58 protein-coding genes, 2 tRNA genes and 2 pseudogenes (2 of these 62 cut by a window edge) are annotated in these 54582 nt (G+C 56.5%); 18 read left to right on the top strand and 44 right to left on the bottom strand.

Annotation, left to right across the window (positions count from 1 at the left end; genetic code table 11):
* The 7 genes from rffA to V6P94_RS02020 all read right to left on the bottom strand — a co-directional run.
* Nucleotides 1–377 carry the start of a dTDP-4-amino-4,6-dideoxygalactose transaminase gene (gene rffA / locus V6P94_RS02050; protein ID WP_338648975.1) on the bottom strand. It extends 775 nt beyond the left edge of the window, so only the first 377 of its 1152 coding nucleotides appear in the window; it begins with the start codon at nucleotides 375–377; the stop codon falls past the left edge of the window.
* 21 nt (nucleotides 378–398) lie between these two features.
* Nucleotides 399–1151 carry a trans-aconitate 2-methyltransferase gene (locus V6P94_RS02045; RefSeq protein ID WP_133079034.1) on the bottom strand — a complete coding sequence of 251 codons (753 nt, stop codon included), beginning with the start codon at nucleotides 1149–1151 and terminating at the stop codon, nucleotides 399–401.
* Nucleotides 1148–1558 carry a GtrA family protein gene (locus V6P94_RS02040; protein WP_326427582.1) on the bottom strand — a complete coding sequence of 137 codons (411 nt, stop codon included), beginning with the start codon at nucleotides 1556–1558 and terminating at the stop codon, nucleotides 1148–1150. Before V6P94_RS02040 ends, V6P94_RS02045 begins: the two co-directional genes overlap by 4 nt.
* Nucleotides 1559–1609: 51 nt before the next feature.
* Entirely contained in the window at nucleotides 1610–2533 is a 924-nt protein-coding gene (locus tag V6P94_RS02035; protein WP_338648973.1) for a glycosyltransferase family 2 protein, read from the bottom strand.
* Nucleotides 2530–3216 (bottom strand): WbqC family protein, encoded by a 687-nt coding sequence (locus V6P94_RS02030; RefSeq protein ID WP_133079031.1) that lies wholly within the window; start codon nucleotides 3214–3216, stop codon nucleotides 2530–2532. Before V6P94_RS02030 ends, V6P94_RS02035 begins: the two co-directional genes overlap by 4 nt.
* Nucleotides 3217–4019: 803 nt before the next feature.
* A tRNA-Thr gene (locus V6P94_RS02025) sits at nucleotides 4020–4095 on the bottom strand.
* Nucleotides 4096–4156: 61 nt separating this feature from the next.
* A complete protein-coding gene (locus tag V6P94_RS02020; protein WP_326427581.1) occupies nucleotides 4157–5083 on the bottom strand; it encodes a LysR substrate-binding domain-containing protein in 927 nt (308 codons plus the stop codon).
* Nucleotides 5084–5158: 75 nt separating this feature from the next.
* On the opposite strand from V6P94_RS02020, the gene V6P94_RS02015 reads away from it, so the two are divergent.
* Nucleotides 5159–6244 (top strand): tartrate dehydrogenase, encoded by a 1086-nt coding sequence (locus V6P94_RS02015; protein ID WP_219262561.1) that lies wholly within the window; start codon nucleotides 5159–5161, stop codon nucleotides 6242–6244.
* A gap of 57 nt (nucleotides 6245–6301) precedes the next feature.
* On the opposite strand, the gene V6P94_RS02010 is transcribed toward V6P94_RS02015, so the two are convergent.
* Together V6P94_RS02010 and V6P94_RS02005 are read right to left on the bottom strand one after the other, a co-directional pair.
* A complete protein-coding gene (locus V6P94_RS02010; RefSeq protein WP_338648971.1) occupies nucleotides 6302–7666 on the bottom strand; it encodes a heavy metal sensor histidine kinase in 1365 nt (454 codons plus the stop codon).
* Complete coding sequence (locus tag V6P94_RS02005; RefSeq protein WP_133079103.1) at nucleotides 7659–8333, bottom strand: heavy metal response regulator transcription factor; 675 nt, start codon at nucleotides 8331–8333, stop codon at nucleotides 7659–7661. Before V6P94_RS02005 ends, V6P94_RS02010 begins: the two co-directional genes overlap by 8 nt.
* 138 nt (nucleotides 8334–8471) lie before the next feature.
* On the opposite strand from V6P94_RS02005, the gene V6P94_RS02000 reads away from it, so the two are divergent.
* Both V6P94_RS02000 and uraH read left to right on the top strand, forming a co-directional pair.
* Complete coding sequence (locus V6P94_RS02000; RefSeq protein ID WP_133079104.1) at nucleotides 8472–8948, top strand: heme-binding protein; 477 nt, start codon at nucleotides 8472–8474, stop codon at nucleotides 8946–8948.
* A gap of 36 nt (nucleotides 8949–8984) precedes the next feature.
* Nucleotides 8985–9395: a hydroxyisourate hydrolase gene (gene uraH / locus V6P94_RS01995; protein WP_326427579.1), complete on the top strand. Its 411-nt coding sequence runs from the start codon at nucleotides 8985–8987 to the stop codon at nucleotides 9393–9395.
* A gap of 105 nt (nucleotides 9396–9500) precedes the next feature.
* Here uraH and V6P94_RS01990 read toward each other — a convergent pair whose 3' ends face one another.
* Genes V6P94_RS01990 through V6P94_RS01970 form a run of 5 tightly spaced genes read right to left on the bottom strand, consistent with a single transcriptional unit; the run spans nucleotide 9501 to nucleotide 13686 of the window.
* Nucleotides 9501–10724: a methyltransferase gene (locus V6P94_RS01990; protein ID WP_338648970.1), complete on the bottom strand. Its 1224-nt coding sequence runs from the start codon at nucleotides 10722–10724 to the stop codon at nucleotides 9501–9503.
* A complete protein-coding gene (locus tag V6P94_RS01985; protein WP_046810328.1) occupies nucleotides 10705–11394 on the bottom strand; it encodes an ABC transporter permease in 690 nt (229 codons plus the stop codon). Before V6P94_RS01985 ends, V6P94_RS01990 begins: the two co-directional genes overlap by 20 nt.
* Nucleotides 11394–12086 (bottom strand): ABC transporter permease, encoded by a 693-nt coding sequence (locus V6P94_RS01980; protein WP_133079107.1) that lies wholly within the window; start codon nucleotides 12084–12086, stop codon nucleotides 11394–11396. The genes V6P94_RS01985 and V6P94_RS01980 overlap by 1 nt, the downstream gene beginning before the upstream one ends.
* Before the next feature lie 57 nt (nucleotides 12087–12143).
* A complete protein-coding gene (locus tag V6P94_RS01975) occupies nucleotides 12144–12899 on the bottom strand; it encodes an ABC transporter substrate-binding protein (RefSeq protein ID WP_019824783.1) in 756 nt (251 codons plus the stop codon).
* Nucleotides 12900–12912: 13 nt separating this feature from the next.
* Nucleotides 12913–13686 (bottom strand): ABC transporter ATP-binding protein, encoded by a 774-nt coding sequence (locus V6P94_RS01970; RefSeq protein WP_133079108.1) that lies wholly within the window; start codon nucleotides 13684–13686, stop codon nucleotides 12913–12915.
* A gap of 543 nt (nucleotides 13687–14229) precedes the next feature.
* On the opposite strand from V6P94_RS01970, the gene gabP reads away from it, so the two are divergent.
* Nucleotides 14230–15621 (top strand): GABA permease, encoded by a 1392-nt coding sequence (gabP, locus tag V6P94_RS01965; protein ID WP_133079109.1) that lies wholly within the window; start codon nucleotides 14230–14232, stop codon nucleotides 15619–15621.
* Between the two features lie 92 nt (nucleotides 15622–15713).
* On the opposite strand, the gene V6P94_RS01960 is transcribed toward gabP, so the two are convergent.
* The 3 genes and pseudogenes from V6P94_RS01960 to V6P94_RS01950 form a co-directional block, all read right to left on the bottom strand.
* Nucleotides 15714–17951, bottom strand: coding sequence for an ATP-binding protein (locus V6P94_RS01960; protein ID WP_133079110.1), 2238 nt, complete (start codon nucleotides 17949–17951; stop codon nucleotides 15714–15716).
* The gene (locus V6P94_RS01955; RefSeq protein WP_338649424.1) at nucleotides 17948–18553 is read right to left on the bottom strand and encodes a biliverdin-producing heme oxygenase; all 606 of its coding nucleotides are present in this window, start codon (nucleotides 18551–18553) and stop codon (nucleotides 17948–17950) included. Before V6P94_RS01955 ends, V6P94_RS01960 begins: the two co-directional genes overlap by 4 nt.
* Before the next feature lie 93 nt (nucleotides 18554–18646).
* Nucleotides 18647–18901 (bottom strand): annotated as a pseudogene (locus V6P94_RS01950) (DUF1016 N-terminal domain-containing protein); the annotation flags it as partial.
* A gap of 116 nt (nucleotides 18902–19017) precedes the next feature.
* On the opposite strand from V6P94_RS01950, the gene V6P94_RS01945 reads away from it, so the two are divergent.
* A complete protein-coding gene (locus V6P94_RS01945; RefSeq protein WP_338648969.1) occupies nucleotides 19018–19263 on the top strand; it encodes a DUF1272 domain-containing protein in 246 nt (81 codons plus the stop codon).
* 71 nt (nucleotides 19264–19334) lie between these two features.
* On the opposite strand, the gene V6P94_RS01940 is transcribed toward V6P94_RS01945, so the two are convergent.
* Nucleotides 19335–20195 carry an alpha/beta fold hydrolase gene (locus tag V6P94_RS01940; RefSeq protein WP_326427744.1) on the bottom strand — a complete coding sequence of 287 codons (861 nt, stop codon included), beginning with the start codon at nucleotides 20193–20195 and terminating at the stop codon, nucleotides 19335–19337.
* 59 nt (nucleotides 20196–20254) lie between these two features.
* Nucleotides 20255–20725, bottom strand: coding sequence for a hypothetical protein (locus V6P94_RS01935; protein ID WP_133079113.1), 471 nt, complete (start codon nucleotides 20723–20725; stop codon nucleotides 20255–20257).
* A gap of 176 nt (nucleotides 20726–20901) precedes the next feature.
* Here V6P94_RS01935 and V6P94_RS01930 point away from each other — a divergent pair, with 176 nt between their 5' ends.
* A complete protein-coding gene (locus V6P94_RS01930; protein WP_133079114.1) occupies nucleotides 20902–21228 on the top strand; it encodes a hypothetical protein in 327 nt (108 codons plus the stop codon).
* A gap of 482 nt (nucleotides 21229–21710) precedes the next feature.
* Here V6P94_RS01930 and V6P94_RS01925 read toward each other — a convergent pair whose 3' ends face one another.
* From V6P94_RS01925 to V6P94_RS01870, 12 genes are all read right to left on the bottom strand, one after another.
* Entirely contained in the window at nucleotides 21711–22502 is a 792-nt protein-coding gene (locus tag V6P94_RS01925; protein ID WP_338648968.1) for a hypothetical protein, read from the bottom strand.
* Nucleotides 22503–22814: 312 nt separating this feature from the next.
* Nucleotides 22815–23183 carry a hypothetical protein gene (locus tag V6P94_RS01920; protein ID WP_338648967.1) on the bottom strand — a complete coding sequence of 123 codons (369 nt, stop codon included), beginning with the start codon at nucleotides 23181–23183 and terminating at the stop codon, nucleotides 22815–22817.
* Nucleotides 23184–23190: 7 nt separating this feature from the next.
* Nucleotides 23191–24582: a hypothetical protein gene (locus tag V6P94_RS01915; protein WP_338648966.1), complete on the bottom strand. Its 1392-nt coding sequence runs from the start codon at nucleotides 24580–24582 to the stop codon at nucleotides 23191–23193.
* A gap of 417 nt (nucleotides 24583–24999) precedes the next feature.
* Nucleotides 25000–26127, bottom strand: a complete 1128-nt coding sequence (locus V6P94_RS01910; protein ID WP_338648965.1) for a DUF6575 domain-containing protein — start codon at nucleotides 26125–26127, stop codon at nucleotides 25000–25002.
* Entirely contained in the window at nucleotides 26124–26504 is a 381-nt protein-coding gene (locus V6P94_RS01905) for a hypothetical protein (protein WP_338648964.1), read from the bottom strand. Before V6P94_RS01905 ends, V6P94_RS01910 begins: the two co-directional genes overlap by 4 nt.
* A gap of 651 nt (nucleotides 26505–27155) precedes the next feature.
* The gene (locus tag V6P94_RS01900) at nucleotides 27156–29168 is read right to left on the bottom strand and encodes a phage/plasmid primase, P4 family (RefSeq protein WP_338648963.1); all 2013 of its coding nucleotides are present in this window, start codon (nucleotides 29166–29168) and stop codon (nucleotides 27156–27158) included.
* 62 nt (nucleotides 29169–29230) lie between these two features.
* Nucleotides 29231–30397, bottom strand: a complete 1167-nt coding sequence (locus V6P94_RS01895; RefSeq protein ID WP_338648962.1) for a tyrosine-type recombinase/integrase — start codon at nucleotides 30395–30397, stop codon at nucleotides 29231–29233.
* An 808-nt stretch (nucleotides 30398–31205) separates the two neighbouring features.
* Nucleotides 31206–31511 carry a hypothetical protein gene (locus tag V6P94_RS01890; RefSeq protein ID WP_338648961.1) on the bottom strand — a complete coding sequence of 102 codons (306 nt, stop codon included), beginning with the start codon at nucleotides 31509–31511 and terminating at the stop codon, nucleotides 31206–31208.
* A gap of 78 nt (nucleotides 31512–31589) precedes the next feature.
* Nucleotides 31590–31982, bottom strand: a complete 393-nt coding sequence (locus V6P94_RS01885) for a hypothetical protein (protein ID WP_338648960.1) — start codon at nucleotides 31980–31982, stop codon at nucleotides 31590–31592.
* 15 nt (nucleotides 31983–31997) lie between these two features.
* Nucleotides 31998–32576 carry a hypothetical protein gene (locus tag V6P94_RS01880; protein ID WP_338648958.1) on the bottom strand — a complete coding sequence of 193 codons (579 nt, stop codon included), beginning with the start codon at nucleotides 32574–32576 and terminating at the stop codon, nucleotides 31998–32000.
* Nucleotides 32577–32664: 88 nt separating this feature from the next.
* On the bottom strand, nucleotides 32665–32823 hold the full coding sequence (locus V6P94_RS01875; RefSeq protein WP_338648957.1) for a hypothetical protein: 159 nt from the start codon (nucleotides 32821–32823) through the stop codon (nucleotides 32665–32667).
* Nucleotides 32824–33070: 247 nt separating this feature from the next.
* Nucleotides 33071–33733, bottom strand: coding sequence for a hypothetical protein (locus V6P94_RS01870; RefSeq protein WP_338648956.1), 663 nt, complete (start codon nucleotides 33731–33733; stop codon nucleotides 33071–33073).
* A 112-nt stretch (nucleotides 33734–33845) separates the two neighbouring features.
* On the opposite strand from V6P94_RS01870, the pseudogene V6P94_RS01865 reads away from it, so the two are divergent.
* Nucleotides 33846–34000: pseudogene (locus V6P94_RS01865) on the top strand (IS630 family transposase); the annotation flags it as partial.
* A gap of 30 nt (nucleotides 34001–34030) precedes the next feature.
* Here the strand turns inward: V6P94_RS01865 and V6P94_RS01860 are convergent.
* The 6 genes from V6P94_RS01860 to V6P94_RS01835 all read right to left on the bottom strand — a co-directional run bounded on the left by V6P94_RS01860 (nucleotide 34031) and on the right by V6P94_RS01835 (nucleotide 39167).
* Nucleotides 34031–34351, bottom strand: coding sequence for a hypothetical protein (locus V6P94_RS01860; protein ID WP_338648955.1), 321 nt, complete (start codon nucleotides 34349–34351; stop codon nucleotides 34031–34033).
* A gap of 127 nt (nucleotides 34352–34478) precedes the next feature.
* Nucleotides 34479–34778 carry a hypothetical protein gene (locus V6P94_RS01855; RefSeq protein WP_338648953.1) on the bottom strand — a complete coding sequence of 100 codons (300 nt, stop codon included), beginning with the start codon at nucleotides 34776–34778 and terminating at the stop codon, nucleotides 34479–34481.
* A 663-nt stretch (nucleotides 34779–35441) separates the two neighbouring features.
* Nucleotides 35442–35517, bottom strand: a tRNA-Phe gene (locus tag V6P94_RS01850).
* Nucleotides 35518–35620: 103 nt separating this feature from the next.
* On the bottom strand, nucleotides 35621–35893 hold the full coding sequence (locus tag V6P94_RS01845) for an oxidative damage protection protein (RefSeq protein ID WP_003438557.1): 273 nt from the start codon (nucleotides 35891–35893) through the stop codon (nucleotides 35621–35623).
* The gene (gene mutY / locus V6P94_RS01840) at nucleotides 35890–36957 is read right to left on the bottom strand and encodes an A/G-specific adenine glycosylase (RefSeq protein WP_133079115.1); all 1068 of its coding nucleotides are present in this window, start codon (nucleotides 36955–36957) and stop codon (nucleotides 35890–35892) included. The genes V6P94_RS01845 and mutY overlap by 4 nt, the downstream gene beginning before the upstream one ends.
* On the bottom strand, nucleotides 36954–39167 hold the full coding sequence (locus tag V6P94_RS01835; protein ID WP_219262555.1) for an AsmA family protein: 2214 nt from the start codon (nucleotides 39165–39167) through the stop codon (nucleotides 36954–36956). The genes mutY and V6P94_RS01835 overlap by 4 nt, the downstream gene beginning before the upstream one ends.
* A gap of 296 nt (nucleotides 39168–39463) precedes the next feature.
* Between V6P94_RS01835 and V6P94_RS01830 the strand changes: the two genes are divergently transcribed.
* The 7 genes from V6P94_RS01830 to V6P94_RS01800 all read left to right on the top strand — a co-directional run bounded on the left by V6P94_RS01830 (nucleotide 39464) and on the right by V6P94_RS01800 (nucleotide 45229).
* On the top strand, nucleotides 39464–41125 hold the full coding sequence (locus tag V6P94_RS01830) for an OFA family MFS transporter (protein ID WP_338648951.1): 1662 nt from the start codon (nucleotides 39464–39466) through the stop codon (nucleotides 41123–41125).
* A 229-nt stretch (nucleotides 41126–41354) separates the two neighbouring features.
* Nucleotides 41355–41948, top strand: coding sequence for an imidazoleglycerol-phosphate dehydratase HisB (gene hisB, locus V6P94_RS01825; protein WP_016783108.1), 594 nt, complete (start codon nucleotides 41355–41357; stop codon nucleotides 41946–41948).
* The gene (hisH, locus tag V6P94_RS01820; RefSeq protein ID WP_338648950.1) at nucleotides 41948–42586 is read left to right on the top strand and encodes an imidazole glycerol phosphate synthase subunit HisH; all 639 of its coding nucleotides are present in this window, start codon (nucleotides 41948–41950) and stop codon (nucleotides 42584–42586) included. Before hisB ends, hisH begins: the two co-directional genes overlap by 1 nt.
* Nucleotides 42586–42843, top strand: a complete 258-nt coding sequence (locus tag V6P94_RS01815) for a DUF2164 domain-containing protein (RefSeq protein ID WP_219262553.1) — start codon at nucleotides 42586–42588, stop codon at nucleotides 42841–42843. The genes hisH and V6P94_RS01815 overlap by 1 nt, the downstream gene beginning before the upstream one ends.
* Before the next feature lie 39 nt (nucleotides 42844–42882).
* Nucleotides 42883–43620 carry a 1-(5-phosphoribosyl)-5-[(5-phosphoribosylamino)methylideneamino]imidazole-4-carboxamide isomerase gene (gene hisA, locus V6P94_RS01810; protein WP_133079119.1) on the top strand — a complete coding sequence of 246 codons (738 nt, stop codon included), beginning with the start codon at nucleotides 42883–42885 and terminating at the stop codon, nucleotides 43618–43620.
* Between the two features lie 10 nt (nucleotides 43621–43630).
* On the top strand, nucleotides 43631–44401 hold the full coding sequence (hisF, locus tag V6P94_RS01805; RefSeq protein ID WP_048400703.1) for an imidazole glycerol phosphate synthase subunit HisF: 771 nt from the start codon (nucleotides 43631–43633) through the stop codon (nucleotides 44399–44401).
* 72 nt (nucleotides 44402–44473) lie between these two features.
* Nucleotides 44474–45229: an ABC transporter substrate-binding protein gene (locus V6P94_RS01800; protein WP_219262551.1), complete on the top strand. Its 756-nt coding sequence runs from the start codon at nucleotides 44474–44476 to the stop codon at nucleotides 45227–45229.
* 30 nt (nucleotides 45230–45259) lie between these two features.
* Here V6P94_RS01800 and V6P94_RS01795 read toward each other — a convergent pair whose 3' ends face one another.
* The 4 genes from V6P94_RS01795 to gpmI form a co-directional block, all read right to left on the bottom strand.
* Nucleotides 45260–46042, bottom strand: coding sequence for a divergent polysaccharide deacetylase family protein (locus V6P94_RS01795; protein ID WP_133079122.1), 783 nt, complete (start codon nucleotides 46040–46042; stop codon nucleotides 45260–45262).
* A 1-nt stretch (nucleotide 46043) separates the two neighbouring features.
* Nucleotides 46044–47360: a S41 family peptidase gene (locus V6P94_RS01790; RefSeq protein WP_133079123.1), complete on the bottom strand. Its 1317-nt coding sequence runs from the start codon at nucleotides 47358–47360 to the stop codon at nucleotides 46044–46046.
* Nucleotides 47361–47395: 35 nt separating this feature from the next.
* Nucleotides 47396–48682 (bottom strand): murein hydrolase activator EnvC, encoded by a 1287-nt coding sequence (locus V6P94_RS01785; RefSeq protein ID WP_133079124.1) that lies wholly within the window; start codon nucleotides 48680–48682, stop codon nucleotides 47396–47398.
* Between the two features lie 203 nt (nucleotides 48683–48885).
* A complete protein-coding gene (gene gpmI, locus V6P94_RS01780) occupies nucleotides 48886–50418 on the bottom strand; it encodes a 2,3-bisphosphoglycerate-independent phosphoglycerate mutase (protein WP_338648946.1) in 1533 nt (510 codons plus the stop codon).
* 148 nt (nucleotides 50419–50566) lie between these two features.
* Between gpmI and V6P94_RS01775 the strand changes: the two genes are divergently transcribed.
* Genes V6P94_RS01775 through secB form a run of 3 tightly spaced genes read left to right on the top strand, consistent with a single transcriptional unit; the run spans nucleotide 50567 to nucleotide 51764 of the window.
* Nucleotides 50567–50980: a rhodanese-like domain-containing protein gene (locus tag V6P94_RS01775; protein WP_133079126.1), complete on the top strand. Its 414-nt coding sequence runs from the start codon at nucleotides 50567–50569 to the stop codon at nucleotides 50978–50980.
* 2 nt (nucleotides 50981–50982) lie between these two features.
* Nucleotides 50983–51237 carry a glutaredoxin 3 gene (gene grxC, locus V6P94_RS01770; RefSeq protein WP_133079127.1) on the top strand — a complete coding sequence of 85 codons (255 nt, stop codon included), beginning with the start codon at nucleotides 50983–50985 and terminating at the stop codon, nucleotides 51235–51237.
* Nucleotides 51238–51278: 41 nt separating this feature from the next.
* Nucleotides 51279–51764, top strand: a complete 486-nt coding sequence (gene secB / locus V6P94_RS01765) for a protein-export chaperone SecB (RefSeq protein WP_003438592.1) — start codon at nucleotides 51279–51281, stop codon at nucleotides 51762–51764.
* A 59-nt stretch (nucleotides 51765–51823) separates the two neighbouring features.
* Here secB and trmL read toward each other — a convergent pair whose 3' ends face one another.
* Nucleotides 51824–52279 carry a tRNA (uridine(34)/cytosine(34)/5-carboxymethylaminomethyluridine(34)-2'-O)-methyltransferase TrmL gene (gene trmL / locus V6P94_RS01760; protein ID WP_338648945.1) on the bottom strand — a complete coding sequence of 152 codons (456 nt, stop codon included), beginning with the start codon at nucleotides 52277–52279 and terminating at the stop codon, nucleotides 51824–51826.
* Here trmL and V6P94_RS01755 point away from each other — a divergent pair.
* Entirely contained in the window at nucleotides 52278–52715 is a 438-nt protein-coding gene (locus V6P94_RS01755; RefSeq protein WP_133079129.1) for a hypothetical protein, read from the top strand. The two genes, trmL and V6P94_RS01755, sit on opposite strands and share 2 nt — an antisense overlap.
* A 329-nt stretch (nucleotides 52716–53044) precedes the next feature.
* On the opposite strand, the gene ntrC is transcribed toward V6P94_RS01755, so the two are convergent.
* Both ntrC and glnL read right to left on the bottom strand, forming a co-directional pair.
* Nucleotides 53045–54478 (bottom strand): nitrogen regulation protein NR(I), encoded by a 1434-nt coding sequence (ntrC, locus tag V6P94_RS01750; protein WP_133079130.1) that lies wholly within the window; start codon nucleotides 54476–54478, stop codon nucleotides 53045–53047.
* Nucleotides 54475–54582, bottom strand: partial view of a nitrogen regulation protein NR(II) gene (glnL, locus tag V6P94_RS01745; protein WP_133079131.1) — the final stretch only. The gene runs 978 nt beyond the window's last position; the window shows 108 of its 1086 coding nt (coding positions 979–1086); its start codon lies off the right edge, out of view — the gene reads right to left on this strand; its stop codon occupies nucleotides 54475–54477. The genes ntrC and glnL overlap by 4 nt, the downstream gene beginning before the upstream one ends.

Genomic DNA, 54582 nt, shown 5'->3' with positions numbered 1-54582 from the left:
ACTCGGGTGCGCGGGGTGATTGCTGCCTCGATCAACCGCTCGTCGAGATTCAGCGTGTCTTCACGAATATCAACAAACACCGGTACGCCGCCACGCAGCACAAACGCGTTGGCAGTGGATACGAAGGTATAGGACGGCATGATGATCTCATCGCCGGGTTGAATATCCAGGAGAAGGGCAGCCATTTCCAGTGCCGCAGTGCAAGAGTGAGTCAGCAGTGCCTTGTTGCAACTGGTGGTGTTTTCCAGCCACTGGTGACAGCGTTTGGTGAACGGGCCATCTCCTGCCAGCATATTCCCAAACTTGGCTTCGGCGATGTAATACAGCTCCTTGCCGGTCATGTGAGGTCGATTAAATTGGATTTTTCCGCTATCCATCGCAGTGTTCCAAGAAGACGATCAGGGTTTGGTGGCGATAAGCAACAGCGAGCCACCGACGGGAAAGCGCACACCTGCCTTGAGCAACAGGAGTTCGGTTTTCATGAATATTTCTAGGGACTTATTGAGCCAGCGAGGAATGTTGAATTCGCTCATGGGGTCATGCTGACTGCTCGCACGCTTACGGGAAAGCCACATCAAGGGCACCAGAAGGCTTACGAATGAACTGACATAGCTGACTTGCAGGCCGGATTGCTGAACCTTGTTCACCAGTTCTTCTCGGCTATAGCGGCGCACATGGCACGCATACTCGTCCACTTGCGACCAAAGCCAACGGTGTTGCGGCACGGTCAGGACGAGCGATCCCCCAGGGCGAATTGCTCGGGCAAGATTGCGCAATACTGTTTCGTCCTGTTCTATATGCTCTATGACGTCGAATGCAGCAACTACATCATATCTATCGATTTCATCCATCGTGGTCGCGTCGAGCTGCCTAAGCTGTGCAGTAGGGACTCGCTTGCGGGCGTACTCCAGACCTTCTTCAAAGTATTCCGAACCGTGCAGTTCGATTTGCGGCCAGGTACGGCGGATACCTTCGAGCACATATCCAGTGCCGCAACCGACCTCTAACAAGTTGTTGAAGGGTTTTACCTTCTTGGCCAAAGCCCATAGGACTACCATGTTGCGCACTCTGAACCACCAATGGCCAGATTCCGCCTGCGCAAGTTGCCCATAGGATGATGACGGGAATGGCGAGCGGTTGGGTGATGTCATGGCGTTGCCTTGAATACGAAGAATTTTAGGGCCAGGAAAAGATAGCCAGCAACTACAAAGATTGCTAGGGCCTGAACCCACTGGTGAGCATAACCAAAGTGATCCACTAACACGGCGAGCAGACAGAAGTTGATGGCATATCCGACCGCATGAGCCAGGACGAATCGTATACCTGACCCCAAGGTCCCTCCCTGGTATGAAAAAGTCAAACGTTGGTTGCCAACGAAACTAATGAGCGCGCCAGTTATATAGAGCGCGGTCATGGTCAGCTTCGGCGTGCTCCCCAGTGCTATCAAAAACAGATAAAGAACATAGCCCAAGCCATTGCTGAGCAAGCCAACCAAGGCATATTTGAGTAGTTGTGCTGCAGGAATCCGTTTTTTCAGTCGAGCTGTCAGGCCGATCATTCTGTTGCTCGATCCAGTACCTGGCGTACCTTTTGCCAGAAGTGCATGCCTTTATGAGCGGCCATAGATGTTCCTGATGATGGTATAGGGGCGACGTTTGCTTTCAGAGAATACCTTGGAAAGGTAAATTCCAATGATTCCCATGCAGGAAAGTATCAGGCCGCCAAGCAACCAGATCGAGACCATTACCGAAGTCCAGCCCGGCATGGTGTATGAGAAAAATAGCCAAATGATCAGTAGATATGCGGAATAGCAGCAGGCAAACGAGAAAATGATCAGACCGATATAAAAAATGGCGACCAGCGGCAGGACGCTGAAAGAGGTAACGGAGTTCACCACCAGCGACAACTTGCGCCTGAAGGTGTAGGTCGATTTGCTTGTGCTGAGCTTTTGGATTGGGACGGCCTTTTGTGTAAAGCCGGTAATATGAAATAACCCGGCCATGAAAACCTCTCGCTCTTCATGGCCCAGCAGTGCATCGATGTAACGTCGACTCATCAAGCGTGCGGTGACCACATTGGCGGGGAGTGACAAGCCAGAGAGTTGGTTGATCAACGTCCAAAAGAGGTTGCCGCTCAAGCGCTCGAACACACTTCCTTTGCGTTGCTCTTGAACACCATAGACTACGTCACAGCCCTCGCCGCGCATGTGCTCTGAAAAAGTCAGCAGGCATTCTGGTGGCTCCTCCAGATCGCTGTCGATCAAGAACACCTCGTCGCCCCTGGCGTGCGCAAGACCAGTCATCATGGCTTTGTGATGGCCGAAGTTTCTTGACAGGTCTACCAGCACCACATGTGGGTCAGTTTCCGTCAGGCGAATGGCACGCCCCAGGCTGTCATCAGGTGAGCCGTCATTGACCAGGACGATTTCATAGTCATCGCCTACAAGTGCTTCTGCGGCGCGACAGCAGCGTGCGTGGAACTCCAGGAGGTGTTCAGCAGATTGATACAGGGTGGCAACAATGGACAGTCTCATAAATTGGCAAACTTCATATAAATTTGAGATTTCGGGCCGCAATTGAAGAGCAGATCAAGAATGCTGACGCCATGGACGAACGAGCCCCACAGTTGTGGATATTCACGATAGTCACTGTAGTCGAACCAGTGCAGGTCAATGCCTTGCGCTTGCAGCAATTCGGGCTGCAAATAATCTTTGGCCGATGGCCCGGAGATATATGCGTTGGCGCCCGCCTGTAGACACAAGTCCACAAGACGCTCGGTTTTACCCTCTCCAAGTTCGTAATCCCAGGAGCAGGATATTCGCGTATGAATCCCCAGATAGTCGCAGATAGCTTTGATAAGATTTTTGTTCAGCTGGGTCAGATGACTGTATGACGCATCTAAGTACAGAGGGCGCAGCCAGCTAGCGATAGCATCAAAATGAGCTGCCCGCCTGTAGTTGCTTTCCAGCGTTTTCCAGTGCTTGATTTGCCAGCCATCGACAAGTTGCACATCGCGGATACGGCGATGAATGTCCTTGCCTACTGGCACGGTTAGCCACTGTACACCCTGTGGCGTCTTGATTTGGTTACGGTTGCGCCAGTCATTTTTAGTGAACTGCATATCATCGTAAAGTATGAATTCATCCACTGCCGCGATGAGGTCGAAATAGCCCTTCCAAGGGACATAATTGGACTGCAGAATGGCAATTTTCTTCACGTCGTAATCCATATGTGAGTAAGCCGGTTTTTTGGAAACAGTTCCGTTGACTGTCTATTTTTAGGCTTTCCACATGTTAACAGCAGTAAGTAAAACGGTTCATTATTGATGACCGGAAACGGCTATTTAGGTTGAGTATGAAGAACACTCGATGGAATGCTTCCGACACCATAGGCATCTCCAGCCTATGCTTACTTGCGGTACTTTAATACCAAAAACAGTGTGAGTGCAGTCAGCCAAAACAAGGTGTTGAATCTTGAGCGCTTGCTTGCCAGCGCCAGTAACCGAGACTTTCAAGATCGTCCCACCGGTCCACCCACTCGCCAGCACAAGCAATGATGAAAGCACCCAAGCAGCCAATATAGGGCTTAAATCCTCGGGTGATGGTGATCAGCGTCACTTGATAGCACGGTTGTGGAAAAGATAGCGAGCTTGATGCTTTGTGCTGTTGAGGCGTCCACATCAGTTCTTTCTCATTGCTCCAGTGTCAAACGCCCGTGTCATCCGAGTAACGTTCTCCCAAATCTGGTTGGTGAACTCATGCGCGATTTTGGTCAGTAGAGACCGTCGCCGTCGGAAAGCTTGTAGGCGTGGTCGGTGGGCTTGGCTGAATGGCAAGCCGAATCGGAGAGAGGGGCGGTGGTGCGCGCCATATATGGGTATCGAATGATCTTTAGCCTTAAACGGCTGGTACCCATAAAATTCTGGCGGAGCTCGGTGGAGCGCCAAAACGAAAAAACCCGCCTTAAGGCGGGTTTTTCGGGAGCTTCAAAGACTGTAGAAGCTGTCTCTGAAGCTTTGTATGGTGCCGGCACCAAGAGTCGAACTCGGGACCTACTGATTACAAGTCAGTTGCTCTACCAACTGAGCTATACCGGCGTTATGGGCGACGAGTATACCCGGATGTTTGAGCTTGTAAACCCCTGATAACAGACTATTTTCACGATTCGCGCCGAGGCTCGCTGAAGTACTGGCGCAAGTGCTCGACCGTGACCCGAACTTTCGCTGAATTGGCCAGCGGTGCAGCGTAAACGGCCCAGATATTTGCCTGTTGGCTGTAGTCCTGAAGAATGTGCACCAATTTGCCGTTTTCGAGGCTTTTGCGCACGTCCCACTGCGAGCGCAGCAAGATCCCACGGCCGTCTATCCCCCATTGATGCACCACTTCGCCGTGGTTGGCCGATAGGGCGCCGGTCACTTTCACGCTTTCTTCGCCCTCCGGTCCCTGCAAGCGCCAGAGCCCGAACGGATGGTCGCGCTCTTTGATGACCAGGCATTCATGGCCTGACAGTTCTGCCAACGTGCGGGGTTCGCCGTGGCGTTGCAGGTATTCAGGGCTGGCGCAGAGCACGCGGGCGTTGTTGGCCAGCAGTTTGGCAATCAGGTTGGGCGCAATGTGGTCGCCGATTCGGATGTCCAGGTCGTAGCCTTCTTCAATCAAATCCACCAGACGGTCAAACATATCGAAGCGGATATCCAGCGCCGGGTAGCGTTGCGACAGTGCTGAAAGCGCGGGACCAACATGGCGTCGACCCAGCCCGAAACTGCTGACGATATGTAACTGTCCCCGAGGTTCCTGATGCAGTGCCGAGACTTCGTCGCTCATTTGCTCAACGGCATCAAAAATATGCAAAGCCCAGTGATAGACACGTTCCCCATCATCGGTGACGGCCACGCGACGGGTGGTGCGATGCAACAGGCGCACGCCAATACTGTGCTCCAGCAGTTGTATGCGTTTGCTCACATAGGCCGGTGAAACCCCTAACTCGCTGGCGGCGGCGGCAAAGCTGGAGCGCCGCGCCACGACCACGAATACCCGCAGGTCGTCGAGATTCGGCAGATTGTTCACGAATCGTGTCTTATCCATCAACGTTTCACCTGATTATCTTTGCAGGCTCGCTTTATATCATGGGCCCACTTCTCCTCATCAAGAGTCAGCCCCATGAGCAAGACATTCAGAATTGCGGCCATCGCCGGTGACGGCATTGGTAACGAAGTACTGCCCGAAGGCCTGCGCGTTGTGGAGGCCGCCGCCAAAAAGTGGGACCTGAACCTGTCGATTGAAACCTTTGAGTGGGCCAGTTGCGATTATTACGAGCGTCATGGACAGATGATGCCGGACAACTGGTTCGAGCAGCTCAAGGGCTTCGACGCCATCTTCTTTGGCGCCGTGGGCTGGCCGGACAAAGTGCCTGATCACATCTCGCTGTGGGGCTCGCTGCTCAAATTTCGCCGTGAGTTTGATCAATACGTGAACATTCGCCCGGTGCGGTTGTTCCCCGGCGTGGCATGCCCGCTGGCAGGGCGTGAGCCGGGTGATATCGATTTTGTAGTGATTCGCGAAAACACCGAAGGCGAATACTCCTCGGTGGGCGGGCGGATGTTTGAAGGCACTGAAAACGAATTGGTCCTGCAAGAATCCGTGTTTACCCGACGCGGCGTAGACCGGATTCTTAAATACGCCTTCGAAGTGGCCAAGGAGCGTCCACGCAAGCACGTGACCTCGGCCACCAAATCCAACGGTATTTCCATCAGCATGCCGTACTGGGACGAGCGCACTGAAGCGATGGCTGCACACTATCCACAAGTCAGCTGGGACAAGCAGCACATCGACATTCTGTGCGCCCGTTTCGTACTGCAACCCGACCGGTTTGATGTGGTGGTGGCGTCTAACCTGTTCGGCGACATCCTGTCGGACCTGGGGCCGGCCTGCGCGGGCACTATCGGTATTGCGCCTTCGGCCAACCTCAACCCGGAGCGTAACTTTCCTTCACTGTTCGAGCCGGTTCACGGTTCTGCGCCGGATATTTCCGGTCAAAACATCGCGAACCCGATCGCCATGGTCTGGTCGGGCGCACTGATGCTGGAGTTTTTGGGGAAGGGTGATGACCGTTATCAGGCTGCCCATGACGCTATTTTGCGCGCCATTGAGGATGTGATTGCCAGTGGTCCGAAGACGCCGGATCTGGGCGGCACGGCCTCGACTCAGGACGTCGGAAAAGCCATTGCCGCAGCCCTGGGCAACTGATCAGCCTGATTGCATGGCTCAAGACTTGTGGGGCCGTGATATGCCCCAAAAAATCGGTTACAGGCTGAATCCCAGCTCAAACAACGTGCCGCTGGCATCGCTCACCACCCGCACCTGGCCGCCATGCAACTGCATGATCGAATGCACTATCGCCAGGCCCAGGCCGCCAGAGTCACCCGGTTGTGCCCGTGACGGGTCTGCCCGGTAAAAGCGGTCGAACAGTTTGTCGATATGTTGCGGATCGATCGCCGGGCCAAGGTTATGCACGCCAATCCAGCAAACCCCGGTCTCGTCGCGCCGCAGCAAGCGTACCGTCGAACCGGGCTGGGCATGGCGCACGGCATTGGCCAGCAGGTTGCCCAATGCCCGTTGCAGCAGTTGCTGATCGGCCATCAGCGACCCGCCGAGCTGATTGTCCAGGTGCAATTGACGATCCTCGGCCAGCGCCTCGAAGTAATCACACAGCCCGTCACCCACCTCAGCAAGGTCCAGCACTTGCAACTGCAACGGGCGCTGGCCGTGTTCGGCGCGGGCGAGAAACATCAGGTTTTCTGCCATGCGATTGAGCCGTTCATATTCTTCGATATTCGACGCCAGCACCTCCTGGTACTCGGCCGGGCTGCGTGACTGGTTCAGTGCCAGGCTGTTGCTACCCAGCAAGTTGTGCAAAGGCGTACGAATTTCATGGGCCAGGTCGGCGGAGAACTGCGACAACCGTGCAAAGCTGTCTTCCAGGCGCGCGAGCATGGCGTTGAGTGCCTGTACGGGCTCTTTGAGTTCGGCAGGTACGTTGTCAGCGGTCATGCGTTGATCAAGGCTGCGTGGGTCGATGCCAGCCATGGCGTGGGTCAGTTCGCGTAAAGGTGTGAGGCCGCGACGCAGCAGGAGCAGGCCAAGACCGAAAGCCAGCAAGGCACCCAATCCCACCGCGCCGTATAAACGCATGCGATAGCTGGCGAGCATTTGCTCACGCTCATCAAGACGCTTGCCTACGGTTACTCTCAAGGTTTCCCCTGCGGGACCTTGCGCCATCCCGGCCAGCAACACGGTCGTGCCTGCGATTTTGATATCCGAGCGCCGGGGAGCTTGTGCTTGAGCAATCGGCTGCACAGGGGGCAAGGCTTGTTGATGGGGGTTGATGGCAATGAGCGGGGTGCCGTCCTCGCGGTTGACCAGCAACACGCTGTCCAGGTTGCCCAGCATGTTTTGATACAGGCGCGGGCGTTCCTGCAGGGCTTCCAGGCTGTCGCTGTCATGCAACAGGGCACGGACCTGTTCAAGGCGCCCCAGCAACGCCTGATCGTCACGAAACGCCAGTTCCGAGGCCAGTGAGCGATACAGAAACACTCCGATCACACTCAGCACCAGTGCGCAGGTCAGGGCAATCGCCAGCGCCAGACGCCAGGCGATGGATTTACTCATCGGGCGCTTCCAGCTGATACCCGACCCCGCGCACGGTGTGGATAAGTTTGGGCATATAGGGGTCGTCGACCTTGGCGCGCAACCGGCGCACGGCGACTTCGACCATATTGGTGTCGCTGTCGAAGTTGAGGTTCCAGACCTGGGAAGCGATCAAGGTGCGTGACAAGACTTCGCCCTGGCGGCTGGCCAGCAGTTGCAGAAGCGAGAACTCCTTGTTGGTCAGGCTGATGCGCTGGCCGCCCCGGCTGACGCGGCGGCGCAGCACGTCGATTTCAAGATCGGCGATGGCATACGACTCGGCTTCGCGCATGGGACCACGGCGCAGCAAGGTACGAACCCGGGCGAGCAGCTCGGCAAAGGCAAATGGCTTGAGCAGATAATCGTCTGCGCCCAGTTCGAGGCCGCGCACGCGGTCTTCGATGGCATCCCGGGCAGTTAAAAACAGCACCGGCGTGGCGCCGCGCTGGCGAATCAGTTGCAGCAATTGCCAGCCATTGAGTCCCGGCAGCATCACGTCGAGGATGATCAGGTCGTATTCCTGCTGTTCGACAAAGTAACGGCCGTCCAGCCCGTTCAGTGCCACATCCACCGCAAAGCCTGACTCCTTGAGGCCCTTGGCCAGGAAATCTGCCGTCTTGGCTTCGTCTTCAACCACTAACAAACGCATCGCACACCTCGATCAATCGTCTGCACAGGCTAGGCGCCTTCGGGTGTGTTGCCTATTACAAACTTGTAATGCAACTGACGGAGTTCTGACGAGGATCGCTGGTTAAGGTGGGCGCATTCGTACAGGAGCTAGCCAAAGATGCTGAAAACCTTGTTGTTGTGGACTGCCGTTGGCGTTGCCGGCGTGGCCCAGGCAGCCCCGAATCTGGTGCGCCATGCCGATCTGGATCTGGTCACCGCCCGCCAGTTGGCGGATGCGGCCCTCAAGCACTGCACCGGTGCGCTGAGCGTGCTGGACCGTGGTGGCAACGTGTTGATGTCGATGCGTCCAGAGAGTGTTGGCCCGCACAACCTGCTGGCCAGCCAGCGCAAAGCCTACACGGCACTGTCGACCAAAACCCCGACCCGTTTGTTTGCCGAGCGTGCACGCAGCAATCCTGAGGCGAGCAACCTTAATTCCATCGCCGAACTGTTGTTGTTGGGAGGTGGTGTGCCGCTGTTTGCCGAAGGCGAACTGGTGGGAGCCATTGGCGTGGCCGGTGCTGGCGGTGCGGAGCAGGACGAGGCCTGCGCAATAAAAGCGGCGCAACAGATTGGCCTGACGACTCAACGCTGAGTTGATTGTTTTTTAACCATTATTAGAGGATGACCGATGAAATCTTTGCGAATCACTTTGGCGGCTTTGAGCCTGAGCGCTGTGTCGAGCCTGACACTGGCCGCTGGCAACCCGTTGAGCGTACACGTGCTCAACCTTGAAAACGGCCTGCCGTCACCGGGGGTCAACGTGACCCTGGAAAAACACGTGGGTAAAGACTGGCAGCCGCTGGCTCAGGGCGTGACCAATGAACAGGGTCGTATTGGCGAACTGTTCCCGGCCAGGCAAGCGTTCGAGGCGGGTGAATATCGAGTGGTGTTCAAAACCGGTGAGTATTTCAAGAAAGCTGGCCACGAGACGTTCTTCCCGGAAATCCCGGTGATTTTTGAAGTGAAAAACGCCGATCAGCATTACCACATTCCGCTGCTGCTCAGCCCGTACGGCTTCTCGACGTACCGCGGTTCGTAGGCCTGCAACAACCTGTGTGGGAGCGGGCTTGCTCGCGATGGGATCGCTGTGGTTTACCTGTCAGACCGCAGCGCCTGAATCGTGAGCAAGCTCGCTCCCACAGGGTTATCCACAGTGTTGCGCAAGCATCATCAAATTACGCGGCGTCAGCTGGCTGTCGCAGAACTCGCCGACCTGTACTTCATAGCCGTTTTCCTTCAGGTACAGCGCTCGATCGAGCACCAGCCACACCTCCAGCGGGCGACGGAAAAGCCCGCGCACCAACTCCAGATTGCGCACCTGTGCCAGTCGTTTCCAACCTGCTGCTTCCAGTGCCGACCAATCTTCCCTGCCGCTTGTGGATAAGTTTTTCAGCGCTGCCAAATCTTCGCAGTACTCGGCAAACGGCTTGTTCAGCCAGGTACTCGGCAGCGAAGGTGTGGATAAATATTCATCGCACTGACGGTGCTGGCGCTGCCACAGATCAAAACCCAAACGCCGCGCCATCGACTCGTTGCGCTGGCGCCTAACACGGGCGCCAGCGGTCACGGTCTCGCTCATGGGCAGGCTCAGGTCCTCCAGTGACAGTTGCAAGTGCGAAGCCCTGGCGGCTGTGGATAACGGCTGATAGTGCGGCGCGCTGATGCGGTTGTAGCAGCAAGGCGACACGGCAAGTTGTCCACAGCCCGCCGCGCACGCCAGTTGCAGCAGGCGCACATGCAAATCGCCGCAGGCATGCAGCGCCACCGGGGTCATCCCGGGGGTGAGTTGCAAGGCCGCTTCGGGCGCGAGCACATCCTGTTGAACATGGCGCACGGCCAAGTGATGGCGCTGGCTGAGTTGCTGGCCGGACTCGATCAAAGCCGGGTCATATTCCAGGCACGTCAGTTGTTGCCCGGGGCTTAGCAGTCGACGACCCAGATGGCCTTTGCCCGAGCACCAGTCCAGCCAGTGGACGGGGATTTGATTGAAGGTCAGGCTCCGGGCGAAGGCTTCAATCTGTTGCCACTTGCGTCCCGGCACGTCCACCTGCAAACGCTGGCTTGCGGGCGCAAGCGGCTGGGTGGGCAGGCGGTCAACCGAACTCAGGGCGAGGGAAGTCGCCGCCAGTTCAGGGAACGGCGCAGGGGCAGGCAAGTGTTGGGGGTAGTTGTGACTGGCTTCGGCGTCTTGCAACGAACGCTGGCGCAACCAGTGCGCCAGTTCGGGGTGTTGCGCTTCCCACGGCATGTTCAGATGAGTGAATGGCCGTGGGCGCCACAGGTGCTGGTGGTCGTGCAAAAACCTGTCCAGCGCCTCAAAGCGGGCGAGCAGCGGCTCGCCCTCTTGGTCAGCGGCCCTGGCAGGCATCGACGCGCAACCAGCGCTCCAGCAGCTTGAACCCCTGGATCAGTACAAACGACATCAGCAGGTAGATCGCCCCTGCGGTCAGGAACATGTCCACGGTCAGGTAGTTGCGGGCGATGATGGTGCGCGTCATGCCGGTCAGTTCCAGCAGGGTCACGGTACTCGCCAGCGAGCTGGCCTTGAGCATCAGGATCACTTCGTTGCTGTACGCCGGCAGGCCGATGCGCGTGGCGCGGGGCAGGACGATATGCACCAGGGTCTTGAAGCGCGACATGCCCAGGGCCCGTGCAGCCTCGATTTCACCCGGCGGGATGGCCTGGATCGCGCCGCGCAGGATCTCGGCGATGTAGGCGGCGGTGTGCAGGGTCATGGTGATGATCGCGCACCAGAACGGGCTGCGCAGATACGGCCACAACGCGCTTTCACGCACCAGATCGAACTGTGCCAGGCCGTAATAGACCAGAAACAGCTGGATCAGCAGTGGCGTGCCACGGAAGAAAAAGATGTACGCGTAAGGCAGCGAACGCACATACCAGAGTTTGGATGAGCGGGCGATGCCCAGGGGGATGGCCACGATCAGACCGGCGATCACCGAAATTGCGGTCAGCTCCAGGGTCAGGGTCGCGCCCTGCATCAGCTTGGGCAGCCATTTGAGGATTACTTCCCACTCCATTACGTCCTCCTCACGAAGCCGCGCGCTGCGCGTTTTTCAAGCACGTGCATGGTGCCCATGGCCAGTACGGTCAGGCCCAGGTACATCACGGCTGCCACCATGTAGAAGGTGAACGGGTGTTTGGCGAAGGTCACGGCGTTTTGCGCCTGACGCATGATTTCTTCCAGACCGATGACCGACACCAGCGCGGTGTCTTTCATCAGGATCATGAACAGGTTGCCCAGGCCGGGCAGGGCGATACGCCACATTTGTGGCAGAACCAGCTTGGTGAAGATCCGCGGTTTGGACAAACCCAGTGCCATGCCCGCTTCGCGGTGGCCTTTGGGGATGGCCAGAATGGCGCCGCGAAACACTTCAGTGGCATAGGCACCAAAGCACAGGCCCAAGGCGAGTACACCCGCCGCGAAGGCGCTGAGGGTGAGTTCGGGCATGCCGATGTATTCGCCGATGGCGCGCACCAGATTCACGCTGCCGAAGTAAATCAGCAACACCCAGAGCAGTTCGGGAACACCACGAACCAGGGTCGAATAGGCGCCGCCCAACCATCTAAGCGGTTTGTAGGGGGATGTTTTGGCCAAGGCACCGAGCAATCCGAGCACCAGGCCCAGACACAGCGCAGTAAGTGCCAGTTTGACGGTCATCAGCGCGCCAGCGGCAAGCGCCGGGCCGAATCCGTATAGATCGATAGTCATGGGGTAGGCAGGCTTTGCTAGGGACTGTCGCGCCCGCAGGCGCGACGGTCAGGCAGGTCAGTAGATGCTGAACGGGAAGTACTTGTCATTGATCTTCTTGTACGTGCCGTCTTCAACGATTTGCTTGAGGGCCAGGTTCAGCTTGGCGCGCAGTTCGTTGTCGCCTTTACGCAGGGCAATGCCGACTTTGTCGTCTTCGTTGACCGGCTCACCCTTGAACTCGTAAGCCTGGCCAGCCGGGCTTTTGAGCCAGTCGTAGTTGGCGTACTTATCTGCCAGCAAGGCATCTACACGGCCCGAAGTCAGGTCGAGGTAGGCGTTTTCCTGGGTGTCGTACAAGGAGATGGTCGCGTCGGTGCCCAGGTTGTCATCCAGCCAGGTTGCGGCCTGAGTTGAACGCTGGGTGCCCAGGGCCTTGCCCTTGAGGGACGCGATGTCGGTTTTGAAGTCGACTTTTTTCGGTGCGATGAACTGCTGCTTGTTGGAGTAGTACGGGTCGGTGAAATCGACCGCTTGCTTGCGTTCGTCAGTGATGGACAGCGAAGACACGATGAAATCGTATTTTTTGGCGTTCAGGGCCGGGATGATGCCGTCCCAGTCGGACGTGACGATTTCGCACTCGGCTTTCATCTTGGCGCACAGAGCCATCGCGATATCGGGGTCGAAGCCCACGACTTCGCCACTGGCGTTTTTGTTATTGAACGGTGGGTAAGCACCCTCAATCCCTACTTTGTACTTATCAACAGCCAGGGCGTTGGCGCTGAAAACCAGTGTGGCGGCAGCGGCCATGAGAAGCTTTTTATAGTTCTGCATTCGTGTTGCTCCGTTAGCGGTTGCTGGACATGAATTGTTTACAGCGCGCCGAAACCGGGTTGTCGAACACCTGTTCTGGCGACCCTTGCTCTTCGATCAGGCCCTGATGCAAAAACACTACTTCGCTGGACACCTGACGGGCAAAGCCCATTTCGTGGGTGACCAACAGCATAGTGCGACCTTCTTCGGCGAGCGCGCGGATCACACTAAGTACTTCTTGAACCATTTCCGGGTCAAGTGCCGATGTTGGTTCATCGAACAGAATGACTTTGGGCTGCATGGCCAGCGTGCGGGCAATTGCCGCGCGTTGTTGCTGGCCGCCGGACAATTCGGATGGATAGGCATGGCGCTTTTCGCCAATGCCGACCTTGGCCAGCAATGCTTCGGCGACTTCGATGGCCTCGGCCTTGCTCTGGCCCAGCACCCGACGCGGAGCCTCGATAATGTTGTCGAGGATGGTCATGTGCGGCCACAGGTTAAAGTTTTGAAATACAAAACCCAGTTCACTGCGCATGCGGTTGATCTGCTTGCCGTCGGCCGCGATCAGTTCGCCATTTTTGGCTTTCTTGAGTTTGAGCTCTTCACCGGCGACCAGGATCTGGCCGTCGTGGGGGTTTTCGAGCAGGTTGATGCAGCGCAACAGGGTGGATTTGCCGGAACCGGAAGAACCCAGGATCGAGATCACGTCGCCGTCGCGTGCGGTCAGCGAGATACCTTTAAGTACCTCAAGCTCGCCGTAGCGTTTGTGCAAGTTGCGGATTTCAAGCGCGGGCGTGGCCAAAGCCATGTGCGTTCCTCATTGTGTTCGGGTGCGATCCTGCTGTTGGGCGGCCTTCCTGGCGCAGGCCAAGCTAGCATAGGGTTGCAGAGGCAACCAGCCGCCCTGAAGACACAAAAGACGTGAGGGTGGCAGTTTGTCGCATCGCTACAGCAGAGTGTCGCGCCGACAACAACCGACCCCGTATTTCGCCGTTCGGCCAGACAGGTGTCGCTTAAAAAAGGTCGCGATGTTGCCAGCTTTGGCCCGGTGTTGGAAGCGCGAACCTACTAAAGGTTAAAGATGTGCACTGCTTTTGAGCCATATGGGCAATTTTGGGTATTTTTGGTGCGACGATAGCCCTGGAACTGAGTGTTACGGTAACAAATGGGCGAAAAGCCATTACGCTCAATGGGTTGCAGTGTGTGTTGCAAATCGTTGCAGCCCGCGGAAACCGTGCATTTGTCACATTCTGGCTCAGTTATTGCGTCAAAGATTCTAAACGCCCCGTTGGTTACTTTTTACGAAAGTCAACGCGGGTGCTCGGAATGGCTTCAATGAAAGGTAGTCCCAATGAGCAATACGCAATCCTCTAATGGTCTGGAACAAGGGCTTAAGCCACGGCATGTGACCATGCTGTCGATTGCCGGAGTCATCGGTGCCGGTTTGTTTGTCGGCTCCGGACACGCGATTGCCCAAGCAGGTCCAGCTGTGCTGCTGGCTTATGCCGCAGCAGGCACCCTGGTGGTACTGGTGATGCGCATGCTGGCCGAAATGGCCGTTGCATCCCCTGACACCGGTTCGTTCTCCACTTACGCCGACCGTGCCATCGGGCACTGGGCCGGTTTCACCATCGGCTGGCTGTACTGGTGGTTCTGGGTACTGGTTATCCCGCTGGAAGCCGTCGCCGCCGGTACCATCTTGCATGCATGGTTCCCTGACACGGCGATCTGGGTATTTACCCTGGTCATTACCCTGTTGCTGACGGTCACCAACTTGTTCAGCGTCAAGAACTACGGTGAGTTCGAGTTCTGGTTTGCCCTGGTCAAAGTGCTGGCGATCATTGGCTTCATTATCTTGGGTCTACTGGCGATTTTCGGCTTCCTGCCTACCAGTCAGGTCAGCGGTGTCGCGCATCTGTCCGATACCATCGGCTTTATGCCCAACGGCATGGGCGCCGTACTGGCTGCCATGTTGACCACCATGTTCTCGTTCATGGGGACTGAAATCGTCACCATCGCGGCGGCGGAGTCCAAGGATCCAAGCAAGCAAATCACCAAGGCCACCAACTCGGTGATCTGGCGCATTGGCTTGTTCTACCTCGTATCGATCTTCATCGTTGTGGCCCTGGTGCCGTGGAACGACCCGGCGCTGGCACAGTTGGGCTCCTACCAGACCGTACTTGATCGCATGGGTATCCCGAATGCCAAGCTGATCGTTGATATCGTGGTATTGATCGCGGTAACCAGCTGCCTGAACTCGGCGCTCTACACCTCCTCGCGGATGCTGTACTCCCTGAGCAAGCGCGGTGACGCACCGGCTGCGGCCAAGCGCACCAATGCTGCGGGCACGCCTTACTGGGCGGTGATGATGTCCACCGGCGCAGCTTTTGTAGCGGTATTCGCCAACTACGTGGCTCCGGCTGCGGTGTTCGAGTTCCTGCTGGCCAGCTCTGGCGCTATTGCGCTGTTGGTGTACCTGGTGATTGCCGTGTCGCAACTGCGCATGCGCCAAAAGCGTACGGCTCTGGGCGAGAACATCTCTTTCAAGATGTGGCTGTTCCCGGGGCTGACCTACGCGGTGATCGTCTTCATCGTGGCTATTCTGACGATCATGTTGTTCCAGGAAGCCCATCGCGTTGAAATCATGGCTACCGGTTTGCTGAGCATTCTGGTGGTGTCGGCGGGCCTGCTGGTGGCACGTCGTCGTCGCATTGAGAAGTTGGGGGCAACGGTACTCAACTGAGGCCAGGACGGTTCTTGCGGTTGAGTCACCAAAAAAACCGCCATCCTTCGGGATGGCGGTTTTTTTATGGGCGTTGAAATGGCTGAGTCCTGTCAGAGCATTCTTGACACGGTAAAGCGAAATTCGCTGCCTTCTCCCGGCGTGCTTTGCGCTACTAGCTGGCCGCCATGGGCCTTGATAATGCCCTGGGAAATGTACAGCCCCAACCCTGTGCCCAGCGCGTTGCCTTCTTTTGCTGTCCAGTATCGATCGAAGATGTGCGGCAACTGCTCGGGGGCAATACCCTTGCCCGAGTCCCGCACGCTGAAGACGATATCGTCGCCGTTGGACATGGCCACCACGCCGATTTTGCCTTGCGCCGGGGTGAACTTGATCGCATTGCCGATCAGGTTGGACAAGACCTGAAACAGACGCTCCGGGTCGGCATTGATTTTCAGGTCGGGTTCGGCGTGAAAGGTCAGCTCCACCGCTTTGTCCAGCGCCAGCGGCGCAAGCAGCGACAGTGCCTCTTCAAAAATCTGGGTTACATCCAGCGGTTGCGGGCTGATGGTGTAGCGCCCGGCCTCGATTTTCGAAGTGTCCAGCAGGTCATCAAGCAGCACGCTCATGCGGCTGCTGGCCTGTTGCATGGTGTCGATGGCCGACGTGATACGCCGCGAGGTGTGCGGGCCCTCGCTGCTGAAGGCCTTTTGCATCATGCCGCAGAGCATTGAAATGATGGTCATGGGGTTGCGCAGGTCGTGGGACACCACCGCCACCAGTTCGTCCCGTGCCCGTACAGCCTGTTGCTCTCGCAGCACCTGGCGCGACAGGTCGTTTTCCAGGGCCGAGCGGCGCAGGTCATTGGCGGCAAACAGATCGCCGTGGCTCCATTGTGCAGAGATGCCGTCCATCTCGACCTTCCAGATTTCGAAAGAGGTGCGCGGGCTCAAGCGCAGGCCATTGCTGCCCGCTTCAAGGTTAAGCGGCTTGTTGGGGTCGCCGCTCCACTTGATGCTTTCTTTGACTTCACTTCGAAACCACAACACGGCGTTGTCCACAGGCTTGGGCAGGGTCATGGCCAGCAAGCCGCTGGCAATGTCCTTGTACTGCGCTGCCGGGGCATGGAGTGCGCTGAGGTTGTGGCTGGACAAGACTGGCTGGCCACTGTCCTTGAACCATTGGTACAGCCCGCGAATATCTTCTGAAGACGGGCACTGGCCATAACGGTGCAGCACCTTGTCTTCCAGAATGGCCACGCCGCTGGCACCGGTCAGTGCCATCAATGCTTCAGGCATGTGCGCCAGGCCATCAAACACGGCTTCGGTGCTTTGCACCATTGCCCTGTTCAGGCACACCAGGGCATCCATTTTGGCTTCGCGTTGGCGGCTGATCTCCAGCGTCTGCAGGGCGCTGATTTGCAGGGACAGTACCTGGCCGATGGTTTGGCAGGCCATGCGCAGTTCATGGGGCACATGCAGTGTCTGGCGGTGCCCGCAACTGATCAGGCCCCACAGGCGGTCGCCGTCCATCAACGAAATGCTCATGGATGACAGCACGCCCATGTTTTTCATGTACTGGCAGTGAATCGGTGAAACGCTGCGCAATACGGCTCCACTCAGGTCCAGCGCCTCGCCGGTGTCGGGGCGCAGTTCGGGAATCAGCGGTACTGGCTGGTAGTCGGCATTGGGAATGATGCGCAGCCAGTGGGTGCGGTAAAGCTCACGGGCTTGCTCCGGGATGTCGGAGGCCGGGAAAAACATGCCATTGAACAACTCCATCGCGGGAGAGGATGCTTCGGCAATGACCTGGCCGTGGCCTTCATCCTGGAAGCGATAGATCAGCACCCGATCGTAGCCCGTCAGCGCCTGAATCTCGCGAACGCAAATTTCATACAGCGCGGGGAGAGTCTTGGCGGATTGCAGGCGTTGCAGCATGCGGCTCAGGTTGCGCACTTTGTTCATCGTGCTGTGGATTTCTGATGCATCGGGCTTGAGCTCAAGCTCCAGCACCAGAATGCCCTGGTCGCGGTGCAGCAGGCCTTCGTATTCGCGCCCCAGCAGGCTCAAGGCCAAAGGCGGCGCATCGGTCAGCGTGTCATGGGCGCCAGCCTGCTGTACCGCGTCAGCCGCTTCAGGGCCGGTAAGAGCAGCCAGTGGCAGCCCCAGCAGCGATTCGGCACTGTGGCCGAACATGGTCTGCACATTGCGACTGACTTGTTGAATGCGCAGGTCGGGCTGCGACAGTGTCACCAACAGGCCGTGGGGTTGAATGGCCCCGGGAAAGCGGATGGGTTCATCAGCACAATTGGCCAGCAAGCGTTCAAAGGCTTGAGGGTCCTGTGGATTCATAACAAAACCTCCTGTCGTTCGAGCCATTGCTCGAAGCAGCTAAACGTAGAGCAGGCGGCCTGTACGGCTTCGCCTCGCGCTTGAGCGTCGAGAGGTACGCTGCCCAGAAAATCCATGAATGCCTTCCATTGCCGTCCTGTTGCTTCGCCGTAAACGTAAAGAAAAGCGCAGCCGTTGTGTGCATCAAGGCCCAGGCGTTCCGACATCTGTTTGCGCAGCACATTACCGCCCAGGGTTGCGCCTTCGAGCACATACAGCACACCCAGAACGCTGGCCGGGCTGGAGAGTACGGGGAGGGTGTCGCACAGCGCGAGCGACTGGGTGTTGACCCCCAGAGCCTGCAGGTCCCGATGCAATGCGGGCGTCTTGAGCCGTGCATGCAGGTCAAAACCGGATGTCATCAAAGGGCTGTGTTGCAGCCGATCTTCCAGCTCGTGATAGAACCCGTAGTAGGCGCTCAACAGGCGCTTATAGCGTTCGAGGTCGAGGGTGTCGCAGAAGAACGGCAGGCGTTTTTCAAGGGCGACATGAAGTGTTTGAGTGCCAGAACGCAGCTCGTTCAAAGCGGGCGATACCGCTGATAAAGTTTGGTCTTGTGGCATGCCTTGTAAGAGGGCTCCCTGTGTGCGCGAGAAGTCGACGCTCAAGATTGTAGGAGCTCATGGCATCAAAAAAGTGCAATTAATTTGCCGCTACAGGGCGCGGGAGGACCCGTTCAGCGTGGAGGTTTCGTTCATGTACCACTGGCGTGCAGGGTCGTTTTCAACCCGCAGCAAGGTGCGGAAATGGGTCCAGCTCAATTCGTGACGCAGTGCGTCACAGTTTGGAAAGGCCTGATAGAACAAGCGCATATATCGCAAATTTGAAGCATCGAAGCCTTTCCCGAATTCAGCCGTCAGGGCCTTGGCCAGCGTTGGCAGGAGTTGCTTGCCATACTCGGCCCGTGCCGCACATTGACCGGAGGGGTCAATGAGAATGTCACTGCCATTTTGTATTAGCAGTTGGTTTTTTGCGTGAAGCGTCTTAAATATAACGATGAAAACTACCGGTCCTATGTGAGGTGCTCATGCTCGAATTACGCCCCAGTTGCGAATGCTGTGATTGCGACCTGCCTCCTGATTCGGCACAAGCGCGGATTTGCTCATTTGAGTGCACCTTTTGTGCAACGTGCACGGAGCAGCATTTGGGAGGGCTTTGCCCCAATTGCGGCGGGGAGTTGATGGTGCGTCCGCGCAGGCCGGCCAACAAGCTGGCAAACAATCCGCCGTCCCGCGAGCGTGTGTTCAAGCCTGAAGGCTGTGCTGCGCGTTGATTGTCTGAAATCACCGACTGTATCGGACAGGCAGATTGTGGGCTTGCTCGCGATACAGGCAGTGCGGTCTTTCAGGGGGTGTTACTGATCACCTTTCCCGGCACATCCGTCGCCAATTCCCCTCGTTGCAACCACTGCAAGGCAATCGGCCATAAGCTGCTTTGAAAGCGGCTGTGAAAAAACGCGAAATGGCCGATGGCTGTTTCGCCGATGTCTTGCGGCTGGATGCGCAGATGCGTACGCGAGCTGGCGCTGAAGTAACCCAGCAAGCGCTCGATAGCGGCTACGGTGCCGAAGGGATCGTCACTCAGGCTGATGGCGAGGGTTTTGGCGGTAACGGAGCCAAAGGGCAGGGCTGCGAAGTTGCGCGCGCTGGGGAGGTTTTCGTAGCGTGTGCTCAAGGCGCTCCAGTCCTTGACCACGCCCGACGGGGTGTCTTCTAGCCAGCCCAGGCGCTTGCCAGGGAAATAACCGCACACGCGGGTCAGCAATGGCATGACCCCGTGCCACTTGGCGAGCATCTGCCAGCGCTGTGCCGGCGCGTAGTCGCGCCAGTGAGCAAATTGCGCGCCCACGGTCACCAGATGGCGAATAGCCTGCCCAGAAGCCATCAGGCCCGCTGCACAGCCGCCAAAGCTGTGGCCGACAACATCGATCGGCTGGCCGGGGTATTCGCGCTGTGCACGCTTGAGGAGGGCTTCAGCGTCCAGCGCGCCCCAGTCCGACCACGTGGCTTCAAAACCGCGCAACGATCCGCTGCGCGAGGCGCCAATGCCGCGATAGTCGAACAGCATCACGTCCAGGCCGTGGCTGAACAGGTAGTGGGCAAACCGCGAGTAGTACAGGCAGCGCACCGAGGTGGCGGCGTTGATGATCACCACTGCGCGTGAGGTGTCTGGTGTGGGTTGGCGCCACTCGAAACCGCCCAGCAGGTAACCGTCAGCAGCAGGCTCGGTAAACGCCCGGCTGACAGGTTCGAGCAGGGCTACTGTCAGTGCGCGCTCCGGGCGTTGCGCTCGGTCAGCAGGCGCGAGGCTTCGACGTAGGCTTTCTGGAATGCTGGCGTTTCGATCCAGGCCACGGCGCTGTCTTCGTCATCGCCATAGACGGCAATGCGGTACTCGATCAACAGGCCCATCAGGAAGTCAGTGGCAGGTTCTTCTTCCTCTTCCGAGATCACCAGTTCCAGTACCGGGTATTGCAGGAACACGGTGCACATCGTTTGCAGGCTGGTGGCCTCGGCGGCTTTCATGGCCTGGAACAAGTCGTCGTAATCGGCGGGGTCAAAGCCGTTGTCGAGGATGTCCTGGAAGTTGAACGTGCTGAGGTCGATTTTTACGTCATCGAACGGATTGTCGATCAGTGTGCCAGCCGAAGCTTTGCCCGGCTTGCCGATGCGGTTCTGCTTGGCTTTGGTCTTGGCCCGCTGCGCGTGCTTTTGCTGTTTCTTTGGCGTTGCCATGAACGTGTGTCCTTTACGGGCTAAGGGGGTATTGAACCTCAGGTTTTGGGGATCACCAAGCGAGGATCATGGATTGAGCCAATTATCGGATGTGAAACCGGGCCAGCCGGGAACCTATCTCACCCGGTTCGCTCACATGTCAGACAACAAGCCGAACGTGTGGAATGCACCGAATCATGAAAATCACCTCGCTGACCTTCCTGTGTCTGACCGCTTTTGCCGTTCAAGCGCACGCTTCAAGCTCCGATGCGTGGGCGACCTACGACAAGGACGTACTCGCCCGTTGTACCCATGCAAGCACCCTGAAAAAGGCGACCCCCATCGGCGCTCCTGCGCAGTTTGATGATCGGGTGGGCTACACCGCGATTCTGCTGCAGGGTCAATACCCGCAGAAACACATGAAAGGCCAGCGTGGTACTGAGCTTTGCCTCTTCAACAAACAGTCCAAAGTGGCCTACGTGACCGAATGGGACTCGATCCGACCCGCCGGGAAGCCTCAGTAATGAGGCACCGGGGTCAAGGCAAAGACGCAGTCATGGGTGAACGAACCCGGGCGCGTAGCTAAATCGCGGCCAAAAAAAAACCCGCACCAGGCGGGTTTTCTTTGTTTTGAAGTGATGTAAACACCACATCAAAACTGAATGTGGTGCCCAGAGACGGAATCGAACCGCCGACACGGGGATTTTCAAGTCGAAGGCCTTTGCAATGGCTGTGATCTCCGTCGATTCATCAAGGACCTTGCGGGCCTAAAGCGGCCCGTCCATGGGTGAAGGATTTCGTTGAGTGATCGTCTTCTAAAACAGTGCCGCGATGTCCTTGATCGAGCCGTGTTGGTCCCAGCAGGTGATGGGCTTAATGCCTGACGAGTTCCGCACGATGGCCCGGCGAGCGACTGGCAAGTTTTTGGGTCGCATCGAGAGTTCGTTCGGAAAGTAGTTCCGGCAATCGACTGGATGGTGTGGATATCGGCATGTGTTGACACGTTCTACCCGGCACAGGACAGTCGAGCTACTGGCAACAAGCGCACCAAATACTCCCTTGCAGCTCTTGCCTGCTTGCTGATGGCACTCGGATGTTGGATGCGGTAGGACTGAAGGCCATCGGCCATCTCGAACGTCCATAGCTGTTTCTCGCTGATGCCGTGGTCCGTAAAATTTCTGCTATTGAAGCAAACGCGCTCCATGCCTTTGTATGGGAAGTAGGCTGCGCGGACTTTGGCGCTGCTAGCGCCATTCGCAAAGATCACGATGTCGGGTTTGAGTGCTTCGATCTGTGCCTTGAGCAGCAGTTCCGAGTAGTGCTTGACGATGTCTGCGTGCGGTCCAAGCATCGGGTTGGTTCGGTTGAAGTCGAAGCAGAAAAGGTTCGCCCAAATTAGCCCGTCTCTGCCTGATGTTTCGGCGACTGCGCGCATGAAGTTGAAGAACGTACATCCTTTCGCCAGGGGCCTGCTCTGCTGGCTTTTCTGGAAACTTGAATGCAGTGCCACTGACCGCCGGATGTAGTCTTCCAGCCCGTCGTATGGATCGTTTTTGAGGACATTCCAGCCCCTTGTCTCCCGTCCCACAACCATGATTCTGTTTTTTGCGTGCTCGTAACCGTCTGGAGCTGATGATAGGAACAGACCAGACAAGCCCTTATATAGGGTTCGTTCTTGCAGTGAATTGTCAAGCATAGCGGGATCTATACCATGGAGAGCGCGTGCATACAGGTTGACGAGGTGATCGTTAGTAGACGGCGATGAGGCACAGCGCTCAGCTTGATTGACGGTAATCATGATCTATTTCCCTGGGAGGCGTAATTGCACTGACTTGACCATCCAGCTGCTTTCCTCCTGACCAATATATGCTGTAGTGACGACCGGTCGCACACGGCCCAAAGTGGACGGTCGCGGCGTATGAAAAACCAGAGCGCCTCACCATAGCCTTCCGGCTGGAAAACAAGAAGGCCAATGATCAGAGCGAACGCTTAGCCATGCGGAGCGCAAAAATGCGCCTGATCGTAGGCAGTCCCTCTGGAGCAATACAGCGGCCCGAGAAGCTTACCCAAAGTGAGGCGCGATCACGAAAAAGGAATAAATCAATATATTTTAATTCTTCATCAATCTTAAGTAGCTGTCTTTTTTCACAATAACTTGCAGACTTCCCTTGTAATCTACTATTTCACCATAGGCACAAACTTTCCCCCCTTCAATCCCCGCGAGGCTGCCAAACTTTTTTTCAAAACCTGCTGTATCAGAATTCCAAATTATCACGGCCAATGGCTGGTTTGGATAGGGCTTGTCAAAGTTGATAACTGTACGATTAGTTAGTTTTTTGACCTCAACTGCTTGCCCGCAGACTAACAATGTCTCGCCAACATGGAAAGGTGCCTTGCTGGCCTCTATCGTATTGGCGGCCATAGCAAATTTAGTGAAAAACAAACTGATGAGCACGGCGATTAATCGTGACTTATACATTATTTACCTACTTGGTTATTAACTGCGCACGGTCGCGCAGGGTGATTTGGGGCTTACCTTTGTAGCTGCTGATCTGTCCCTCAATACAGACTGTACTATTTATTTTCTGATTAACACCAGAGAAATTTTTTGCGTACTCATTCCAAACTACAGCGGTAACTGTACTATTTGGATAAGGCTTGTCGAAATTCAAGTAAGTGACTTTGTCAGTCTCTCGAATCTGTACAATTCTTCCGCAGAGCGTTGTTTTCTCACCGACATGCCTGCTCGCTTCTGTTGTGCTTAAATGATCGTTGGTCGGAACGTTAGATGCACCTAAAGACGTATTACTATCTGACTCCGGCGGAGTGACGTAACGGGTCGAAACTGCAAGCTGAGGCTGGCTATTTGAGTGCATAAAAAAGCCAATCGTGACACTTGCAATCAGCACGGATACAAAAACAATCAGCGGTATTTTTCTAGACTCAGGCAGTTTAGACTTATTGCTTTTCTCCAATATAGTTAGCAACTGCTCAGTGATCAGAGCTAATTCTTTTTGACTAAAGGTTCGCTCTGCTTCGGCAGATGACATACCCAAGCTTGCCCCAGCAGCAACGCTGGAAATATGGTCTTTTGCAGCTTGCGCGGTCTGTGAGTCCGCTTGCTGAAGTTGCTCAGGTTGGTTGATTGCCATGTTGGGATTTTTTTCTGCAAGGTTTCCAAGCTCTCTTTTAGTGTGCTCGTAATCCTTAATGGAATCATCGCGAGAAGATTTATAGTAAACAGTTTCTTGCTCTCGATTGCTTAGATTTTTTTGCAGCTGCGCGCTGCTGCTTAATAATGTATTGTATTTGCTTTGGAGCTGCACCGTTTTTTGTTGATCTTTTTGCAACTCGGCAATCTTCAGGTTCTTTTGTGTGATCTCACGTTCAAGACGATTTTTTTCATTCGCTATGCGCAGCTTGGCTTCCACAGCGCTAGAGTAGTCAAATTCTTGCTTAAGTAGTTCGCTGCGAATTTCTTGGATTACAAATTTTGGTTCATTCAGCCAGGTTTTATTTGAATAGCGTAGCAGCATGCACCCTAGAGCGCGCAATAGTCCATTCTGTCGAGAAAGAAGGTCATTCCAGCGATTATGGTTAACACTTTGATCTTGATTTTGAATCTTCCCCAAACCGTCAATTTCAATCGCTAAACGAATGCCTTTCTGCTCATTAAGTATCATGAAGTCAATGCGTCTATTGCCACTATTCTGGTCTTTAAACGGAAACTGGGCCTTTACATGGCTGGGGTTTATCTCAGGGATTCTTGTCAGTATCTGCTCAACAAATCGCACCTCAAAGTTTACAGGGTGCTCCATCAAGTGCTTGTTGTCTTCTATCCATTGCGTCCATTGGTTTTCACGTTGGCTATTGTTCATTGTTTTTGAAGGACTATCCCTACCCCACTGTAAATTAACGTGCCGCGCAAACTTCAATCAAGTCCCGGCGGAGCCCCACGGCGCATGGCCACTTCGAACCCAATGAAGAAAGGGAGCGAGATACGACCGGTCAGACCTAATGGTTCGTGTTGGGCTAGTATCATTCCCCACAGATCTCGTGTTTATTGATCCGATATTACCTAAGTATCTACCCTAGGCCAATATAGTATTGCCTAAGATTTTTTGCCGCCGCTTAACAGCTGCTACTGAATCGCAGCTAAATTATTAGACTCACCTGACCGATTTCCTTTGGCCGTTAATTGCCCTCTACGAAGGGCAGTTATGGGTCGTTTTCCGCCCCTCGTTATAGCCAGGAATCAGCTAAATAGCAGACGACCAGAGTCAGCGCAGTTAGATCTACGATGCAGGCTCAAACCCCGTGAGATAGATTTTTCTCACCTCTCGTCCCGTTCCCAACATCTCAATGCGCTCTTCACAGCGAAATATGTAGCGGTCGCGCAGAATTATCCCCGCAAGATTGACTCCTGAATCTTCTCCGACTCCGCCACTGTAAGCGACGTCCTCGACGTAGATTTTCCAAGCCCCAGCAGTAACGTCAGCGGAATCTACAATCCCTACGAGTTCTAAGGATTCAACCCCAATATCCTGACGGGTGCGACACCGCTGAATAATATTATGAGCGCTCGCAACTCGAATTTTGCTTACGCTAGACTTGCTCATTCCTGGGGTGGACCAGCGGTTAGTAAGCTGACAGTTATTTTCTGCGATAAAATTTAGTAATCCGAGTAACGAGGATGCAGCGTGCCCCTTGACATTGAGTAGGAATTCTACGGCGTTATCTGCATTATCTGTCGCATCGAGAAACTCATTCAGCTTCTGAAATGCAACGATTAATGCCTTATTTTCTCCCAGCATGTCGCAGCGTTCTGAACTGCGCACCTGAACTGTAAATGAGCCAAAACCAAATCCGAATACGTCCGACTCGTACGGTTCTTCATTTTTAGGTATGGGCTTACCCATCGACTTAGAAGATGCTCTTGCTAGGTTCTTAATTACAGACTGATATATATTCAAGAAAGCTGAAAGTTTGCGAGTTCTTATGCGGGGTTCGTATTTCGACTCTGGCACAGATAGAGAGGCAAACGCCACCGTCGTATTCAGCTCTTGGGCTTTTACAAGGACCTCGTCATTGAAAAAGAACTCAAGCCCCGGATCAGGAAGTATGTCGGGAGTGACTTGAAACGAAGGCAGAAATGAAATCTCAAACTGGGCCGTTAAATCATCTGGTGTAGCCGTGTAAAACTCCGACACCTCAGGCTCTTCGTAAACACTTCTAAGATCAATTTTTCCTGTTAGAAGCTGTTCACAGCGCTGAATTGAAACTGGGACGCAGAGAAAAGAGTGACCTGCCTCGGTCACTTCAGAAACCATACAAATATAGCGGCGTCCGATTGTGTCATTTGCCACGAAGACTTGAGGGAAATCGTATTCAAGGAGCGTGTGCAAAAGCTTAATCGTCTTCATGCACTTTCCTCGGTAACGCCGCTCATTTGAAAGCTTCGGGAACGCCACCATGAGTAGTGGCTACTTTGTCCGGTCTTTTTTGCGACGCCATCCTCTCTGCCGAGAACAATTTTTACTTTTGCTTTCTGCCTATGAATCGCCAGTTTCATTACAGGATCGAGGTCTTCCGGCTTTGTGAAGACGGAGATGGCCCGAGCTTGGCACTCTGGCGTCGAGAATTTTTTCGCTGGAAAAAGTGCTCGATGGGAAAGGAAGTCTTGTTCTTGAGGTGCCTCACTTGCGCACAAACGGAAGCAGACGAACTCTTGGAGGCCGAAGGCATCCGAAGGAGGGCATTGCTCTGGTAGCTCCTCGTACCACTGGTGTTCAACATCCATCTCGACAGTCCATTGTGCGGTAAGCTTTGAGGACCACATCCTATCGACCGCGAAATGACGTGTCACTGATTACTAAAAAAATATACGTCAGGCACCACACCCATGCATTTCACCGTCGCTCTGCTTCAAGCCTTCCACCCCCCTAAGCAGGGTCGGCACTGCATTAGACCCTGCTCGTAATCGCGAAATCTAGACATTCGACAGGCTGCTTTTGGCCGATTCTGTTGAAAAAGTCGCCACGGCCTAGCCGCCCATGCATTGGGCAGTGAGAACGTCCATTTTGCATGCTGCTATGTCAAATCTGAGCCCTGAACATTCTGCGCAAAGCATGGATTTCAATCTCCGACGCGTACTTTTCTGCCGTGGAAACCGAAGCCGACTTTTTCAACAGAATCGGCCGTTCTCTGCCGGCCGTTTTCTTCAGCTTGAATTGGTCAAGCCAGATGCAAACGGTGTTCAGTGCAAATGCAGTTGTCAGACCAGTGGTCGGGCAATTAGGCGGCTAAGCGCATGCGCTTAAGCAGGCAGGACGACATCGAGCTAATCGGCGATCCGGTCATCAGGATGCTGGAGGGTAGTTGATACCTCTGAAAGAAAAAAGCGCACAGCCCATCAAGGACTGTGCGCTTCGAGTTTTCAGGCGGTTGAGGTTCAGGCAGCCAGTTCATCGTCGATGTTGGCAAGCTGAGGGCCAGTAGGGGCCGTCCCCCGCTCTCTGCACTCACTCACCAATCCGGCTTCCTCCAGGGTCTTTACCAGCAGCTGGTAGTAGCGCTTGCCATTAGACTTAAGCACCGTGACGCCCAATCCCGTCAGCTCTCGGCCAAGGCGGGGCAGTCCAAGAGGAATGCAGCCGGTGGCCGAGCAGTAGTCGCGGTACAGCTGGTAGATGTCAGCGATCAGCACCTTTCCGCCAGGTCGAACCTTGCCATTTTCGTCCAGCAGAATGATGTCTCTGAAGAACAATTCCACCGGGTTATTTTCCTGCTTGAACTCCTCTAGAGCCGAGAGGCTCGACGGCACCTTGGTGAAATCGTCGTTCTTGAGAAGCCGCTGGAGACCCTCCAAGGCCCAGACAAAGATGCCAGCGCGTTCTTCGTGGAGCTTACGGACCAAGTCGCGGTCCTGTTCGTGGGGTTGGATGACGCGATTGAACGGCAGCAGCAACACCCGCCGGAAGAACCCGTGGGAGGTGTCGTTGACGCGCGGCAGCTGGTTCATGGCCACCACAAAGCGGGTATACGGGGCAAAGTAGAAGGGGTCTTTGCCTTTGCGTTCGCCCTGGATGAGGTTGCCTGCGACTGCCTGTTTGAGCAGGTCATCTTGCAGCGGAACGTTTGCCGGCAGCTCATCGTTGAGGTTGGCGAGCTTGCCGATCAGTTCCGCCGCCTGGAAGCGTTGCGACAGGCGATGCAGAGGAATCGAAGAGATGTTGGCATCACCGAGAAGGATGGCAATGACCTCGTTGATCACGCTCTTGCCGTTAGAGCCTCGTCCTACCATCCACAGCATCTTCTGGAAGCGAGTGCTGGGGATCAGCAGGTAACCCATGAACTCCTGAAGTAGGGCGATTTTTTGCGCCTTGTCCTCGTCAGGGGCAAACACGTCGTCGAGGAATTGCAGCCACAGCTCGCAGGTCTCAGCCGAATCGTAGGCATAGTCCATGACGCTGCGCAGGTAATGGTCGGGCTTCGACTTCACCATCTTGCCGGTACGCGGATTGAGAGTGCCGTTCTCAAGGGCGATCAGTGGGGCACACTGCGCCCCCTTCTCCAGCCACGGCGAGAGCGGAAAGGTCTCATGTCCGTAGCGTGCTGCCAGCTCGTCTACGATCTCCTGGGCTTGCCGCCGCGTGATTTCATCTGGAAAGACCTCGGTCATGATCAGTTTGCACAGCTGCTTCTCGCTTACGCTCCACCAGCTGCCTTCGGCGTAGATGTAGAAGCGTCCTTCCGCGTAGATCGGGGCGATCATCGGGGATAGATGTTTCAGCACCTGTTTCATCAGCTGGACGATTTCCAAACCCTTGCTGGACTCCTCCGATCGTTTTGCTCGGCGTGAAGACTGGGCGGGCTTGCTGAGGTAACGCTCACGGTCGCCATCTTCAAGCGCGGGCAGACAGTCAAGGGTCCAACCTTCCGAGGATTCACTTACCTTCACGACGTGGCCATCCTCGGTTCCCGGCTGGCAGGACGGCAGGAAGTAAAGCTGTGCTATACGAAGGCTGGCGGGGTCAGTCGGTAGACCGACCAGCTTCGCGGCACGCTCGACCGCACTCTTATCCCCGTAGTCTAATGCCGAAACAGGCTGAGCAAACGGCAGCATCACGCGGAGCTTGAGAGCCTCTCCTTGCGAGGAGTAAGTGGTGTATACGATGTGGGCTTTTCCAGTGGCTTCCAGTCGCGTGATCAACTCGACAACTGCTGCGTTTTTTTGGGGCTGATCAATGTCGAGCACGATCCCCGAGACCGACTGGATGTTGTCCTTTATATGGGGCTGCCTAGGTTCGCAGATGCACATGGTGAAGAGATTGCCATCCATCTTGTCAGCGAGCGGGGCATGTTGCGCACGGCGGAAGAAGTCGAGGAAGTTCGGCAGCGAGAGCTTTTCGGTCTTGGTCGGACGGCGGCTTTTGATGGAGTTGAACAGGTTCAGGGTGATCATGTGTCGGTTCTCGAAAAAAAGAGACCCAGCCGCCTTGGCAGGCGGCGGGTAAGCAATCGGGGTCAGGAGGCCTTGGTTACTACATCGGAAACCAGCTGCGAGACATCCCGCAGGGTTTTAGAGGCCAGATGGCTGTAGCGCTGAGTGGTCTGAGGGCTGGCATGCCCGAGAAGCGCCTGCACTTGGTAGAGCGTGGCCCCCTGGTTCACCAGAAGACTTGCGTGCGAATGCCTCAGGTCGTGAATGCGGACCTGCTCCACACCAGCAGCCTTGAGGATGCGGTGCCAAGCTTTGCGGGCATTGCAGAGCGGCTTCATCGGATCTTTGCCGGGGAAGACCCAAGGCGAGTCTTTCACGCGGGGTAGATCAGCCAGCAGGCCGCGAGCTGCGTCGTTGAGTACGACGTAGCGCGTTCTGCCCGACTTGGTCTTCGGCAGGAACAACGTTGCCTGTTCCAGATCGACGTGCTCCCAGCGAGCTTGTAGCGCTTCTTCGCGGCGAACCCCAGTCAGCAGAAGAAGCCGGACGGCTGCTCCGGCGTACTTGTTAGCCTCTTGCTGGGCGGCAGCCATGACCCGACGAGTCTCGTCCTGGTTCAGGAACCGCTGATGCGACAGACTTTCCTTGAACTTGTCGATGCCCTCGCAGGGATTCTTGCCCTCCAGTTCGCCCCACTGTGCGGCCAGTTTGAACATCTTCGACAGCAGGGCCAGATGCCGATTGCAGGTGGCCGGCGCCAACGTCACCCGAAGCTTGCCGAGGTACATGTGGACATCACGAGTACCGATGTCGCGCAGCCGCTTTTCTCCAAAGGCAGGGACTAGATGGTTGCGTACCTTCGACTCATCGCTGTTGGCCGACTGCTTGTACTGCTGTGCCCATGGCAGGTAGTGGTCGACGGCGTACAGCTTGAAAGGCATCGAAGCCTTGGTGCGCTCTTGGTCTACCTTCGGATCAATACCTCGATCCACAAGAGCTCGCATCTCCCGGCCGATGCTTCGAGCGGCATCGACGTCAATGCCAGGCCACTCGCCGATACGAATGGCCTGCTTCTCGCTGTTGAGCGTGTACCTGAGCCACCAGATTTTCCGGCCGCTCTTATAGACCTGTAGCTTTAGCCCCGTCACCTGGTGGTCGGAGTGTTCGGTACAAGTCGCACGCGAAACCGCGTTATGAACAGCCTGTCCGATGGAACGATTGGTCAGCTTGAGCGTGGTGCGACTAGTCATGGGCGATGCTCCCATGGTCAGTCCGAGACAGTTCAAGTTGATGCGCTACGGATAGCCCTAGGATGTACCCAAGACTTTGATTGAGATGCGCGACACGGACGTGTCGCACGAAAGCGTACGTAAAGCTCATGATTTTGTATCCCGCGCTGAAAGTTGAGTTTCAAGTCAGCGGGAAAACGTTATCTTCGGGCTTTTCCCCATGCACAGCTGAATCAGCTGGCATTTCCCTATCGTGATTTTGGCTCCGATGCCAGCAACCCCTCATGGTTACAAACCTGCTTCCACCAGACGAGTCTGGCTCTGCAAGTGGTGGCCCTACGAAGAACGTAGGCGCTGGTTAACGCAACAGCTTGCGGTGTTTATCAGTGCTTTGGGAAGCACTGTGAGACTAATGCCATTGCGGCCTTTTATTCGGGGTCTACACCACAACTTGTGGAATCCCTAGCGAACGTCTGAGTACGTCGCAACTCGTGTACTGCATGTTTTGCGACGCAGATTAATCCACTTGTCGTCGATTAAAGTCAAGAGCTTTTGCTCGGTCGAGTCGAGACTGTGGAATCCTTGTGCCTGGGTGGGTGACTGTTTGATGGGAGGGGTATGAGGTGTCGCCTAGCAAGGCGCTAGGTGGGGCGGGGAAAGCTTTCGATTTGTTTTCCAGCGGTCGGTCGGTCCATTTCCGGTCGGAGTGGCTCGGTTCGGAAGCGATGCTGCTGAAACGTGCCTGCCCTCCCTGCCCTCACTGTGGGTCGATCACGATCCAAGAAGTGAGGGCAGGGAGGGCAGGCACTATCGCTTCCAGCAATCCAAGTCAGTAGTCGTCCGGCATTAGCACGCAGGTTGACGATCGATCTGCTTCCGTGATGACCCAGGCGCAGAGGGCGCATCCAGGTTCGAGCTGGTAGCTGGAGAGAATCCGGCCACCGTGCTCGATAGCGTGCTCGTTGGCCTGAAGGTCAGCGTGAGATATATGGCCGAAGTCACCGGTGACGTGGTGGGTGAGCAGTGAAAGGGGCGTGATGTTGTGCTCCAGCGGCGCGGCCAGAGCGGCCAGAGCGGCGGGAGTGGCGAATAGGCGGCCTGTTTGGAATCGGGTAAGCAAAGCTGAGGAGATCATCGATCAACTCCTAAAAGGTAGGGAAAAAGGGCCTTAAAACGGTCATGGCACTAGTAGGCGTGATTCGCCCGGTAATGGTCAGGGCTGGGGTGGTGAGGAATATGGTTTGGTTGCATGCTGCTGGCAGAAAGTCAGTAGGGCTTTGTCGATGCGGTGGTCGGCAGGAACGACCACGACGATGAATTGGCCGCTATCCGATAGGATGTAGGCAATCTCGTAGATCCCATCGTATGCCTCGACCCACTCGAAGGTGGGTGAGTTGTCGGTAAAGTGGCTTTGGAACAGTGGCCAGGCTGCTGCTTCTTCCAGCGAACCCATGCTGTCGCCGGGTTCGACGATGAAGAATTGTCCAAAATCGTTGGTCCACTGATCTGCGTCGAGTTGGATCTCGCCGATCCTGCGTTCGACATACCGACGAATCGCTTCGTCCTCTAGTCCTGACACTTCAGCAGGTGTGCTTATGCGTTGCATCGCGAATCCTCCTGATCAGCCTTTGCACTGCCCTTTCTTGGCTTTTGTATGTTCTGTGGCTGGCGCTTCAGAGTTGTCAGGCGCAGGCAGATCGTCGTCCGTTGCGTCATCGTCGCTGGTGTCTGATGCGTCGGTGGTGCTGGCTGGGGTGGCTTTGGCGGTCGCTTTCTCTTCAGGTGCCAAGTCGATCAGATCTCCTGGCAGGTCTAGCAGGCCAGTTTTCCAGGCTTCCCAGTCTTCACCGAGGATGTGGCGGCTGGTCTGCTCGGGGGCTGGCAGCAGCAGCCCTTCGGCACGCAGAGCGGCAGCGAGGAACCCGGCGTTGTTCGCCGAGCGAGACTTAAAGGCGGCAGCAAAGCGTTTTGACAACATCGCTTCACCTTCCTTGATGCCTTCGACGCAGGCCTCGATCTTTTCGATGGTCAGCAATTCGCGAGAGAACCAGCCGGAGCTATCGTTGTTCATGATGCGAATCCAGATGTTGTCCCGGCCTTCGTCAGCGAGAACTTCGTAAGTGATGCGGCCGGTCGAGTACTGGCCAACTTTGGCTGCTTCGCGAGTCTTCAGGCGTAGTGCGGTAATTGGGTTGGTCATTGTTGGTTCTCCAGAAACGAAAAAACCCCATGGCCGAGTTGGCCATGGGGTGAGAGTGAGGACAGGGAGGGTAGGCGCTACTCTTCAGCTAGCGCTCGAACTTGAGTTTTAGTGATGCGGAGAAGTGGCGCGGCAGGGCTGCATTCTTCCATGCGGCTGTTGGAGCGATGCGAAAGATGATTGGTGGCTGGGGGCGCTGACTGATGCTGGCTTGTACGCGCCGGGTACAAATAGTGACGTTGATCATGGTGGTTTCCTGGCGTTGAGTGAATTGAAAAAGCCCAAGTATTTTGGGCTTTTGGTTTCAGGCCAGGAAAATAATATATGTATGATTTTGTCATCAACTCTAACTCCACGGTTTCCAACGTGGAGTTTTCATCATGTCGAGAAAATGGAGGCCAAGAAGTAGTCCTATGATCAATGTGACTGCGAAAGCAGCTGAGCGTCTTTTGGTAAATAAAAAGTACTCAGTTAGGAGGATTTGGATGTGGAGGTTACTCTGGATATAGCTCTGAAGCACACGCAGTAACTTCGTCTACGCAGCCCTTTTCTATTTCTCCATTTGATATTAGATATATTTGATTGTCGTCAATTTTTAGTGTTTGTGATTTTGTTTTTATTGTATTGCTGTAAGGCCCTTCGTACTCAATGAAGGTTCCTGATGTCCCATAGCTTTCTATTCGTGCGAGCCCACTTTGGTTGATAGTGATGCTTTGTTGAGTTCCAGTGCCACCGTAGAAGTTGAAGAAGCTCTTACCGGTAAATGGAAGTGTGGTGGAGTTTTTGGCTTTTGGTTCGGGTTGCTGCGCCGCTCCCATTCTGATGGTTATAGTTAGTTTCCAGTTATCTTCAGATCTTATTAGCTGAAGTGGCTGTTCCTTGCCGTTGGGGTTTTTAACGTAGACCGTTGCGGAATTTCCATCTGCACTGATCTCTTCTTTTATGATTTCAGCGCGACCTGGCTCTTGAGCGGCTGCAATCATCATGGGGAGCCAGAGTGCAGCCTCTGGAGTTAAATACTTTGCTGCTTCCGCAGCATTCTCATTTTCTGTCGCGGAAATGAATTCTTCTACAGTGGAAGATGGGGTTTCTTGAGGGCTGCAGCCCACCAGTGATATTAGTGCTGATAGCATAGCGAGCTTAGTGATTTTCTTCATGGGTTTATCTTTGTGTGAGTGATGGTTTCTATTGTGTATTACTAATTTATCTTTGGTTTATTCTGCTGCGAGTCTGCAGGATTAGTGGTTTGATTTCTTGGCTGCGGTTTATGGGAGTTTCAGTTCGGTTCTCGTATTGGAAAGCTCGATCAACACGTTCCTGGCACTGCAAAATGTGCAGCCGACTCGCCATGTCTGGAATGCTAAAGGAGAGGACATCTTGAACAAGTCCGACGAGCCTGCGAGGCAATGGCCTCACAGGCATGAGGGGTCTTGTTTCTGCTACAGCGTACAAATTTAGGCAGTTTCTAGCATTGGTATTTGCATGCCAATTTTTGCTGAGGCAAAATTCATGTCTCCGCTTGCAATTGATTGGCCTTTAAAACCTGCGCCTATTAAGTCTTTTATGTAAAGTTTGTTATATATAAAGGCAAAAATAATATTACTCAAACCCATTGTAAATATGGCCAGAACAAACTGAATTAACGTATATTTCCAGTCTCCCCGAAAAAGTGCAGGGAAGCAGCCGAAAAGGAGTGTTGTCCATGAGAAGCCAACGGGAGCTTCCTTCATTGCGCCCGTATGAGGGTTTTTGAAAATTATTGATGTGTATGCCATTTGCTTCTCCAACTGTCTGATAGTATATAAGTTATATGATGTCTGTCATGCCACTGGGTAGTACGTTGTTATTAATACTGGCTTTCGTAATTAAACAAGCCATGGGTCGGTTGGCGGGCACCTAGAGTTAATCCGCTATTTCCCAGATTAAATTTTCCCCATCAGTTGTGACGCTGACGGCTAATTTTTCCTCGCCATCAGGGCTTGATACTTCAAGAAGCCCACGATATTTATTATCGCCTTCTTGAATAAGAGTTAGATCTTTTATTACTACTGATTTGAGCTCAGCGTTTTTGCCAAACTCTTGCTGAATGCTTTCCTTAACTGCGGTGGTAAGCTCGGCGTTCGAGGCGTGAGCGACTTCTAGACAAAGCATGGACAGTAAGATAGCTAATGCGGCTTTTATTTTTTTTGACTTACAAGTCATCTGAGACTCCGCACATGAGGCTGAAGATAGGAATTTGTACTGATGGTTGGCAGCGGTGTCTTGGGGCTGCATGTCATCGCTGAGTACCGCAAGATTGCATGAGCGATGTCTTTCGGGTTTCGTGGCTGGGGGTGTTGATGTGCCAAGAGGACTTTTTAGCGCTGGGTAAGGGGGACGAAGATGCTGATGTGCGTGCACGGCGTTAGTTAATGCAGCTCGGCAGCGCTTGAGCAGTCCATTCTTGGCTGTGAACATAGTTGTGGCGCCTTCCTTGACTTGTGATACCAGCGAGCCCGTTAGCAATATCTCCAAACTCTGCACGAAGACTACTGGTCTTGAGGGCATTTTGCCACTAGGTTCTGTGCGAAAAATAGCGGTGAAGACACCGCAGCGTGCGAACGGGAGAAAGTAATGCGGCGCTGCTGTGAGGTTGGCGGGGGGCAGAAATGGCTTGTTGAGGGAATGCTGGTGCTTGCAAGGCCTCTACGTAGGCCGAGGTCGCCGAGAAGGTTATAGGCTGTGCTACTGAGCCTTTCCTAGGGCGTTGGGTGGGGACGTGTGTTGGTTTGTGGCGTGGACCGAAAATGGCCCGTAGGGCTGTCTTGGGAGGCCCAGAAAGCAAAAAGCCCCAGCGCATGGCTGAGGCTTTTTGTTCGGTATTAGTGGTGCCCAGAGACGGAATCGAACCGCCGACACGGGGATTTTCAATCCCCTGCTCTACCGACTGAGCTATCTGGGCAACGGGGCGCATTAGAAGCCTTTTTCGATAACCCGTCAAACATTTTTTGAAAAATATTTAATTATTACCGTCGCTTACGGACCGAGCCCCGTAAAACCGGGGGTTATTCGGTCGGCGGAACGTAGCCTTCAGCTTGTGCGTATTCTTCACCGCTGAAGAATTTATCCATCTCGCCCTGCAAATATTTTCGATCTTCAGCGTTCATCATGTTCAAGCGCTTTTCGTTGATCAGCAAAGTCTGGTGTTTTTGCCAGTCAGCCCAGGCCTTGGCCGAAACATGATCAAAAATGTCCTGGCCTTTGGCGCCCGGAAACGGAGCGCGCTCAAGGGCAGGCAGTTCTTCTTTGTACTTGCGGCAGATGATGGTGCGGGTCATGAGGACTCTCCAGCGTTCAATAGGTCGGCTGCGCGTTTGAGCAGCTTCTTGACCGGGGCAGCAAGGCCCAGGCGCGGCGGGGTGGCGAGGTTATACCAGAGCCAGTCGGCCTCGGCCACGTGATGGTCGGACTCCTTGACGTGGATCAGCCAGGGTTCGATGGCCAGTTGAAAATGGCTAAAGGTATGGGTAAGGCCCGCCAGTGGGTGCTGTGCGCCCAGGGTCAGTGAGTGTTGCAGTGCCAAATGCTCGATATCTTGAAGGTCATCGAGTTCGGGCAGGCTCCAAAGTCCCCCCCACAAACCGCTCGACGGGCGACGATAAAGCAGGATCGCCCCTTCGGCGTTCGCCAGCATCGGCATCAAGGTGCGCTTCAGCGGAACGGTTTTGCGCGGCTTGGGGATCGGGTAGCGCGTCTCAAGCCCCAGCAAGTGCGCTTGGCAGCCGCTTTCGAGCGGGCACAGCAAGCAACTCGGTTTGCTGCGGGTGCAGAGTGTGGCGCCCATGTCCATCATGGCCTGGGTGTAGGCGTTCACGCGATCGTGGGGGGTAAAACGCTCGGCGGTGGCCCACAGCTGTTTGGCGACCTTGGGCTCGCCGGGGTAGCCCTCTTGCGCCGTATAGCGCGCAAGCACCCGCTTGACGTTGCCGTCGAGGATCGGCGCCCGCAGGCCCATGCTCAGGCTGGCAATCGCTCCGGCGGTGGACAAGCCGATGCCTGGCAGTTCAACCAGCTTTTCAACGTCGCGGGGGAATTCGCCGCCATGTTCGGCGACAACGATTTTGGCGGTCTTTTGCAAGTTGCGCGCACGGGTGTAATAGCCAAGGCCGGTCCACAGGTGCAGCACTTCGTCTTCCGGGGCTGCAGCCAGTGCCTGGACCGTTGGCAATGAGGCCATGAAGCGGTCGAAGTAGTTCAGCACGGTGCTGACCTGGGTTTGCTGCAACATGATTTCCGAGACCCACACCCGATACGGCGTGATGCCCTGTTGCCAGGGCAGGTCATGGCGGCCGTGGTGGTCATACCAGTCCAGTACCGCCGTTGAAAATTGCTCGTTTCTCATCGGTTGAACAGCCCCTTGAGGGCGTTTTTGAGTTCAGGGCTGACTCTGTCACCGAGTTTTTCTTCAAGCTTTTCGCTGAGTTTGTTACCCGCCACTTTGGCCGCGACCTTGCCCAGGCCTTCTTTATCCAGGCGGCAAGCCTTGGCGCCCAGTTCCAGCGGGCCACGGCAGCGCAATGGCAGCTCGATGCCGACAAAGTTCTTGCCGACCTGGCAGGCTGGGTCCGGCATGGCGCGGGTGTCGCCTTCGATGATGATGCCGATGCGGTAGTCCATGCCCAGAACGCGCAGGTCAATGTCGCCATCGCCTTTTACGCTCAGGCCGGGCATGCGCACGACCATGTCCGGATTGCTGGCTACGCCGTTACGGAACACCAGGCTGCCCTTGAGCTCCTTGAACGGCGTGTCTTTGCCTAGCGGTGCGCCACTCAGGGTTTTGCGATTCAGGGTGGAGATGCCTTTGCACAATTGCTGTTCGAGGTTGGCATTGAGCAGTACGCCGTCATTGAGCACAAAGTTGGCCGTGCCGTTGAGGCTCGAAATCAGCGCGCTCTGGCTGTTGCCGCTGCCCGTGACGTTGCTGTTGAGGGTCAGCAGGCCGGTCACAGGTGGTTTTTGACCCTGGCTCTGCAGGATTTTTTCAACCGGGACATTGGTGATGCGGGTCTGCAGTTTGATCACCGGCAGTATCGGTTGTACGTCCAGGCTGCCGTTGGCTGCAAAGCTGCCTTTGTAGAGATTGCCGCTCAGGTTTTCGAGGGTCAGCACGCCAGCCTTGCTGTTGGCCTTGAGCGCGGCATTCTGGATGGGCAGTTTGCTGAGGGTCAGTTGGCCAAAACTGATGTCGGCATTGAGGTCCAGGGTCTTGAGGCGAGCCACTGGAATGATTTTGGTCGTGCTCCAACCGCTTTTGGTCGGCGCGTCCGGCAGGGGTGTATCGCCCGATGCGGCCAGTGCGTTGGCTTCGCCGCCCTGTACTTCAGTCTTGCGGGCGACACTGGCGCTATTGGCTTCGGCTGAGGGTGGCGGCATGTAGCGATCAGCGTCGAACGTGTCGCCTTTGAGCTGGATGCGAACGGCCTGTTTGGCGAAGTCCTCAATGGCGATGAGCCCGGTGAAGGTGCTGTCATCGACTTTCAGGTTGAGTTCGTCAAAGGTCACGCTGGTCGGCGTGCCTGACAGGCGGCTGACCAGTTCGACTTTGCTCAGGCTTTCGGGAGCCATCGCAGGCAGCGGGTGCCCGATGCTGTCGAGGAATCTGGCCAGGTCAAGCTGGGCGATGGACAGGCCGCCGCTGATTTGCGGGTTGTCGCTCAGGTTGTTGGCCTTGAGTTCACCCAAAGCCCGAAGTTGGTTGGCGGATAGCTTCAGGCTGCTCCATTCGGCGACGTTCGCCGCCAGATCAACCAGAATTTGCCCTTGCGCGGCGAACGTCATGGTTTTGCCTTGCAGCGGCTCACCGGAGGCTTCGCCCGTGACTTTCATGTCTTCAAACTGATAGCGCTTGAGTACGCGGTCAAAACGCAACTTGCCGTCGACTTCGGTCTTGACCCGCATCACGGGCTGGTTGGTGCCCAGGAAGGCGGTCAGTTTGACCGGGATGCTGGTGGCTTCGTGAACCGGGCCGGTGCTGAGCTGGATGCTCTCAGCGCTGAATTGTTTACCGCTTTGCTCGTCGTTGTACTCAACCCGTGCATTGTTCACGGTCAGGCTGTCGATATCGAGCTTGAGCGGCTGGCTGACGCTCTCGGGCTTGCTGGCCGGGGCGGGCTCAGTGCTGGCGGTTGCGGCGGTTTCAGGGGGCGTTGCTGGCTTGCCGATATCCTGCCAGTTGCCGTGACCGTCCTTGTTGCGGGTCAGGCGCAGGTTCAGGCCTTCGACACGCACATCGCTCATTTGCACTTCTTTGCGCAACAGCGGCAGCACACGCACGGACAAACCGAGCATTTGCAGATCGGCGAAAGGTTGGGCAGGCGCAGCCAGGGTTGCCACGGTGGCGTCGTGCAGCTCCAGACCAAGCCAGGGGAAGAGGCTCCAGCCGATGTCGCCATTGAGGGTTAGCTCAATGTGGGCTTTGTCACGGGCTATCTGGCGGATCTCGTCTTTATAGTCGTTGGGATCGAACAGATGGCTGAGGGCAAAGCCCAGGGCCACGATGATCAGCAACAATCCGAGAAGCACCAGACCCAGGATTTTGCCGAACGCTTTCATGGGCGAGTCCTTGTAAGTCTGTGTGAGAGTAAGTTTTAAATTCAGCCGCAGAGTATAGCGCCACGCGCCGGCCGACTGGGGGTGGATAGTGACGTATCTGGTAGGTGACTAAAGACCACATCAGGTTGGGCCTTTTCCTGCATTCAAATGTTAATCTTCGCCTGTTTTCCAGTATTTCTGCGGCGCATTGTCGCGCCTCGAACTTGGCCCGATAAAAGCGACTGTGTGCCGCAAGGCGCCAAAGTCAGGGGTTGAGCGTGTCTGGAAAACCACTTCATTACCTGGGGGAAATATCCATGAATACCAGCACCGCTGCGGGCAGTCCTGCTCCACAGCCTGCGTTCCTGTCCAAGGAGCGCATCATCGCCAGACCCGGCTTCAACCGCTGGCTGGTGCCGCCAGCCGCATTGGCCATCCACTTGTGCATCGGCATGGCCTATGGCTTTTCGGTGTTCTGGTTGCCGCTGTCCAAAGCCCTGGGCGTGACTGCGCCTGTGGCGTGTGCACCGGACATGAGTTTTATCGCACAAGTGTTTTCGTCGCAATGCGACTGGCCGATTTCGATGCTCGGCTGGATCTACACCCTGTTTTTCATCTTCCTCGGTTGCTCGGCAGCCGTATGGGGTGGCTGGCTTGAGCATGCCGGGCCGCGCAAGGCCGGTGTGGTGTCGGCGCTGTGCTGGTGTGGTGGCTTGCTGATTTCCGCGCTGGGGATTTATACCCACCAGATCTGGCTGATGTGGCTGGGTTCGGGGGTCATTGGCGGTATCGGCCTGGGGTTGGGCTATATCTCGCCGGTGTCGACGCTGATCAAGTGGTTTCCGGACAAGCGTGGCATGGCCACGGGCATGGCGATCATGGGGTTTGGGGGCGGTGCAATGGTGGGTGCTCCCCTGGCGGCAGCGCTGATGAACCATTTTGCCGGGCCTGACGGCGTGGGCGTGTGGCAGAGCTTCGTGGCAATGGCGGCGATCTACTTCGTGTTCATGATAGGCGGTGCCTTGTCGTACCGCGTTCCGCCCACCGGCTGGAAGCCTGAGGGCTGGAAAGCTCCCGCCAAAAAGGCGGCCAACGCGATGATCACCCAGCGCCATGTGCACGTCAGCGTGGCCTGGAAAACACCGCAGTTCGCCCTGGTGTGGCTGGTGCTGTGCCTGAACGTCTCGGCCGGTATCGGTATCCTGGGCATGGCTTCGCCATTGTTGCAGGAAGTATTCGCAGGCAAGTTGTTGGGCAATGACCTGACATTCAGCCAGCTGGATGCTGGGCAGTTGGCGCAAATTGCGGCGATTGCGGCGGGCTTCACCGGTTTGTTGAGCCTGTTCAACATTGGCGGGCGATTCTTCTGGGCCTCGTTCTCGGATTACCTGGGGCGCAAAAACACCTACTTTGTGTTCTTCGCACTGGGGTTTGCGCTGTACGCGATGATCCCGAACCTCGGTCATCTGGGTAACGTTTCGCTGTTTGTGGCAGCGTTCTGCATCATCTTGTCGATGTACGGCGGCGGTTTTGCCACGGTACCGGCGTATCTGGCAGACCTGTTCGGCACGCAAATGGTCGGCGCGATCCACGGACGCCTGCTGACGGCCTGGGCGGCCGCGGGCGTGCTGGGGCCGGTGTTGGTCAACTACCTGCGCGAGTATCAGCTGAGCATCGGGGTTGAGCGTGCGGCAGCGTATGACATCACCCTGTACATCCTCGCAGGGCTGCTGGTGCTGGGCTTTATCTGCAACTTGCTGGTGCGTCCGGTGGCAGACAAATACTTCATGACCGACGCTGAACTGGCTGCTGAGCAGGCGCTGGGCCATGACAAGGGTGCGGATGCCAGCACTTCGCTTGAGTGGAAAGCGGCACCGGGTAGCCAGCCATTGGTTATCGCGGCCTGGCTGGCCGTGGGCATTCCTTTGTTGTGGGGTGTTTGGGTGACGGTGCAGAAGACGGCGGTGTTGTTTAACTGATCCAGCGGCGCCTTTGTAGTCGCTGCCGAAGGCTGCGATAAGGCCCGAAGGGCCTTCCTGCAAGCTTGCAAGCGCGAGCCCTGCGGGCCCGATCGCAGCCTCCGGCAGCGACTACAAAATCTGCAGTGGCCGTCACTCCGTCACCCCGCATCACCCTTAATGTTTTTGTTTGCCAGACCCGTGCCTATAATGGCCACCTTTTTCGCCCAATGATTTTGCGGAGCTGGTGATGGCCGAACGTAAGGCGTCAGTCGAGCGCGATACTCTGGAAACCCAGATTAAAGCCTCGATCAACTTGGATGGTACCGGTAAGGCCCGATTTGATATCGGCGTTCCTTTTCTTGAGCACATGCTCGACCAGATCGCCCGACATGGGTTGATCGACCTGGACATCGAGTGCAAAGGCGACCTGCATATCGACGATCACCATACCGTCGAGGATGTTGGCATTACCCTGGGTAAAGCCTTCAGCGAAGCAGTCGGCGATAAAAAAGGCATGACTCGCTACGGTCACGCTTATGTCCCGCTGGATGAAGCGCTGTCACGTGTGGTCATCGACTTTTCCGGTCGTCCCGGCCTGCAAATGCATGTTCCTTACACCCGCGCCACCGTCGGCGGCTTCGACGTTGACCTGTTCCAGGAGTTCTTTCAGGGCTTCGTGAACCACGCCAACGTCAGCCTGCACATCGACAACCTGCGCGGCACCAACACCCACCACCAGATCGAAACGGTGTTCAAGGCTTTTGGCCGCGCGTTGCGCATGGCCGTTGCGCTGGATGAGCGCATGGCCGGGCAAATGCCTTCTACCAAGGGCGTGCTCTGATGCAGACAGTGGCGGTTATCGATTACGGCATGGGTAACTTGCACTCGGTGGCCAAGGCGCTGGAGCATGTGGGCGCCGGTCGAGTGCTGATTACCAGCGAAGCCAGCGTGATTCGCGAAGCCGACCGCGTGGTATTTCCGGGTGTGGGCGCGATTCGCGACTGCATGGCGGAAATCCGTCGCCTGGGTTTTGACTCGCTGGTGCGTGAAGTCAGCCAGGATCGTCCGTTCCTCGGCATTTGCGTGGGCATGCAAGCCTTGCTCGACAGCAGTGAAGAGAACGGCGGCGTTGACTGCATTGGCCTGTTCCCGGGTGCCGTGAAGTTCTTCGGCAAGGACCTGCACGAAGACGGCGAGCACCTCAAGGTGCCGCACATGGGCTGGAACGAGGTGCAACAAAAAGTGGATCACCCGCTGTGGCACGGTATCCCCGACCTGGCGCGTTTTTACTTTGTACACAGCTACTACATTGCGGCGGGCAATCCCCGCCAGGTAGTCGGTGGCGGGCATTACGGCGTCGATTTCGCCGCAGCGCTGGCTGAGGGCTCGCGCTTCGCGGTGCAGTTCCACCCGGAAAAAAGCCATACCCACGGCTTGCAGCTGCTGGAAAACTTCGCGGCCTGGGATGGTCGCTGGTAATGGCGCCTCGCAAAAAGCCGCCGATTCTCACGCTCACCCCCGAGCAAGAGAACGAAGCCAACAGCAAGATAAAACGCTTTATGGAAGACCGCTTCGAGCTGGACCTGGGTTCGTTCGAAGCGGCTGAAATCCTTGAGCTGTTCACCCGCGAAATCGCGCCGCATTACTACAATCGCGCGATTTTCGATGTGCAAACGCACCTCAAAGAGAGGTTCGAGAGCATCGAAAGCGACGTGTGGGCGCTCGAGAAGAACTGATTTCCGAGTCTCAGACTCCCGAATTTGAAGGTTTGCCACATGCTGATTATTCCTGCTATCGATCTTAAAGACGGTGCTTGTGTACGCCTGCGTCAGGGCCGTATGGAAGATTCCACGGTGTTCTCTGATGACCCGGTGGCCATGGCCGCCAAATGGGTAGAAGGCGGTTGCCGCCGTCTGCACCTGGTCGACCTGAACGGTGCGTTCGAAGGCCAGCCGGTCAACGGTGACGTGGTGACGGCCATTGCCCGCTTGTACCCGCAGTTGCCGATCCAGATCGGCGGCGGCATTCGCTCCCTGGAAACCATCGAGCACTACGTCAAGGCAGGCGTGAGCTACGTGATTCTGGGCACCAAGGCAGTCAAGAACCCTGAGTTCGTGGCCGAGGCGTGCCGTGCGTTCCCGGGCAAGATCATTGTCGGCATGGATGCCAAAGACGGCTTCGTGGCCACCGACGGCTGGGCTGAAGTCAGCACCGTGCAGGTCATCGACCTGGCCAAGCGTTTCGAAGCGGACGGCGTGTCGGCCATCGTTTATACCGACATCGCCAAAGACGGCATGATGCAGGGCTGTAACGTCAGCTATACCGCTGCATTGGCCGCTGCTACCAGCATCCCGGTCATCGCCTCGGGTGGTATTCACAATCTGGGTGATATCAAGGCCCTGATGGATGCCAAGGCTCCGGGCATCGTGGGCGCCATTACGGGTCGTGCAATCTATGAAGGCACGCTGGATGTGGCTGAGGCGCAAGCCTTCTGCGACAGCTACAAGGCCTGAGGAGAGACCCATGGCGCTGGCCAAACGCATCATCCCTTGCCTGGACGTGGATAACGGCCGGGTTGTAAAGGGCGTCAAGTTCGAGAACATTCGCGATGCTGGCGACCCGGTAGAAATCGCCCGTCGCTACGACGAGCAGGGTGCTGACGAGATTACCTTTCTCGACATCACCGCCAGCGTCGATGGCCGCGACACCACGCTGCATACCGTTGAGCGCATGGCCAGCCAGGTGTTCATTCCGCTGACCGTGGGCGGTGGCGTGCGCTGCATCCAGGACATTCGCAACCTGCTCAATGCCGGTGCGGACAAAGTCTCGATCAATACCGCTGCGGTGTTCAACCCGGAGTTTGTGGGCGAAGCGGCGCAGCATTTTGGTTCGCAATGCATTGTGGTCGCGATTGATGCGAAGAAAGTCTCTCAGCCGGGCGAAACCCCGCGCTGGGAAATCTTCACCCATGGCGGGCGCAAGCCTACCGGGCTCGATGCAGTCGAATGGGCCATGAAGATGGAAGGCCTGGGCGCTGGCGAGATCCTGCTGACCAGCATGGACCAGGACGGCATGAAAAACGGTTTTGACCTGGGCGTGACACGTGCCATCAGTGATGCGCTGGGTATTCCGGTGATCGCCTCGGGCGGCGTTGGCAACCTGCAGCATCTGGCCGACGGCATCCTTGAAGGTCACGCCAGTGCGGTGCTGGCGGCGAGTATTTTCCACTTTGGTGAATACACGGTGCCAGAGGCCAAGGCATACATGGCCGAGCGCGGGATCGTGGTTCGCTAAACCCAAAGGCTACTGGACAGCATGGCGTGCCCACGGCACTCTTGAGCACGCCATGGATTTAGGTCGCCAGTCATGTTTAAACGCTTTTTGCTCGTTCTCGCCGGTTCCACCCTGTGGCTGGCGAGTACCGCTTCTGCGGTTGATGCGTCGCATTCTTCGATCGTGCTGCTGACTGAAAACTTCCCGCCGTACAACATGGCAAAAAACGGCAAAAACTTTGCGCAAAACGAAAATATTGAAGGCATCGCCGTCGATATTCTGCGTGAAACCTTCAAACGTGCCGGTATCCCCTACAGCATGACCCTGCGTTTCCCTTGGGAGCGTATCTACCACCTTGCCCTCGAAAACCCCGGATACGGCGTGTTTGTCGCAGCCCGCGTGCCCGAGCGTGAACAGCTCTTCAAGTGGGTCGGCCCGCTTGGCCCGGATGACTGGGTGTTGCTGGCGCGAGGGGACAGCCCGATTACCCTGACCTCGCTTGAGCAGGCTCGCCAGTACAGAGTGGGTGCTTACAAAGGTGACGCCATTGCCTTGTCCCTTGAGAAGCAGGGGTTGGCGCCGGTGATTGTGTTGCGCGATCAGGACAACGCCAAAAAGCTGCAGGCCGGGCAAATCGACCTGTGGGCCACAGGTGCTCCGGCAGGGCAATTCCTGGCGCGTCAGGTAGGCATTTCAGGGTTCAAGACGGTGTTGCGCTTCAATCAGGCCGAGCTGTTTCTGGCGTTGAACAAAGATGTGCCGGACGAGGTGGTGAGCAAGCTGCAGAAGGCGCTGGATGAGTTAAGGGCTGAAGGCGTGGTTGAGAAGATCCGCGCCAACTACCTGTAACGAAGATCCCCATCACTGTGGGAGCAAGCTTCAGCGATAAACCCCGTCCTTCCCGTGCCCGGCCATGGCCTTGTTGCTGCGTACGCCGATCATTTGCCGGATGTCGATCCAGTCAATTCCCTGGGCCTTGAGCTTGGGCAGTTCACGTTCAAGCACGGCAAGGGTTTGCGGATAAGGGTGGCCGATCATCACCGCCGAGCCTTGTTTGTGGGCCAGTTTGATGGCGGTTTCCAGTTGCGTGGTGATGGCTTGCTCGGTACGTACATCATCGAGAAAAACATCACGGGACACGCTGGCCAGCCCGATTTTCTGCGCCTCGGCTGCCGCAACGGTCTGCGCGCTGGTGCGACTGTCGACAAAGAATTTGTGGCGTTGCTGCAAGTTGCCCATCAGCCAGGCCATCGCTTGCGGCTGTGAGGTCATGCGGCTGCCCATGTGGTTGTTGATGCCACTGGTGTAGGGCACGGCCTTGAACGCGGCGTTGAGGCGTCTTTCAAGTTCGTCGACAGGCAGGTCCGGGTGCCAGGCAAAGGGCCCGGTGGCCGGGTCCATTGGCATGTGCAAAATGACGATCTTGCCGGCCTTGTAGGCCTCGCGGGCAAATTCTGCTGCATGGGGGGTGTCAGGCATCACGGCCGCAGTGACCGGGCCGGGCAAGGCCAGCACGCGGCGATCACGTGGCAGGTTTTGCCCCAGGTCATCGATGATCAGGCTCAGGTAAGCCTTGTGCGGCGCGGCTTGCTGGCTGGCCGGTGTCCCATGTGCGACGCCGGCCAGGCAGCAGAGCAGGGCGAAAGCTAGAGAAAGACGCACCTCAATTGCCGCGTGTAATGCTCAAACCCTTGAGCAGGCTCAGAGCCTGGCTCAGCTGGAAGTCATCATCCTGCGGCATTGGCTTGGCTTTGGGGTTGGAGCCGGACGGTTTGTCGGCGCCGCCATTGCCATTGCCAAGGTGACCTTGCAGGTCGGCTTCCTTGTAGTACTCGGTGTCTTGTTCACGAGTGATCTTGGCGCGGCTGACTTCAATGTCCGGGACAATGCCCTGGGCCTGGATCGAGCGTCCGTTCGGGGTGAAGTACAGCGCCGTGGTGATTTTCAGCGCGCGGTCGTTGTTCAGTGGCAGTACGGTTTGCACCGAGCCTTTACCGAAGCTGGTGGTGCCCATGACCACGCCGCGTTTCTGATCTTGCAGGGCGCCGGCGACGATTTCCGATGCCGAAGCGCTGCCGCCGTTGATCAACACCACCAATGGAACGCCTTCGCTCAGGTCCTTGCCGGTGGCCGAGAAGCGCAGCTCCGAGTTCGCGATGCGGCCCTTGGTATAGACGATCAGGCCTTTGGTGATGAAATGATCGACCACTTCAACCGCCGATTGCAGCACGCCACCCGGGTTGTTGCGCAGGTCGAGGATGATGCCCTTGAGTCGCTTGTTGCCGTTTTCCCTGCGCAGTTTGGACAGCGCCGAGGCCACTTCTTCGCCGGTCTTGACCTGGAACTGGGTGATACGGATGTAGCCGTAACCGTCTTCCAGCAGTTGGGCCTTGACGCTCTTGACCTGGATATTGGCCCGGGTCAGGGTCACGTCAAACGGCGTGCCGCCATTGCGCACCAGGGTCAGGGTGATTTTCTGACCGATCTTGCCGCGCATTTTATCAACGGCTTCGGTCATGCTCAGGCCGCGTGTGGGCTGGCCATTGATCTTGACGATAAAGTCGCCCGCCTGAATGCCGGCCTTGCTGGCAGGGGTGTCGTCGATCGGAGAGACGATCTTGATGTTGCCGTCTTCGGTGCCGACTTCGATGCCCAGCCCGCCGAATTCGCCGCTGGTGCTTTCCTGCAGTTCGGCGAAATCTTCGGGGCCAAGGTACGCAGAGTGCGGGTCAAGGTTGCTGAGCATGCCTTTGATGGCATTCTCCAGCAGGGTTTTGTCGTCCACCGGCTCAACATATGCAGCCTTGATCCGATCCATGACCTCGGCAAATGTACGCAGCTCCTCCAGAGGCAGAGGCGCCTTGGTGCTGGCAGCGGCGCCGGCTGGCGCGATGGTTGGCTCGGCAGCAAATGCCATTGGCGAGCCGATCACCAGAGCGATCGTCAGGGCCAGCGAGTTGAGGCGGGACAAATGCGGCATGTTGAGCGAACTCCTACGTATTAAAGGTGATGGACTCATCCCTGAGTGCGACACCATTGTGCAGGGTCGCTTGGGCGGCCCTGCTGACGAATAGCGAAATACAGTGCTGGTGTGGCTTGCCCGCCGCTGTTGCCCACGGTGGAGATCACTTCGCCAGCTTTAACGATGTCTCCGGCAGACTTGAGCAGCGTCTGATTGTGGCCGTACAGGCTTAAGTAACCATTACCGTGGTCCAGAATGACCAGCTGGCCTGCGCCGCGCAGCCAGTCGGCAAACACCACGCGACCACCGTGTACCGCGTGTACCTGGCTGCCGGCATTGGCGCTGATCATCACGCCGTCCCACTTGGTGCGCGAATCATCGCCACGGGTTTCACCGAAGCGTGCCAGCAATCGACCATCAACTGGCCATGGAAGTTTGCCCCGGGCCTGAGAAAAAACACCGCCGTAGGAAGCACCGGCACTGGACACCAATGCGCCCGGTGTTGACTGGACCGGTTTGCGCGGGGCGTCGGTGACCACCGATTCAGCCTCGCGCTGGCGTTTCTTCTCGGCTTCCTGCTGGGCGATCAAGGCTTTTTGTCGCGCCTGTTCGGCTTCGCGGGCCTGACGGGCGAGGGTTTCCTCGATGGTCTTGAGGACTTTAGCCAGATCGGCCTGATCCTGCTCGCGTGCCTGCAGTTTTTGATCGCGGTCTTTTACGTCGGTATTGAGCTTGGCCAGAACTTGCTGGCGCTCTGCGCGGACTTTGTCGAGTTCGGCACGCTGGGTGTCCAGGCTGCTTTTCTGAGTCAGCAACTGAGCCTGTTGCAGATTGATATCGGCTTCGACATTGGCCAGTTGGCGCAGGGTTTCGTTGAAACCCTTGAGCTGCTCCAGGCGGGCCTGGCTCAGGTAATCGTAATAGGTGAGGGTTCGGGCGAACTTCTCGGGGTTTTGCTGGTTGAGCAGCATTTTCAGGTATTCCTGACGCCCGCCCTGATAGGCGGCGCGGGCCTGAATGGCGATCAGGCGTTGCTGTTCAAGTTTTGCGCTGTGGAGTTTTTTTTTCTCGCTATCTAGGCGCAGCAGCTCGCCTTCACTCTTTTTTAGTTCTTGTTGCAGGGTTTCTACCTGCTTCTCCAGCTTGCCGATTTCGGTTTCGGTGCCGCGCAGGTCTTTCTGCACGCCGGATTTTTCTTCCTGGAGCTTGCCCAGGAGCTTTTTCAGCTCGCTGATATCCTGACGCGTGGCGTCAAGCTGCTGTTGGGTTTGCGCGCGCTCGTCGGCAAACGCCGGTTGGAGCAGGCATGCGAGGGTCAGGGCTATAAGGGCGCGAAGCATGGGGCGGGCGACACCTGGGGAACGGGACGGCCTAGTATGCCCGCCCTCGTCACCTATAAGAAATGGATGAAGGTGAAATTGTTGTAGTCGCTGCCGAAGGTTGCGAAGGGGTGCGTAGCAGCCCGTTTTAACAAAGCTCACGCTATCCCTTCATAGGGCCTCAGCCTTTATCGCAGCCTGCGGCAGCGACTACAGGGTTTACATTAGTCGACCAGAATCGATTTGCCGGTCATCTCTTCAGGCTGTGGCAGGCCCAGCAGTTTGAGCATGGTTGGTGCCACGTCGGCCAGCACGCCGCCTTCGCGAACCTTGAGCGCGCGCTTGCCGACGTAGATGAACGGGACAGGCTCGCAGGTGTGTGCGGTGTGAGCCTGGCCGGTGGTGTCATCTGACATCTGCTCCACGTTGCCGTGGTCAGCCGTGATCAGGGCTTCGCCGCCGACTTTGTCCAGGGCCTGGACAATCCGGCCCACGCAGGCATCCAGGCACTCAACCGCTTTGACGGCTGCGTCGAAGACACCGCTGTGGCCGACCATGTCGCCGTTGGCGTAGTTGACTACGATCACGTCATAACGCTGGTTCTTGATGGCATCGACGATGTGGTCGGTGACTTCGGGAGCGCTCATTTCAGGCTGCAGGTCGTAGGTGGCGACTTTTGGGGATGGCACCAGAATCCGCTCTTCACCCGGGAACGGCTCTTCACGCCCGCCCGAAAAGAAGAAAGTGACGTGGGCGTATTTTTCGGTTTCGGCAATGCGCAGCTGGGTTTTGCCGTTTTTGGCCAGGTAATCGCCGAGTACGTTTTCCAGGCTGCCGGGGGCAAATGCGCTTGGCGCCGGGATGCTGGCCGCGTATTGGGTCAGCATCACAAAGCCGGCCAGTTTTGGCTGGCGGGCGCGCTCGAACGCGTTGAAGTCGTCTTCAACGAATACGCGGGTCAGTTCCCGGGCGCGGTCGGCACGGAAATTCATGAAGACCACGGCGTCGCCGTCTTCAACCTTCACCGGCTCGCCGAGGGTGGTGGCTTTGACGAACTCGTCGCTTTCACCTCGGGCGTAAGCGGCGTCCAGACCTTCCTGGGCGGTAGCGGCGTTGAACTCGCCCTTGCCGTCGACGATCAGGTTGTAGGCCTGCTCTACGCGGTCCCAGCGATTGTCGCGGTCCATGGCGAAGTAACGGCCAATCAGACTGGCGATACGGCCTTTACCCAGATCCTTGAAGGCTTCGTCCAGCAGCTCGATGGACGACGAAGCGCTTTTTGGCGGTGTGTCGCGGCCATCGAGGAAGGCGTGCAGGTAGATTTTTTCGGCGCCGCGTTTAAACGCCAGCTCGGCCATCGCGATCAGGTGGTCCTGATGGCTGTGAACGCCGCCATCCGACAACAGACCCAGAATATGCACGGCCTTGCCTGCGGCCACAGCCTTGTCGACGGCGGCGCAAAGGGTCGGATTTTCAAAAAACTCGCCGTCACGGATCGATTTGGTGACGCGGGTGAAATCCTGATATACCACGCGGCCGGCGCCCAGGTTCATGTGGCCGACCTCGGAGTTGCCCATCTGGCCGTCTGGCAGACCGACATCCATGCCTGAACCTGAGATCAGGCCGTTCGGCATGCTCGCGCAAAGACGATCCAGCACCGGTTTCTTGGCCGAATAAACGGCGTTGTATTCGTGACTTTCACTGTGACCGAAGCCATCCAGGATGATCAGGACCAAAGGTTTAGGCGTGGTAGTCATAGATCCCACTCGTGGCTGGTTTATAAGAAGGTATGAAGAGGACGCGCAGTTTAAAGCGAAGTTCATGTGGCGTCACCGCCGGGCGGGGTTTGGCCGACCAAGGTGGCTGTGTATACTGGCCCACATTTTACGACCCTGGAACCTTCTGATGGTTGATCACCTGATTACATTTGCCACTGCTCACTACCTGCTTGTAGGCGCGTTTGTCATCCTGTTGGCGCTATTGATTGCTCACGAAATCAGCCGTGGCGGGCGCAGCATCAGCACTGGCGAACTGACCGGCCTGGTCAATCGCGACGAAGGTGTGGTGATTGATATTCGCCCGGTTAAAGACTTTGCCGCCGGCCACATCGTGGGAGCCCTGAACATCCCGCAAGACAAGCTGATGGCGCGCATTGCCGAGCTGGACAAGCACAAGGGCAAAACCATTATTCTGGTTGACGCTGCCGGTCAGCACTCGGGCTCCCACGCCCGTGAGCTGCTCAAGGCCGGTTACAACGCAGCCAAGCTGTCTGGCGGTATCTCCAGCTGGCGCGCTGACAACCTGCCAGTGGTGAAGTAAAGATGTCCAAGGTCATCGTTTACTCCAGCGACTACTGCCCTTACTGCATGCGAGCCAAGGCTCTGCTTGAGAACAAGGGCGTTGCCTTCGAAGAAATCAAGGTCGATGGCAAGCCACAGGTACGTGCCGAGATGGCTCAGAAGGCGGGTCGTACGTCGGTCCCGCAAATCTGGATTGGTGACAAGCATGTTGGCGGATGCGATGACCTGTTTGCTTTGGAGCGCGCAGGTAAATTGGATACGCTGCTGAACGTCTGACTCTCATTCTCTATAAGCCCCAAGATCAACAAGGATCTGTGATGACTGACCAACAGAACACCGCTGCTGTTAGCGATGAAGACACCGCTCCACAATTCTCCCTGCAGCGCATCTACGTGCGCGACCTGTCGTTCGAGGCCCCAAAAAGCCCGGCGATCTTCCGTCAGCAGTGGGAGCCGAGCGTTGGTCTGGACCTGAACACCCGTCAAAAGCCGCTGGAAGGTGACTTCCACGAAGTGGTTCTGACCTTGTCGGTTACCGTGAAAAACGGTGACGAAGTGGCCTTTATCGCTGAAGTGCAACAGGCTGGCATCTTCCTGATCAAAAACCTTGATCCGGCGTCGATGAACCACACCCTTGGCGCGTTTTGCCCGAACATCCTGTTCCCGTATGCCCGTGAAACCCTGGACAGCCTGGTAACTCGCGGCTCGTTCCCTGCGTTGATGCTGGCTCCGGTGAACTTCGATGCCCTGTACGCGCAAGAATTGCAGCGCATGCAGGAAGAAGGCAGCCCGACTGTTCAATAAACAGCCGATGCCAAAAAAAAAGCGCCTGAGGGCGCTTTTTTTGTGTGTGGGAGGTGTGTTTACTTGAAACCCAGCTGGCGCCAGGCTTCGTACACGGCAACCGCCACGGTGTTGGACAGGTTCAGGCTACGGCAGCCTTCGCGCATCGGCAGTCGCAGGCGGTGATCGCCGTCCAGCGCGTCGAGCACATCTGGCGGCAAACCACGGCTTTCAGGGCCGAACACAAAGGCATCGCCCTCGGCAAACTGCACGTCGTGAAAGGGCTTCGAACCTTTGGTGGTAAAGGCGAACAGGCGTGGATGACCCAGGCTTTCAAGGCAACTGGCCAGGTCGGCATGACGCTTGAGCGGCGCATACTCGTGGTAGTCGAGGCCGGCGCGGCGCAAGCGCTTGTCGTCCAGCTCAAAACCGATAGGCTCGATCAAATGCAGGTGGCAGCCGCTGTTGGCGCACAGCCTGATAATGTTGCCGGTATTCGGCGGAATTTCTGGTTGAAAAAGGATGACGTGAAACATGCACGGCTCCGAACTTAAAGATGGGCAGCATTCTACGCCTGAAGAGGACCCGCGACCGAAACTATGGCCACGGGTTTTAGGTTCTTTGGCGATAGTCGGTGTAATGGTAGGGATGATGATCGGTCGTTTGACTGCGCCAACCCCGGTAGAACTGCAACAGGTGGACGTGCTGGCGAACGGGTTGGTGGTGTGGTTCAGCGATGAGCCCAAGCTGCATGGTGAGCTGGTCGATGGCACCCTGGGGGTGTTGTTCGATGCCAAGGGCAAGCCGCAAAACGGCCAGTTAATGCTCAACGGCAAGAATGTGAACTGGCGGGTGCGGGATACGGACGCAGGTTTGCTGCTGACGGTGGTGGCAGCCCGTGCCTTGCAAGGCGACTGGGCCGGTGCGCCGCAGGATGGGCGCTGGCGTTTGCAGGTGAACCTGCGCGAGTAATAAAAGAGGGAATTCCAGCCTGCCTGTACCGGGTTCCCCAAAAGCGGTGTGCGCGTTGATGCAACAGGCATCAAGGCTGCGGGTGTAAAAGTGGGGAGTCTTGACCTGCCTGTATCAAGGTCCCCTAAAGCGGTGTTGCTTGTAATAGGTATTGCAGGGCGCGTGCCAATTTTTGTTTTTCTGTAGAAATTGCCTTATGAAAACGCAAAAGCCCCGGAATCCGGGGCTTTTGCGCATAACGCTCTCGCTAGGCTGAAAGCATTGATCTAGAGCTGTGCACGATATTGGGGCGGGTTGCTTTTGAGTGGTGCGGTCAGATCGAGTGCCCCTCAGGCCTCGTCGCCATCATCCTCGTCGCCATCGATCTTCATGCCCAGTTCCTTGATCTTGCGGGTCAAGGTGTTGCGGCCCCAGCCCAGCAGCACGGCAGCGTCCCGACGACGGCCCGCAGTGTGCTTGAGTGCCGTCTCGATCATGATCCGCTCAAAGGTAGGCACCGCACTGTCGAGCAAGTTGGATTGACCACGGCCCAGTGCCTGATCCGCCCACTGGCGTAGCGCCTGCTCCCAGTTGGTGACTGGAGAGGTGTCTTGCTGCAGGTTCAGCAGCTCCGGCGGCAAGTCGCTGATGTGCACTTCGCGACCCGAAGCCATCACCGTGATCCAGCGACAGGTGTTTTCAAGCTGGCGAACGTTGCCTGGCCACGGCAGGTTCTTGAGGTACTGCTCGGTCTCGGCCTTCAGCAGCTTGGGTTCTACCGACAGCTCTTGCGCGGCGCTGCTCAGGAAGTGGCGGGCCAGGGTCGGGATGTCTTCGCGACGGTCCGACAGGCGCGGGATGTGGATGCGAATCACGTTCAGGCGGTGGAATAGGTCTTCGCGAAACTTGCCGGCCTGGACCAGGGTTTCGAGGTTCTGGTGGGTGGCGGCAATGATCCGCACGTCAACCTTGACCGGGGTGTGTCCGCCAACACGGTAGAACTCGCCATCGGCCAGAACCCGCAGCAGACGGGTTTGGGTATCGGCAGGCATGTCGCCGATTTCATCCAGGAACAGAGTCCCGCCATCGGCCTGTTCAAAACGACCCCGGCGCAGGTTTGCAGCTCCGGTAAAGGCGCCTTTTTCGTGGCCGAAGAGCTCGGACTCCATCAGGTCCTTGGGGATCGCGGCCATGTTCAACGCGATAAATGGCGACGCGGCACGTGGGCTGTGGCGGTGCAGGGCGTGGGCCACCAGCTCCTTGCCTGTGCCTGATTCGCCGTTGATCAGAACCGTGATATTGGAATGGCTAAGGCGGCCAATGGCCCGAAACACCTCTTGCATCGCCGGCGCTTCGCCGATGATTTCAGGTGTTCTGGCCAGTGCCGGGGGGGCGGCCAGGCCTTGTTGTTCCTGGGCGTGCTGATTGGCACGCTTGACCAGTGACACGGCTTCATCGACGTCAAACGGCTTGGGCAGGTATTCGAATGCGCCACCTTGATAGGAGGCCACTGCGCTGTCCAGGTCGGAATGAGCGGTCATGATGATGACGGGCAGGCGAGGGTGCTGTTCGCGAATCTTGGCCAGCAAGTCCAGGCCGCTTGAGCCGGGCATGCGGATGTCCGAAATAATGACGTCGGGCTGCTGGCGAGCCAGACGGCTCATCACCCCATCGGCGCTGTCGAAACTTTGTGTGGTCATGCCTTCCTGTTGCAAGGCTTTTTCCAGGACCCAGCGGATAGAACGGTCGTCGTCGACGATCCACACGGTTTCACTTCGGCTCATGTCGATGCGGCTCCTTGTTCCAGTGGTAGAAAGATCGAGAAGAGTGTGTGGCCGGGGTGGCTTTCACACTCGATCAACCCCTGGTGCTGACTGATGATGTTCTG

Source organism: Pseudomonas sp. ML2-2023-3, assembly GCF_037055275.1.
Classification (GTDB): Bacteria; Pseudomonadota; Gammaproteobacteria; order Pseudomonadales; family Pseudomonadaceae; genus Aquipseudomonas.
The sequence above is the reverse complement of the archived record's forward strand: the minus strand, read 5'-3'. Positions and strand labels throughout refer to the sequence as shown.

Bases quoted from the DNA above. Each gene is read 5' to 3' on its own strand.
- V6P94_RS02045 (WP_133079034.1), bottom strand. From the start codon at position 1,151: ATGACATCACCCAACCGCTCGCCATTCCCGTCATCATCCTATGGGCAA.
- V6P94_RS02040 (WP_326427582.1), bottom strand. From the start codon at position 1,558: ATGATCGGCCTGACAGCTCGACTGAAAAAACGGATTCCTGCAGCACAA.
- V6P94_RS02035 (WP_338648973.1), bottom strand. From the start codon at position 2,533: ATGAGACTGTCCATTGTTGCCACCCTGTATCAATCTGCTGAACACCTC.
- V6P94_RS02020 (WP_326427581.1), bottom strand. From the start codon at position 5,083: ATGGATAAGACACGATTCGTGAACAATCTGCCGAATCTCGACGACCTG.
- V6P94_RS02015 (WP_219262561.1), top strand. From the start codon at position 5,159: ATGAGCAAGACATTCAGAATTGCGGCCATCGCCGGTGACGGCATTGGT.
- V6P94_RS02010 (WP_338648971.1), bottom strand. From the start codon at position 7,666: ATGAGTAAATCCATCGCCTGGCGTCTGGCGCTGGCGATTGCCCTGACC.
- V6P94_RS02005 (WP_133079103.1), bottom strand. From the start codon at position 8,333: ATGCGTTTGTTAGTGGTTGAAGACGAAGCCAAGACGGCAGATTTCCTG.
- V6P94_RS02000 (WP_133079104.1), top strand. From the start codon at position 8,472: ATGCTGAAAACCTTGTTGTTGTGGACTGCCGTTGGCGTTGCCGGCGTG.
- uraH (WP_326427579.1), top strand. From the start codon at position 8,985: ATGAAATCTTTGCGAATCACTTTGGCGGCTTTGAGCCTGAGCGCTGTG.
- V6P94_RS01990 (WP_338648970.1), bottom strand. From the start codon at position 10,724: ATGCCTGCCAGGGCCGCTGACCAAGAGGGCGAGCCGCTGCTCGCCCGC.
- V6P94_RS01985 (WP_046810328.1), bottom strand. From the start codon at position 11,394: ATGGAGTGGGAAGTAATCCTCAAATGGCTGCCCAAGCTGATGCAGGGC.
- V6P94_RS01980 (WP_133079107.1), bottom strand. From the start codon at position 12,086: ATGACTATCGATCTATACGGATTCGGCCCGGCGCTTGCCGCTGGCGCG.
- V6P94_RS01975 (WP_019824783.1), bottom strand. From the start codon at position 12,899: ATGCAGAACTATAAAAAGCTTCTCATGGCCGCTGCCGCCACACTGGTT.
- V6P94_RS01970 (WP_133079108.1), bottom strand. From the start codon at position 13,686: ATGGCTTTGGCCACGCCCGCGCTTGAAATCCGCAACTTGCACAAACGC.
- gabP (WP_133079109.1), top strand. From the start codon at position 14,230: ATGAGCAATACGCAATCCTCTAATGGTCTGGAACAAGGGCTTAAGCCA.
- V6P94_RS01960 (WP_133079110.1), bottom strand. From the start codon at position 17,951: ATGAATCCACAGGACCCTCAAGCCTTTGAACGCTTGCTGGCCAATTGT.
- V6P94_RS01955 (WP_338649424.1), bottom strand. From the start codon at position 18,553: ATGCCACAAGACCAAACTTTATCAGCGGTATCGCCCGCTTTGAACGAG.
- V6P94_RS01945 (WP_338648969.1), top strand. From the start codon at position 19,018: ATGCTCGAATTACGCCCCAGTTGCGAATGCTGTGATTGCGACCTGCCT.
- V6P94_RS01935 (WP_133079113.1), bottom strand. From the start codon at position 20,725: ATGGCAACGCCAAAGAAACAGCAAAAGCACGCGCAGCGGGCCAAGACC.
- V6P94_RS01930 (WP_133079114.1), top strand. From the start codon at position 20,902: ATGAAAATCACCTCGCTGACCTTCCTGTGTCTGACCGCTTTTGCCGTT.
- V6P94_RS01925 (WP_338648968.1), bottom strand. From the start codon at position 22,502: ATGATTACCGTCAATCAAGCTGAGCGCTGTGCCTCATCGCCGTCTACT.
- V6P94_RS01920 (WP_338648967.1), bottom strand. From the start codon at position 23,183: ATGTATAAGTCACGATTAATCGCCGTGCTCATCAGTTTGTTTTTCACT.
- V6P94_RS01915 (WP_338648966.1), bottom strand. From the start codon at position 24,582: ATGAACAATAGCCAACGTGAAAACCAATGGACGCAATGGATAGAAGAC.
- V6P94_RS01910 (WP_338648965.1), bottom strand. From the start codon at position 26,127: ATGAAGACGATTAAGCTTTTGCACACGCTCCTTGAATACGATTTCCCT.
- V6P94_RS01905 (WP_338648964.1), bottom strand. From the start codon at position 26,504: ATGGATGTTGAACACCAGTGGTACGAGGAGCTACCAGAGCAATGCCCT.
- V6P94_RS01900 (WP_338648963.1), bottom strand. From the start codon at position 29,168: ATGATCACCCTGAACCTGTTCAACTCCATCAAAAGCCGCCGTCCGACC.
- V6P94_RS01895 (WP_338648962.1), bottom strand. From the start codon at position 30,397: ATGACTAGTCGCACCACGCTCAAGCTGACCAATCGTTCCATCGGACAG.
- V6P94_RS01890 (WP_338648961.1), bottom strand. From the start codon at position 31,511: ATGATCTCCTCAGCTTTGCTTACCCGATTCCAAACAGGCCGCCTATTC.
- V6P94_RS01885 (WP_338648960.1), bottom strand. From the start codon at position 31,982: ATGCAACGCATAAGCACACCTGCTGAAGTGTCAGGACTAGAGGACGAA.
- V6P94_RS01880 (WP_338648958.1), bottom strand. From the start codon at position 32,576: ATGACCAACCCAATTACCGCACTACGCCTGAAGACTCGCGAAGCAGCC.
- V6P94_RS01875 (WP_338648957.1), bottom strand. From the start codon at position 32,823: ATGATCAACGTCACTATTTGTACCCGGCGCGTACAAGCCAGCATCAGT.
- V6P94_RS01870 (WP_338648956.1), bottom strand. From the start codon at position 33,733: ATGAAGAAAATCACTAAGCTCGCTATGCTATCAGCACTAATATCACTG.
- V6P94_RS01860 (WP_338648955.1), bottom strand. From the start codon at position 34,351: ATGGCATACACATCAATAATTTTCAAAAACCCTCATACGGGCGCAATG.
- V6P94_RS01855 (WP_338648953.1), bottom strand. From the start codon at position 34,778: ATGACTTGTAAGTCAAAAAAAATAAAAGCCGCATTAGCTATCTTACTG.
- V6P94_RS01845 (WP_003438557.1), bottom strand. From the start codon at position 35,893: ATGACCCGCACCATCATCTGCCGCAAGTACAAAGAAGAACTGCCTGCC.
- mutY (WP_133079115.1), bottom strand. From the start codon at position 36,957: ATGAGAAACGAGCAATTTTCAACGGCGGTACTGGACTGGTATGACCAC.
- V6P94_RS01835 (WP_219262555.1), bottom strand. From the start codon at position 39,167: ATGAAAGCGTTCGGCAAAATCCTGGGTCTGGTGCTTCTCGGATTGTTG.
- V6P94_RS01830 (WP_338648951.1), top strand. From the start codon at position 39,464: ATGAATACCAGCACCGCTGCGGGCAGTCCTGCTCCACAGCCTGCGTTC.
- hisB (WP_016783108.1), top strand. From the start codon at position 41,355: ATGGCCGAACGTAAGGCGTCAGTCGAGCGCGATACTCTGGAAACCCAG.
- hisH (WP_338648950.1), top strand. From the start codon at position 41,948: ATGCAGACAGTGGCGGTTATCGATTACGGCATGGGTAACTTGCACTCG.
- V6P94_RS01815 (WP_219262553.1), top strand. From the start codon at position 42,586: ATGGCGCCTCGCAAAAAGCCGCCGATTCTCACGCTCACCCCCGAGCAA.
- hisA (WP_133079119.1), top strand. From the start codon at position 42,883: ATGCTGATTATTCCTGCTATCGATCTTAAAGACGGTGCTTGTGTACGC.
- hisF (WP_048400703.1), top strand. From the start codon at position 43,631: ATGGCGCTGGCCAAACGCATCATCCCTTGCCTGGACGTGGATAACGGC.
- V6P94_RS01800 (WP_219262551.1), top strand. From the start codon at position 44,474: ATGTTTAAACGCTTTTTGCTCGTTCTCGCCGGTTCCACCCTGTGGCTG.
- V6P94_RS01790 (WP_133079123.1), bottom strand. From the start codon at position 47,360: ATGCCGCATTTGTCCCGCCTCAACTCGCTGGCCCTGACGATCGCTCTG.
- V6P94_RS01785 (WP_133079124.1), bottom strand. From the start codon at position 48,682: ATGCTTCGCGCCCTTATAGCCCTGACCCTCGCATGCCTGCTCCAACCG.
- gpmI (WP_338648946.1), bottom strand. From the start codon at position 50,418: ATGACTACCACGCCTAAACCTTTGGTCCTGATCATCCTGGATGGCTTC.
- V6P94_RS01775 (WP_133079126.1), top strand. From the start codon at position 50,567: ATGGTTGATCACCTGATTACATTTGCCACTGCTCACTACCTGCTTGTA.
- grxC (WP_133079127.1), top strand. From the start codon at position 50,983: ATGTCCAAGGTCATCGTTTACTCCAGCGACTACTGCCCTTACTGCATG.
- secB (WP_003438592.1), top strand. From the start codon at position 51,279: ATGACTGACCAACAGAACACCGCTGCTGTTAGCGATGAAGACACCGCT.
- V6P94_RS01755 (WP_133079129.1), top strand. From the start codon at position 52,278: ATGCACGGCTCCGAACTTAAAGATGGGCAGCATTCTACGCCTGAAGAG.
- trmL (WP_338648945.1), bottom strand. From the start codon at position 52,279: ATGTTTCACGTCATCCTTTTTCAACCAGAAATTCCGCCGAATACCGGC.
- ntrC (WP_133079130.1), bottom strand. From the start codon at position 54,478: ATGAGCCGAAGTGAAACCGTGTGGATCGTCGACGACGACCGTTCTATC.